General features: G+C 36.8%; 35 protein-coding genes, 1 pseudogene and 1 riboswitch (1 of these 37 running past the window's edge). Of the genes and pseudogenes, 18 read left to right on the top strand and 18 right to left on the bottom strand.

The features are described from left to right. The 6 genes and pseudogenes from E4T88_RS13545 to E4T88_RS13525 all read right to left on the bottom strand — a co-directional run. A protein-coding gene (locus tag E4T88_RS13545) for a PepSY domain-containing protein (protein WP_135106298.1) crosses the window boundary here: on the bottom strand, positions 1 to 1,018 show its 5' portion. It extends 485 nt beyond the left edge of the window; only the first 1,018 of its 1,503 coding nucleotides appear in the window; the start codon lies at positions 1,016 to 1,018; the stop codon falls past the left edge of the window. Between the two features lie 2 nt (positions 1,019 to 1,020). Then, positions 1,021 to 2,610 (bottom strand): TonB-dependent receptor, encoded by a 1,590-nt coding sequence (locus E4T88_RS13540; protein WP_438503329.1) that lies wholly within the window; start codon positions 2,608 to 2,610, stop codon positions 1,021 to 1,023. 309 nt (positions 2,611 to 2,919) lie between these two features. Further along, positions 2,920 to 3,195: pseudogene (locus tag E4T88_RS18765) on the bottom strand (TonB-dependent receptor plug domain-containing protein); the annotation flags it as partial. 220 nt (positions 3,196 to 3,415) lie between these two features. After that, a complete protein-coding gene (locus tag E4T88_RS13535) occupies positions 3,416 to 4,351 on the bottom strand; it encodes a sirohydrochlorin cobaltochelatase (RefSeq protein ID WP_135106294.1) in 936 nt (311 codons plus the stop codon). Then, positions 4,348 to 5,478, bottom strand: a complete 1,131-nt coding sequence (locus E4T88_RS13530; protein WP_135106292.1) for an ABC transporter substrate-binding protein — start codon at positions 5,476 to 5,478, stop codon at positions 4,348 to 4,350. The genes E4T88_RS13535 and E4T88_RS13530 overlap by 4 nt, the downstream gene beginning before the upstream one ends. Positions 5,479 to 5,486: 8 nt before the next feature. Further along, on the bottom strand, positions 5,487 to 7,682 hold the full coding sequence (locus E4T88_RS13525; RefSeq protein ID WP_228093918.1) for a TonB-dependent receptor: 2,196 nt from the start codon (positions 7,680 to 7,682) through the stop codon (positions 5,487 to 5,489). A gap of 49 nt (positions 7,683 to 7,731) precedes the next feature. Then, a riboswitch (cobalamin riboswitch) is annotated at positions 7,732 to 7,927 on the bottom strand. A gap of 110 nt (positions 7,928 to 8,037) precedes the next feature. On the opposite strand from E4T88_RS13525, the gene E4T88_RS13520 reads away from it, so the two are divergent. From E4T88_RS13520 to E4T88_RS13510, 3 genes are all read left to right on the top strand, one after another. Next, positions 8,038 to 9,339, top strand: a complete 1,302-nt coding sequence (locus E4T88_RS13520; protein WP_185146745.1) for a cobyrinic acid a,c-diamide synthase CobB — start codon at positions 8,038 to 8,040, stop codon at positions 9,337 to 9,339. A gap of 199 nt (positions 9,340 to 9,538) precedes the next feature. Then, a complete protein-coding gene (locus E4T88_RS13515) occupies positions 9,539 to 10,411 on the top strand; it encodes an endonuclease/exonuclease/phosphatase family protein (protein ID WP_135106290.1) in 873 nt (290 codons plus the stop codon). A gap of 139 nt (positions 10,412 to 10,550) precedes the next feature. Then, a complete protein-coding gene (locus E4T88_RS13510) occupies positions 10,551 to 11,774 on the top strand; it encodes a GNAT family N-acetyltransferase (protein WP_135106288.1) in 1,224 nt (407 codons plus the stop codon). Positions 11,775 to 11,908: 134 nt separating this feature from the next. On the opposite strand, the gene E4T88_RS13505 is transcribed toward E4T88_RS13510, so the two are convergent. Continuing rightward, positions 11,909 to 12,454 (bottom strand): NAD(P)H-dependent oxidoreductase, encoded by a 546-nt coding sequence (locus E4T88_RS13505; RefSeq protein WP_135106286.1) that lies wholly within the window; start codon positions 12,452 to 12,454, stop codon positions 11,909 to 11,911. A 78-nt stretch (positions 12,455 to 12,532) separates the two neighbouring features. Between E4T88_RS13505 and E4T88_RS13500 the strand changes: the two genes are divergently transcribed. Further along, the gene (locus tag E4T88_RS13500; protein ID WP_135106284.1) at positions 12,533 to 12,886 is read left to right on the top strand and encodes a winged helix-turn-helix transcriptional regulator; all 354 of its coding nucleotides are present in this window, start codon (positions 12,533 to 12,535) and stop codon (positions 12,884 to 12,886) included. Positions 12,887 to 12,950: 64 nt separating this feature from the next. Here the strand turns inward: E4T88_RS13500 and E4T88_RS13495 are convergent, their stop codons facing one another. From E4T88_RS13495 to E4T88_RS13470, 6 genes are all read right to left on the bottom strand, one after another. Further along, complete coding sequence (locus E4T88_RS13495; protein WP_135106283.1) at positions 12,951 to 13,367, bottom strand: NUDIX hydrolase; 417 nt, start codon at positions 13,365 to 13,367, stop codon at positions 12,951 to 12,953. Positions 13,368 to 13,805: 438 nt separating this feature from the next. Continuing rightward, positions 13,806 to 15,008, bottom strand: a complete 1,203-nt coding sequence (locus tag E4T88_RS13490) for a GDSL-type esterase/lipase family protein (protein ID WP_167755461.1) — start codon at positions 15,006 to 15,008, stop codon at positions 13,806 to 13,808. Then, positions 15,008 to 16,138, bottom strand: coding sequence for a glycoside hydrolase family 43 protein (locus E4T88_RS13485; protein WP_135106279.1), 1,131 nt, complete (start codon positions 16,136 to 16,138; stop codon positions 15,008 to 15,010). Before E4T88_RS13485 ends, E4T88_RS13490 begins: the two co-directional genes overlap by 1 nt. Before the next feature lie 9 nt (positions 16,139 to 16,147). Continuing rightward, positions 16,148 to 18,004 carry a right-handed parallel beta-helix repeat-containing protein gene (locus tag E4T88_RS13480; protein ID WP_135106277.1) on the bottom strand — a complete coding sequence of 619 codons (1,857 nt, stop codon included), beginning with the start codon at positions 18,002 to 18,004 and terminating at the stop codon, positions 16,148 to 16,150. Positions 18,005 to 18,013: 9 nt separating this feature from the next. Further along, positions 18,014 to 19,591, bottom strand: coding sequence for a beta-N-acetylhexosaminidase (locus tag E4T88_RS13475; protein ID WP_135106276.1), 1,578 nt, complete (start codon positions 19,589 to 19,591; stop codon positions 18,014 to 18,016). Positions 19,592 to 19,596: 5 nt separating this feature from the next. After that, positions 19,597 to 21,447, bottom strand: a complete 1,851-nt coding sequence (locus E4T88_RS13470; protein ID WP_135106274.1) for a right-handed parallel beta-helix repeat-containing protein — start codon at positions 21,445 to 21,447, stop codon at positions 19,597 to 19,599. Positions 21,448 to 21,776: 329 nt separating this feature from the next. Here E4T88_RS13470 and E4T88_RS13465 point away from each other — a divergent pair, with 329 nt between their 5' ends. Beyond that, the gene (locus E4T88_RS13465; protein WP_135106272.1) at positions 21,777 to 25,724 is read left to right on the top strand and encodes a hybrid sensor histidine kinase/response regulator transcription factor; all 3,948 of its coding nucleotides are present in this window, start codon (positions 21,777 to 21,779) and stop codon (positions 25,722 to 25,724) included. 357 nt (positions 25,725 to 26,081) lie between these two features. Here the strand turns inward: E4T88_RS13465 and E4T88_RS13460 are convergent, their stop codons facing one another. Genes E4T88_RS13460 through E4T88_RS13440 form a run of 5 tightly spaced genes read right to left on the bottom strand, consistent with a single transcriptional unit; the run spans position 26,082 to position 35,777 of the window. Further along, positions 26,082 to 28,220 (bottom strand): SusE domain-containing protein, encoded by a 2,139-nt coding sequence (locus tag E4T88_RS13460; RefSeq protein ID WP_135106270.1) that lies wholly within the window; start codon positions 28,218 to 28,220, stop codon positions 26,082 to 26,084. Between the two features lie 12 nt (positions 28,221 to 28,232). Next, positions 28,233 to 29,945: a right-handed parallel beta-helix repeat-containing protein gene (locus tag E4T88_RS13455; protein WP_135106268.1), complete on the bottom strand. Its 1,713-nt coding sequence runs from the start codon at positions 29,943 to 29,945 to the stop codon at positions 28,233 to 28,235. 16 nt (positions 29,946 to 29,961) lie between these two features. After that, complete coding sequence (locus E4T88_RS13450) at positions 29,962 to 31,071, bottom strand: FISUMP domain-containing protein (protein WP_135106266.1); 1,110 nt, start codon at positions 31,069 to 31,071, stop codon at positions 29,962 to 29,964. An 11-nt stretch (positions 31,072 to 31,082) separates the two neighbouring features. Further along, positions 31,083 to 32,687: a RagB/SusD family nutrient uptake outer membrane protein gene (locus E4T88_RS13445; protein WP_135106264.1), complete on the bottom strand. Its 1,605-nt coding sequence runs from the start codon at positions 32,685 to 32,687 to the stop codon at positions 31,083 to 31,085. 3 nt (positions 32,688 to 32,690) lie between these two features. Further along, positions 32,691 to 35,777: a SusC/RagA family TonB-linked outer membrane protein gene (locus E4T88_RS13440; RefSeq protein ID WP_135106262.1), complete on the bottom strand. Its 3,087-nt coding sequence runs from the start codon at positions 35,775 to 35,777 to the stop codon at positions 32,691 to 32,693. A gap of 504 nt (positions 35,778 to 36,281) precedes the next feature. On the opposite strand from E4T88_RS13440, the gene E4T88_RS13435 reads away from it, so the two are divergent. From E4T88_RS13435 to E4T88_RS13375, 13 genes are all read left to right on the top strand, one after another. After that, positions 36,282 to 36,854, top strand: coding sequence for an RNA polymerase sigma factor (locus tag E4T88_RS13435; RefSeq protein ID WP_135106260.1), 573 nt, complete (start codon positions 36,282 to 36,284; stop codon positions 36,852 to 36,854). Between the two features lie 110 nt (positions 36,855 to 36,964). Further along, complete coding sequence (locus E4T88_RS13430; RefSeq protein WP_135106258.1) at positions 36,965 to 37,963, top strand: FecR family protein; 999 nt, start codon at positions 36,965 to 36,967, stop codon at positions 37,961 to 37,963. Positions 37,964 to 38,178: 215 nt separating this feature from the next. After that, complete coding sequence (locus tag E4T88_RS13425; RefSeq protein ID WP_228093917.1) at positions 38,179 to 41,505, top strand: TonB-dependent receptor; 3,327 nt, start codon at positions 38,179 to 38,181, stop codon at positions 41,503 to 41,505. A 33-nt stretch (positions 41,506 to 41,538) separates the two neighbouring features. Continuing rightward, a complete protein-coding gene (locus E4T88_RS13420) occupies positions 41,539 to 43,074 on the top strand; it encodes a RagB/SusD family nutrient uptake outer membrane protein (protein ID WP_135106256.1) in 1,536 nt (511 codons plus the stop codon). A 76-nt stretch (positions 43,075 to 43,150) separates the two neighbouring features. After that, positions 43,151 to 45,445 (top strand): GH92 family glycosyl hydrolase, encoded by a 2,295-nt coding sequence (locus tag E4T88_RS13415; protein ID WP_135106254.1) that lies wholly within the window; start codon positions 43,151 to 43,153, stop codon positions 45,443 to 45,445. A 54-nt stretch (positions 45,446 to 45,499) separates the two neighbouring features. Further along, the gene (locus tag E4T88_RS13410; RefSeq protein WP_135106252.1) at positions 45,500 to 49,108 is read left to right on the top strand and encodes a glycosyl hydrolase; all 3,609 of its coding nucleotides are present in this window, start codon (positions 45,500 to 45,502) and stop codon (positions 49,106 to 49,108) included. A 29-nt stretch (positions 49,109 to 49,137) separates the two neighbouring features. Then, positions 49,138 to 51,213, top strand: coding sequence for a glycoside hydrolase family 20 protein (locus tag E4T88_RS13405; RefSeq protein ID WP_135106250.1), 2,076 nt, complete (start codon positions 49,138 to 49,140; stop codon positions 51,211 to 51,213). Positions 51,214 to 51,246: 33 nt separating this feature from the next. Beyond that, positions 51,247 to 52,410 carry an acyltransferase family protein gene (locus E4T88_RS13400; protein ID WP_135106248.1) on the top strand — a complete coding sequence of 388 codons (1,164 nt, stop codon included), beginning with the start codon at positions 51,247 to 51,249 and terminating at the stop codon, positions 52,408 to 52,410. A 1,476-nt stretch (positions 52,411 to 53,886) separates the two neighbouring features. Then, complete coding sequence (locus tag E4T88_RS13395) at positions 53,887 to 54,450, top strand: helix-turn-helix domain-containing protein (protein ID WP_135106246.1); 564 nt, start codon at positions 53,887 to 53,889, stop codon at positions 54,448 to 54,450. A gap of 115 nt (positions 54,451 to 54,565) precedes the next feature. Then, entirely contained in the window at positions 54,566 to 55,543 is a 978-nt protein-coding gene (locus E4T88_RS13390; protein ID WP_135106244.1) for an ABC transporter ATP-binding protein, read from the top strand. 7 nt (positions 55,544 to 55,550) lie between these two features. After that, positions 55,551 to 56,342, top strand: coding sequence for an ABC transporter permease (locus E4T88_RS13385; protein WP_135106242.1), 792 nt, complete (start codon positions 55,551 to 55,553; stop codon positions 56,340 to 56,342). 348 nt (positions 56,343 to 56,690) lie between these two features. Further along, a complete protein-coding gene (locus tag E4T88_RS13380) occupies positions 56,691 to 57,158 on the top strand; it encodes an HYC_CC_PP family protein (RefSeq protein ID WP_135106240.1) in 468 nt (155 codons plus the stop codon). Between the two features lie 118 nt (positions 57,159 to 57,276). Next, positions 57,277 to 57,651 carry a rhodanese-like domain-containing protein gene (locus tag E4T88_RS13375; RefSeq protein WP_135106238.1) on the top strand — a complete coding sequence of 125 codons (375 nt, stop codon included), beginning with the start codon at positions 57,277 to 57,279 and terminating at the stop codon, positions 57,649 to 57,651. Positions 57,652 to 57,671 lie beyond the last annotated feature (20 nt).

The raw sequence follows: 57,671 nt of genomic DNA, 5'->3' as shown, positions 1-57,671 counted from the left end.
CGATAACCTTGTATAATGGTTTTTGTCCGAAATACGCCCATTCTACACTCTTTATCTCTCCCGAATAAGCCTCTACAACTTTTTGAACATTCAGTTTGTAGTCCTGAAGAATAACAGGGTGGGGTAGAAGCATATTTTCCTCAATAGATGGATTGTGTACTTTCGCAATCCAATCGGGAACATCATTCAAAGACATCATTCCACTAAATGTAAACGTGAAAACAAATATCCCGAAAACAAAGCCCATGATATGATGCCATTTATATGCAATTTTTCGATATGGGCTTCCCCATTTCTTTTTTTTACGATGCTGTATGATGTACGAACGTATACCTATAATAATACCTGCAATGCAGACTAAACAGCCTATGCCGGATAAACAAGTTATAACATTAGTCCAAAGTTTTGTGTTTTGCCTTAATGAAGTAAAGTATACCCAATGCGGGATTGCACCCAGCCATGACCAGAAACGATTGTCTTTATTCGTAAATTGCAATGCGTCTCCTGTTTGCGAAGAGATATAAAGTTGATGTTTATCCTGATCTCCAAAATAGAACTTATAAATAGGAAAATCTTTCTTTAGATAGCTAAAAGGAATCCATTGTTCAAGTTCGCGAAGAGTATCTACTTTTACAATATCTGCATTAGACCATTTTTTAGCATACTCTTCTATCTGACGAAAAGATGGTGTTCTTTTTATCTTATTCGATACTGCTGCACTATCCGCAGATATTTGGGCAGTGCCTTCTTTCGATATGCTTTCAAAAAAAGCTTTTCCGGCATACGATCTTAGCGATAGTTTGGTGAATGTTGTTCCTTCAGGTAAACATTTTACAAGTGAATCTGGAGATAGAATATTCCGGGGTAGGATATCCATATGTGCATATCTATCAATATTGGATACACGAGGAAATGTATGATAAATCATGACAAATCCCGACAGGAACCAAACAACGAACAGAATACTGAGAATAGTCCCCAGTATTCTGTGTGTAGAGTATAATATTCTTTTCAACATAATTATCTAAGGCTATATGCCAATGATAGCATAAAATTGCGAGGCATGCCCGGAACACGTTGTGTACCATAGACAGCCTGATTACTATACTTCTTATCAAATACATTATTTACATTTACCGAAAGTCTTATACCGTTTTTTAAAAGATAAGAAATACCCATATCTGTCAGCCAGTACGATGAGAAAGACATACTTTTAGCATAATTCGTATATACCTTATCCATAAAAGATACGCTCAGGTTGTATGACAAACCTCTGAAAATTCCTTTCGGAACAACAATATTTCCGTATGCATAAAATGTATTGTGAGGAACCAATGTTATATTCTGAGTATCGATATTTACATACTTGTTGGGTTGTATATCAAGAGTTTTTGTATCTGTATAAGAATATCCCAAATTGAAAGAAGAAAAATGAGTTGGCGTAATAGCCATTTCAATATCGAATCCCTTGGATTCTTCACTTCCGACTTGCCCAATGATTGACTTCATTACAGGGTTTCCATTTGCATCTGAGCCGACACCTAACCGTCCGAAACTTCTCACAATATCATTCTTACGAATGTAGAAAACACTGGCTGATACCTGTAAAATGCTTTTATAAGTATATCGGGTACCTGCTTCAAACTGATAACCTTTTTCCGGATCGAAAATCCCTTTTCCGCTTTCAATATCTATTTCACTACCATTTTGGTTAAGATAAATTGTATTTGCAGCAGGGAATGTACGAGAAGGACGAAAATACGATGCTGCCGATGTGTAAATAGAAAGCTCTGATATGGGTAGAAATACCATTCCGGTACGGTATGTAAATGCAGAATTGGTCGCAATACTATATGGAGTTTGCTCTGATTTGTGATATTCACGTATGCCATCATAAGTATTTGCCCCTGTACGCATATATTTGTACATATCATATCTTGCAGCCATTAATAATTTGAATTTTTCGTGAAACTCTATTAAATCCTGAAAATAGATTCCGTGTGTATAATCTTTGGTTATAATTGCTTTACTAAACTTTGATTTCATATACCCCATGCTCTGAGGGTTGTTTACAGCTATAACAGAATATATTCCAGGGCCATAAATATCATATTCGCTATTGAATTTATCGTTTTCTGGAGCATTATTATATCCTGTATATGAATTGCGAAACATTTGAGAAAATGAATAACCTCCTATGAAATTGTGTTTGATATTCCCTGTATAAAAATCGCCGGAGAGCTCTAGTTGGTTACCTAAAGTTTTAGCTATATGAGAAAAACGCAAAGGATATGTAAGCTGAACAGAGTCAAGATTTATATACATCTTGTAAGTCCCCTTATCTATATAATGTTTATATACAGGATTCATACTATACAAATAGCTGAGCTCTTCTGTTCCCAGATAATTTATGTCATCGTACTTGTATGATAAATAATTTGTTAGTTTCATAAACTTGCTAAATTTTTTCTCATACTTTCCTGATATATCCCATCCGTTGTTTTTAAGAAAATCAGATTCATTATTATATCTCTTATTTTCATTTAACCCCTGGATTTCTTGCCCTGTCTTCAAGTAAAGAGTGCCGTCTGCGTTATATACATCGGCCATCATTACCGGAGGAAGTCCAGTTTCAGTACCATACCAGTCACGATGAAAACTACCTCTTACATCAATCCTGCTTGTCGCATCGATATCTGCACCAAGAGCTAAATATCCAGAGAGCCGCTTGTTACCTGTAGCACGCCATCCATCCTGATCGCTATAATTAAAATTTGCACGGTAATTCAGCGGACCGGCAAGATTACCTCCGAAATCCATATTTGCCTGCTTGTTGTTCCAACTGCCATACGACATTTTCATATTAACTACAGTTTGGGGTGTAGGAGATTTCCTTACAATATTCAATACTCCTCCCAATACAGAATGCCCATACAATACAGAAGCAGGCCCTTTCAAAAGTTCCATAGATTCTACATTGGTAAGATCTGAAAAGGGATATGAATTTATCATAGTACGCTCATCTCTAACCCCATCAATCATAATAGGTGTATAAGTCATACCACGTACATAGAGCGTCTGGAAGGCTCCATAGCTGGTGTTCATTCTTACACCGGGTAAAAATTTCACAGCATCTTCAATATTTGAGATTCCTCTTATTTCGAGATCTTTGTAAGAAACTGTACTTACTGACATTGGTAGATATTGTAAAGGAACATTCAGTTTTCCTATCTCTACTTTCTTTTTGGATGCTCCGAGTATCTCAACTTCCTGGATAGAATATACAGTATCGGTCATACTTTTGTTCTGAGCAAAAGTATTTACGGAAACCATTATGATAATTATTATATAAAGTATACGTTTCATAAATATTAGTAAAAAATATTAGCTTTTTAAGTGTTCTATAGATAAACCTTTAGTATTCAGGTGTTATCTTTTCTCCCGTTTTTTCATATATGGTTTTTTTTTCCATTATATCGATTTTACGATGAGTAGTTATAAATTGTAGATGAGATAAATATATTTCCCTGATTTTAGGGTTTTCTCCTAGCCCCTGAAGATTTTCGGTTACAGATAGACCTTCTTTTTTGAGATTTTCGACCCAATCTCCGGCAATATCATTTTTTGCATGTTCTCCCGCTACAAACATAAATGGCATAAGAACAACCTCTTTCAAGCCCGAATCCTTTAATTGTGCTAAAACATCATCAAATTCAGGATAGCCTTCTACAGTTCCAACAAAGCAGTTTCTATGTCCCTTGGCTTTAAGCATATAATCGAGCATTGCATATTGGGCTGTAGTAGCATCATAAGTTCCATGTCCGACCCATATATAGGCAACATCTCTTTTATTATCTGCGGTTAAGATCTTTATAACATCTTCGTAGTCTTGTGCAGAATAAAGCAATGGCGTACCTATACGTACATCCTTAAACAGTCCGCTCACTTCTTCTACATTTTTGTACAAAGATTCCATTTCCACTCCATCGATAACAGTGGAAGACTGTATTAATATATGTGTGTATCCATCAGTATGAAGTTGTTTTAAAGCTTCTAATGGATTCACTTTATAGATACTACGTTCCGAAAGCCTTTTGATAACAATACGCGAAGAATATGCTTCTCTTACTTCAATAGAAGGGAAAACTTGTTTCACCTGATTATTTAATGCTTCTATTGTCAGTTCGCGAGTATCGTCATGAGTAGTACCAAAGTGAACTATCAGAATAGCAGCTTTATCGCCTGCCTGCATACTTTTAAAAATATCAGAATACTCGTAACTACCTCCACTATGTGCACATGTTGCAACAGTTGTAAATAGTAGCATAATATATAGTAAAATCCTTTTCATAATATCTCTTCATCTAATGATTTGAAATAGCTTAATTTATTATCTGTGAATAAATTCGGATGAAATATTTTTGCCATGTCTTTCAATATAGAATCGGGATGGATCGGCAAATCTTCAAAATAATGGACTTTGCCGGTATTACATCCCCATATCTGTTTTTTATTAAAAGCACCAAACTGGGTATATATTTTATCTTCTTGTTTCAGCCTGTTATATGTGAAATCTTCTTCTCGGTTGTACTTCAACAGCCAGATATCAGCCAATCCTGCTTTGTCGAGTACCATTTCGGCAGACAAGCGTGTCGATCCGGTTGAATTATCATCATTCCAAACGTATTCGCCTCCAGCATCACGTATCAGATTTGCCAGATAGCTTTTTCCTCCAGCAATTCGCCATGTTTTACCAAATTTCAGGTCGTTGAATACTGTTGGTTTATTAGATGCATCCTTTACCCTATCTTTTATTTCATTGTATCTACGTTCTGTTTCTTGGAAAAGCGAGTCGGCTAGCGCTTCTTTTCCGTAAAACAATGCATGGTAGCGTATCCATTCGGCACGACCGAGAGCAGTATCTTCCATATAGTCAGTAGTAGCAATGATAGGAATTCTTAACTTATCCAAATAGCCCATGCCGGTTTCCATCGCTGATACAATAAGTGCAGATGGCATCAGATTGATTAATTGTTCAACATCCGGTTTATGCATACTTCCCAAATCGATAATCTTTCCGGCTTTCAATCGTTCTTGGATATAAGGCAGGTCTATATATTTGGCCTGACAGACCCCTGTTATACGATGCTGCTCATCTATTTCTTGCAACATACTACATTGAATCGTAGAAAAAGCGATCACAGTTTGCAATGGTACTTTTACTATAATTCCTTCAGGCAGGTTCTTCGGAATTTCTTTATCACGATCAATTAATATATATCGATAGAGAGTACGCACTGTATCCCAAGGGTCACGTACGGTTACCAATTTGTAATCTTCATATTTTTCTACATTGAATCCACGAGCATGTCTTAGCTGATATTTTTCAATATTTTCATTCTCCTTATTCCCGATCGAAGAACAGGAATAAAGAGTTGAGCAGAAAACAAAGAGGTATAATAAGTTTGAAGATTTCATAAACACTCTTACTTACTAAACTTAATTTTCAGGCTGGCATAAAATGTACGTCCGGGTGATAAAGTCGCATAATTGCGGTTGAAAGGTTTATCATCTACAAAGTCAAAGATATTTTCAATACCTAAACCCGGTTCAAATACAAGACCATTTATACTCTTGAATGTATGACGTGTAGCAAAGTTCCATAATTGATAAGCACGTGCATCATCACCATCATCATAATATCTACGGCTTTGCAGGCGTCCGTTTAGATTAAAATTTGACTTGAATAACCCGAAATCTTTAAACCAATTCAGGTTAACATTTCCTGTATGACGACTTATACGTTGAAGACGCTTTCCTGTATCGAGGTCTTTGGCATTCACATAACTATACCCTCCTCCTAAAGTAAGGTTATAACCAAGGTATGAATTAAAAGTAAAGTCTACGCCTTGAATACGAGATCTTCCGATATTATGATACGATGATTTCTTATTATATCCTTCAGCTATTTCTTCGGGTGTTAATTCGATTTCATATGTATCGATTTTGTTTTTCAGATTGTTAATATAGCCAGTAACAGCCAATGAAAGGAAATCTTTTATATATTCAGCATTGACAGAGTAATAGTTTGAACTTTCAGGCTTCAAATCTTTATTCCCTACACTTAAAGTAGTTTTACCTTTGCTCGTAACTTCAGTTTTCATGAATAGCTGCTTCAATTCAGGAGTTTTAAAACCTGTAGCATATGATACTCTGAAATTGAAATCATGAAGAGTATACATTGCGCTGACTTTAGGTGTAACCCTGTTTTTGAAAGTTTCATTGTATATATATCTGACTCCGGGAACAATATTCAGCTTTCCGAAAAGATTTATTTCATCCTGAGCATAAAAAGCCAATGTATAAACATTTCTGGAACCTCCGATGCTATCTGCCGGAGCATATAGGTTGTCTACCTTGTACTCCGAACCTACAGTTACTTTATTGAACTTTCCGGCGTTGAATGTACCTTTCAGATTTATATTATTGTACTTCTGCCTTCTCACAAATTCTTCATCTCCAGGCATAAATGTGACACCGTTTTTGTCTTTGGTTTCTTTCAGGTAAGCTTTAAAGTATTCGAAACGGTCAGTATTCCAGTCTAATGTAATCAAGCCATTATTTTTCAGTAAATACTTTGCACCGGCACCAAACGAATAGTCGACGTATTTCATATCGAACCCATAAGCACTTACAGGGCGTTTAAATTTTTTGTCGAAAAGACTTCCCTCTACATACATGCTCAATTCTTTTGTCGCCTTATAACCAAAACGTTGGCTAAAAACATCGGAATAGAAGCGTAACATAGCTTGTTTATCCGTATCTACTTCTTTATCGTTTATTATTTCCTTTTTATTTAGTTGCCATCCGTTAGCCTGATTCCGCTGAAAAGAAGTAGACGAAGAGAAGCCCCCTACATTCAGATATAGGTTCGCATTTTGAGTAAATTGTCCATATTCTGAGAAGCGTGTCTCTGTAGAAAAATTTACTAAGTCTTTTGGTTTATTGGTTATAATATTAATAACTCCCGCTATTGCATCCGAACCATACAAAGAAGAAGCTGCTCCTTTCAGAACTTCTATCCGCTTGATATTTCCCATATCAATGCGGTTTAAGTCTACGTTACCTCCGACATCGCCACCAAGTTTTTTACCATCAACTAACACAAGTATATATCTATTGCTTAATCCATTCAGTTGCATGTACGATCCCATTGCATTAGGAGTAAATGACATGGAAGGATTCAGAGCAATCATAGCGTTTTCGAATGTAGGAATATTCGTATTTTGGAGTTCTCTCTGAGAAATAACATCTATTGCAACGGGTGAGCTTTTAAGTTTGTTGATTGTGCCGGTACCTGTTACTACTACTTCATTCAGTTTAAGAGGAGAATGTTTCATCCGAATAAGGATGTTGTCATTAGATCTGTTTATTGTCTCACGAGCTCCATTATAATCCAGTGCACTAATTCTTAGAAGATTATTACCTTCCGGGACTTTTTCAAGACTAAACTCACCCTTCAAATCTGTGGATGTTCCAATGGTTGTGTACTCAATCCATACGCTGGCACCAGCGATCGGTTTTTCATTTTCATCAACAACTCTTCCGCGCAAGCTCAACTGAGCGAACGAAATACTTGCAATACAGCATAGCAATGCTGTTAGCATAATTCTTAGTTTCATTAAAAAAGAAGTATAATGTTAGTTAATTATATTCCTGACCCCGGGAATATCTATTAATTTATGCTAGGCAGGTTTCCTGACTTGTTCCATTTTGAGAGGCCTTCCCATCATTGTGACAGTGGCAGTGGTGATACTCAAAATTTTATGGAATTCACAGTAGCGGGCACTGTTTCGGATTCTGACCGAATTCCCTTTTATGCAACAGACGAATGTCTGAATACATCACCTAAGCGGCTTCAAAGGTAATTGAAAAAAAATAGGATTAAAAAGAATTCTTAAAAAATATATTTTCTTGGTAAAATTCATTTCATTGATGGCTTTTTATACTTTTGCTTAAAATAAAACCAGATTACTCATGAAAGTGATTTCCCGTTTTCTCATAGCTGCGCCAAGCTCGGGTTCAGGAAAAACAACAGTTACTTTAGGCTTATTAAGAGCATTAAAGAACAGAGGTCTTATGGTACAACCATTTAAGTGCGGACCTGATTATATAGATACGAAATATCACGATATGGCTTCAGGCAATAAATCTGTCAATCTGGATTTATTCTTATCATCAGAGAATCACGTCAGATATCTGTACTCAAAATACGCATCAGGAAACGATGCTTGCATTACTGAAGGAGTGATGGGGCTATTTGATGGATATGACAAAATGAAGGGAAGTAGTGCCGAAATTGCAGGATTATTGGATATCCCTGTTGTTATGGTTATAAATGCCAAATCTATGGCATATTCAGCAGCTCCATTATTGTATGGATTCAAAAAGTTTTATGAAAAGATAAATCTCATAGGAGTAATTTTTAACTATGTTGGTTCCGAGAGCCATTATAAATTTCTCTCGGATGCTTGCCACGATGTTGGTATAGTTCCACTAGGTTATCTGCCTAAAAATGAAAATCTAAGTGTGCCTTCACGTCATTTGGGATTAAGTATCGATCAAAATTTTCTTTTAGATGACTTTGCTAATATTGCCGCATCAATTGTAGAAAAACATATTGATATTGATAGATTGTTATCATATACGCAAGTTGAGTTAGGAAATTCAGAACCGCAGCGAATTAACGAACATGCTTCTCGGAATCTGAAAATAGCAGTTGCCGCCGACGAAGTTTTCAATTTTATGTATCATGAAAATATAGAATATTTAAGAAAAATAGGAGAGGTGACCTTCTTTAGTCCTTTAACAGACAAATATTTGCCAAAGTCAGATTTTGTTTATTTCCCGGGAGGATATCCTGAATTATATGCAAAACAGCTAAGCGAAAATAAACTGCTACATAAGGCTATTAAGGATTATGCGGAAAATGGAGGTAATATTCTTGCAGAATGTGGTGGAATGATGTATCTGTCTTCATCTATCGCAGATAAAGATGGTATAGAATATCCAATGGTAGATATTTTCAAGCAAAAGGCTTCAATGGAAAACATGAAGCTTAAATTAGGATACCGTCAATTTGAATATAATAGTATAACTATTAGAGGACACGAATTTCATTATTCACATATTGAAAATAACATGGAAAGTATAACACAGCAGTATAATGCAAAGGAGGTTCCCGTAGATACAAAGCTATTACGCTACAAAAATGTAATTGCAGGATATACTCATATATATTGGGCTGAGATGGAGAATTTGTTACATTTATTTAAGTGATAAAAGTGTAGTTTGTATCAAGTGCACCAACTCTGATGATTGGTTACAACTCATAATAACATAGTTTATCATATGTATCGATATATAAGTTTTTTTATCAGTTCTATTGCATAAACCGTTATAGAAAGTTATAATCTGAGAATATATCATCAAGAAATTATATTTACTTATTACCTTTAATTCTCAAATTAATTTAATAATGAAACAAATTTTTATTAGTGCAGTATTATTCATGACTGCCCTTACTCTAAATGCACAAAAATTTAATGTCGGAACGTATAATGTTAGAAATGACAATTCATCCGATGTGGGTAATATGTGGAAAGATCGCTTTCCGTATATTGCTAAGTTAGTACAGTATCACGATTTTGATTTCTTTGGAACTCAGGAAGCTTTACCGAATCAATTAAAGGATATGAAAGTTGCTCTACCCGGTTATGATTATTACGGGGAGGGAAGAGATGGTAACGGACAAGGGGAGCATTCCGCAATATTTTACAAAACAGACAAATACAGATTACTGAGTAATGGAGACTTCTGGTTGTCTGCAACCCCTGATGTACCTTCTAAAAGTTGGAATGCTCCTTGTTGCAATCGTATTTGTACATGGGTTGAATTACAGGATATCAAATCAGGTAAGAGCTTCTTCGTTTTCAGTGCTCATTATGATTATGAAAAAGATTATGCACGCAACGAAAGTAGTAAATTGATATTGACAAAAATCAAACAAATAGTAGGGGATAATCCCGTGATATTTATGGGAGACCTAAATGGAGGAATGGATAGTTCTTGGGCTCAGCTTCTTAATAACTCGGGAGTGTTAAGAGATACCTATTATGATGTTGAACAACGGTATGCCAATAACTCGTCATATAATGCTTGGGGAAAGCCTCTTGAAGAATTAGACAATTTAGATAGAGCTATTATAAGCAACAACGAAATATTGGATCATATCTATTTCAGTAAACACTTTAAGACAAAAAGATGGAGAATGTTAACTGATACTTATAATATTGGTAAATTTCCATCAGATCATTTTCCGATATTAGTAAATGCAGAATGGGCTAATTAGGCTAAGTTTAAAGGAAAGAGATCGGAATATTTATTTATTTTTGTCCTCTTACAGTGTAGATATAATGTAAACATTTTTTTTCTGTATCCTGTTAAATAAGAAGACTTAAGATCTTTGTATAAATAACATAATTCCAGTTATGGAAAGAAACAAAATAAGGGAGCGTTTAATCTTAAAACCTTTTGGCTTAGAATATATAGACCAATTTAATGAACTGTTGCGTTATGTATTTCAGGTAACTAATAACGATATCCTGCAAAGTGGATATAAGGATGGCGAGATTGTAAAGTCTAAACGTCCCATTCTCAAGAATGCAGATGTTATTGGATGGTTTAATGATGATCAGCTAATCTCTCAATTATGCATTTATCCCTGTCAAGTAAATATTCATGGAAAAATATTTTCAATGGGAGGGTTAACAGGAGTAGGCACATATCCTGAATATGCAAACCTTGGTTTGATGAATGATCTCATAAAATCAGGTCTACAAATAATGAAAAATAAAGGACAATGGATCTCTTATCTGTATCCCTATTCTATCCCTTATTATCGGCGTAAAGGGTGGGAGATAATGTCCGATCATTTGACTTTTACAATAAAAGATAGCCAGATACCCAAAAACATTGCGGTAAAAGGCTTTGCTGAAAGATTATCTGTTAACCATCCGGATGTAATCTCGGTCTATGATAAATTTGCACGGAGCAACCACGGGGCTTTAATACGAGCTACACAAGAGTGGGAGGAATATTGGAGATGGGAAAATGAAGAGGAAAGAACCGCGGCTGTTTATTATGATAAAGATGACATTCCGCAAGGATATATCTTATATTGGATAGAAGAAGATATATTTCATATCAAAGATATTATATATCTAAATCAAGAAGCAAGAATAGGCCTATGGAATTTTGTCTATGCTCATTACTCAATGATAGAAGAGGTACAAGGAAATATATACAAGAATGATCCTCTTCACTTCTTTTTGGATGATGGACAGATACAAGAGACAATCGAACCTTATTATATGGCTAGAATAGTTGATGTGATTGAATTTCTTAATAATTTTCCGTTTAAAAACCTGGATGTATTTACTCCTTTCCACTTTGTAGTTTCCGATTCGATTGCAGAATGGAATAGGGGAGCGTTTGGCTTAGTTAAAAATGATAAAGACAGGCTTACTCATACAAGTGAAGCTGTAGGTAAGCCTGTATATCTCGATATTCAAACATTGACAACTATGCTTATGTCGTATCGTAGTCCTTCATATCTGCATCGGATTGAACGACTTCAGGCAGATAATGATATCGTTGAAGTCCTAGAACAAATAATACCAGATAATCAACCGTATTTTTCTGATTATTTTTAATTACTTTTTCTATAATAATAATTGAAGCTTTATATCTCTTACTTGACTTGCTTTCTATTACACTATGAGATGTGATTTAAGCAATAGACCTGACAAGAGTCATTCTCTATTTTGCATATAGTTGCTAAACTTTTTTACTGTATTTCAGATAATAGAGATATTAGTTTTTCAGCATGTCTTTCAGCCCTGTCTTTTATTTCATACTCACCATAACCGGACACACCGGATGTTCCATGAAAATATACAGGGTCAATGTAATTCATTTGTGCAAAATATGCTGTCTGTTCCATATTTTTACAAAATTCTAAAACCCGAAAATGATGCTTTTCAAGTGTTCTATACTGGTCTTCAAATGCACCTACGGTAAAACTCGGTACAAAATTCTTGCCTTTTAGTTTGTCACCTTGTGAACCATAAGCAAACTGATGAACAAATACATAGTCAAACCACTGCTTTAAGATTGCAGGCATATTGTACCAGTAAAATGGATACTGAAACACGACTGTATTGTGCCTCAACAAAGCGTCCTGTTCGGCTTGCACATCAATACTAAAGTCAGGATAAAGAGCGTGCAAGTTTCGAATTTCTATATCCAAATTACTTTTTTGCAATCGTTCTACAATAGTTTTATTTGCTATCGATTTATTAAAATTGGGATGAGCTAAAATAAGTAATGCCATACTATAATAATTTTAGTTGCAAAACTAATTATAGTAATTTATCTTTGCAATAACTATCATAATGGATAGGTTGGATATATGGCAAAGAATATTGAATTTAATGGAAAAATGTATCATTGCACAGTCAGTTTGGCAATGGATATGATTGGAGGAAAGTGGAAAGTAGTGATATTATATTATTTAAAAGATGGAGAAAAGCGTTATAGCCAATTGCGAAAGGAAATGCCGGATATAACCGAGATGACATTGAGCCTCCAATTGAAACAACTGGAAGAAGTGGGATTGATATCAAGAACTGTATATGGAGAAAAGCCTCCAATAAAAGTTATATACAAACTCACTCCATTTGGACATACCTTCGTGCCTGCTCTCGAAGCTATAAACAACTGGGGACATACCGTAGTCAGAGAGAAGTGTGAGGCTGTCGATTAGAATATATTGTATTTAGTAAATTTATCTCTTTATAAGAACAATATTTTCTGTCAGGAACCTCTCTTTAGATTACTAATCCATCAGCCTTTAGTCTTTTAAATATCTGAAGTACACCTATAACTTGTGCAGGTTCCTGTTCATAGCTATAACTATCAAAAAACTTAATAGCTCCGATCTCATTATTCGGCGATATATTTTCGTGCAGTTCGTATAAATAACAATCTTGCTCCATTATCAGATTTTCCTCTTCACCATATGCGGGCGCAGTAATATGGCAATAGAATTTTAGCAACTTAACATCTATTTTGAGAGTTAATTCTTCCCATATTTCTCTCACTAAAGATTGTTGAGGTAATTCATCAGTCTCAATTTTTCCTCCGGGCAAATACCATGCTCTTTTATTATTACTATATGCTAGGAGCAGCTTGTCATTTTTTATAACAAGAAGCCCTACAGTACGAATAAATTTTATTTTACACATATGTCTCTAATCCTTTTTTATCTAATGTCAAATGGTTTTATTTCCGAACTGGAATTATAATTTATCGCTTTCAGTACTGTTTGTCTATTTCGGAACATCCGATCCCATGTACTGCCGTTTGTCAATATCACCCATAACAGGATCACAGAAATAACGTATTTCGGGTTTCAATGTTTTTATTATTCTTACAAAATTAGCTATTATTTTGACTTGTTCAGCAGAGCCGATATGGTTGCGATCTTCTTTATTGGTACTAAAGGTGGTATGATTATGCTCGGAAAAGATTTTGAAAATATTATCGGCTACAAAACTTTAATAGCAGTAAATAAGATAAAAAAATAAACCATGAAGCGATTAGATGTACTTCCTCTGTTTGACATAAATATAGTCAAAGGAGAAGAACTATTGAAACTTTTATTAGCTAATGATGTTTTACAATTACTTTATGCCTTTGATTGCAAGATAGCGTAACAACTCTTTTGTCCATATGAGATATGCAGCTTCGGTGAGATGTGTGCCGTCTGTTGTATATTCAGCCTTTAGGCTTTGTTCTGAAGCTAAGATAGGATTCAAATTGATTACATCAATATCCTCTTTTTCGCAATAGCTAACTATCCTGTTGTTGATATAATCTATCTTTTGAGCTAAAGATGGATTATTGTGTGTATAAAGCGTTGGTAGTATCACAGGTTTTATTCCGCTTTTTATTAAGTTATTAATGATCTGTATTTGATTTTGATATATAACATCGGGTGCTATATTGTTGAACAAATCATTTATGCCTGCCATCACAAAACATATTTTGGGGTGCGTATTAATAACAGTTCTATCCATATGCCATAGCATCTGTCCTGTTGTATATCCTCCTTGACCAGCATTATGAGTATCGTTTCTATTCAGTCGGGCATTCCAATTTCCTCCGCCTGCTGTAAGGGAATTTCCCAGCATCACAATTTTTATTTCTGATTGAGAGTTTTTCATTATATTGTCAATAGCACTACTGGTTAGGTTGTGTGCGGTAGACAGAGGAATAAGCCTGTTTTCTTTCAGAGCAATAACATCATCTATAAATGAAGCTATATTATTAGCGAATAGTGAGAGACCACTATTATTAAGCATAAATCCATCATTCGAAATTTCCGGGAGTAATTCTCCTTCATGAGCCAGCCCCTTGTCTGCCGAATAATAGTATATTTCGTTTTGCGCTGCATAAGATTGTAATTCTCTGTTCAGTTGATATATAGAGGAGTTGATAGCTACATGATTTCTTACAGGAAGCGTAGCTATTATAATTGGCTTAATATTGTTCTTTATCATCTCAGAGCATAAATATTTGTATGCTCCCAATATATCTTTCACCGAAAGCTGCAAAAGTATATCAGGCAGTCCCCCGTATAGAATACAGAATTCTGGTTTCTCTCGCAGAAGCCTTCTGTCCAATTCCCAGCCTTGTTGACTAACAAGGAAACTTTTGACGCTGGCATCAACTATATCAAATTTGGGCAAGTAGGTTGTCCAATTAATATTACAGCCTTCTCCATTTGTCAGTACTCCAATCTTTATTTTGTCCTGAGCATCTATTGTTTGCGGTAATGCCAACTGCAATAAGGCAACTATAAAAACTTGATATAGGTATTTCATTACTCTTCTATTTTCCATTTATCATTCCATCTGATCGTGAAACGGTCTCCCTCAAATGTAATGGGTAACCATATATATCTTCCATCTATCGCATTTTTTGGATTCCATCTATCACCCATATAGATATAGGTGTCAGGCTTACCCTGAACTGGTAGAATATAGGTGCTTTGCGAATGAAAGGTCGTTTGTGTTGTATCTCCTATACAGGGATCTCCCAATTCCTTCCATTCTCCGAATATATTGTCCGATACGGCCGAACGTGCTTGATTGGGGTTCCAACCGGTGCATCCCGACATCATCAGATAATATTTGCCTTTGTGCTTGAACATTGCCGGAGCCTCCATGAAGTGTCCAGAAAAGAATCTTCCATATTTGCCTGTATGAGACAAATAATCATCCGAGAGCTCGGCAATATGTAAAGTGCTGTTTTCTTCAGAAGAGTAGATATGATAGGCTTTACCGTCATCGTCAACAAATAAAGTCATATCGCGAGCCATCTGTCCTTCTTTCATATCTCTTCCTAATATATTGAGCGTATCTACATTTCCGGGTAAGCTTCCCCCATCGAAACTCAGATTGAGAGCTGGACTATCCAATTTATGCATATCCAAAGCATTGAATGGATAATGAGACGCATTAGGGCGCACAGCTTTTATATAAATATACGGCCCTGTTGCATTATCGCTTATAGCAACACCACTCAGAGCACCTTTATATCCTTTTCCTTTAGGCTCGAGATGAAACCACATTATATATTTTCCTGTCTTTTTGTTTTTTATTACTTTGGGTCTTTCGAGAATACAACCTTCCTCTATATCACTACCCGACGAGGAAGGCATTACAGCCAAAGCTATGCCCTCGTCTGTCCAATTATACAAATCCGTAGATGAATAACAATGTACTCCTACATTAGCCAAATTGCCATTTTCTCCTTCGGTTTTATGCTCTCCAAACCAATAATATACACCATTATCGAATAGAATACCTCCTCCGTGCGCATTGATATGTATATTGTTGTTGTCCAACCATATTGCGCCGGGGGTGAAATGTTTGTTAGTTACAGATTTAGTTGAGCATGCCGAAAATAATATTAAAGCAGCAATCGTGATTGTATATATGGTTTTCTTCATAATTAGTTATTATTGTTGGTAAAAGAACCTATTGGGTTTATTCACAATATCTTTTTTGAAACCTTTTTGCTTCTTCAGAACAACGTTTTTACATTCCGAAGCACTTACCTCTACATCTCGATTACCTTCGAATGAATTGCCTTCAATAGATACACTATTACAGTTTTGAACGTCTATAAATGATAAACCTTCAAAGATCGGTTTGTAATCATTAGTTTCTACAAACTTATTGTTTTTTATTATAAGTTCGTTCGCACTCAGGGCATATATGACCTGCGAATCGAATGTTTTTATCAGATTGTTCTCGAATACAATTTTTCCATGATAGTAGCCTTTAGATCTTTCGGACTTGGGTATTTCCGGCGAAATTTGCAATACGGATTGTGGCGCTTCACCACCTTTGCCCATATTCACGAATGTATTGTTTCGGATGACGACATCAGTTACATATCCCGATTCGAACCAAGAGTTGGCATCGCCCGCAATAAGGATTCCTGCCATCATCGAATCAAAATAGTTGTCTTCTATCAAAACCGGTTTTGGCGTAGATATTAATATGCTCCGCGCCCTGTTATTTTTCACTGTACAGCGTTGCATCACTAAAGATGCTGTATTTGTTAGATTTTCTACGGCCAGATGCATAGATTTGCCGACTGAGGGCAATGGCGTTTCAGATCGGATTGTCCAATAGTCATCATTTATAATGTTTACTTCCTTTACAACGAATCGGCTCACCGGTAATAGACTCGTACGATCCACCAATTGTAGCGTGTCGCCGATTGAAGCAAATGAGAATCCTTCTTGCTGCAAGTGTCCGAATTGTAGGGCAATGCAATCATCCGACAGAAATTCGTTTACGATCATATATGTTCCATGCACATTGGTAGCATCATCCAGCATGTTCTCGAAGATGCAATCGTCGAACCGGATGGTTCCACGGCAATTCACAAAGTGCGTAGCATCAGCCGATGCTGATATATAACGCCCCGAGCCTTCACGCAATTTTACATTGAATTTTTTCAGAGTCACATTTTCAGTATTCTCTCCAATGAGAGCCATTGCTCCTGCCATATAAATATTTATGTTGGATAAGTTGATGGCAGACGATGAATGCAATATTATGCCCGGCACTATTCTGTTTTTCTTGTATGGGCCTTTATCTATGTAGATTGAACCAATCGGTGGTACTTCGACCGCATCAAAACCAGAGAGACGGATAGTATGATTGCCCAAATCCTGCGCTATGAGTTCTCTTTTCCAGTCGAGATGTAGGTATTTAGATGTATAGTAGTAGGGAGCGTTTGTTGTTGGGTCGAAAACAATATTTTGCCCTAATGGTTGAGACCAGTCGTAACCGTTGTAAAACATTCGTGTTCCTTTTACTTCATATTTGATATCTCCCCTTAATTTTATATCGATACTTTTGTTGATCGGATTGTTTGCCACAACCTTACCTTCGAGTATAAATGAAGTATTGTAATCGATATTAATACCCGAAACAGACACATCAGAGCATCTATTGATGTAGAATGGCACAATTGATCCATGAAACAAAAATTCAGTGCCATTTCCTCTGATTTCGACATTTTTCATTTCATTGAGATAGAAGGCAATCTTTTTGTATCCATTGTCGTTATTCGAAACGCTGACAAACATTCCTTTTGCCTTTTCGGGATAGAAATTATACACTCCTTTTTCGAATTCAAGAAGCAGATTCCCTGTTTTATTTTGTTGCAGAACCTCTAAAACAATATACGTGTAATCATTTCTGCCATCGAGTGGTATTTTTACAACAGTTACCCTTTGTGAGCAAGAAGCAGCCAGACTCGCGCAAACGTAAATTATTAACGCTAAAACCTTATTCATACCTTATATTTATTTTTTCGAATTTACTTCAGATAATGGAGCGATATTATACCCCTTATTATGCCATCTGCTAATAAAAAAATCTAATCCTTTTTCGAACCGATCATAGTTCTTTCTATCGTTGCTAGTCCAGCCAACTTCGGCATATGCAGCTATACGTGGATAAGTTTGATATTCCACTTCCTTTTTTGATGGAGTCCACTCTCCCCACATTTGGCAGCCTAATCCTAATATCTGCTCTTTTTGTTTCGCTGTAAAAGTATCCGGCGCTGGGTTAAAGCTGTATGCTTTGGGCAGGTCTATCAGTTCGTAGGTGTAATCCAGATATGTATATTCGTGATTAGAGTTGACCAACTGATAGCCTCTTCTGATTGCTTCATACAGATTTTCGGGAGTTCCTTTCCAGAAATGAATGATAGCTTGTGGTGATAGCTCTGTTTTGGCATTTTCGGCTGTAGACCAATCGTGTACATTAGCTCCTAATATTTCATTCCAGCCCATCATACGTTTGCCCAACGAATCAGCTATGAAATTGGATATGTCGTTCGTAAATTTTACTTGTACATCGCTATATGTGGTTAAGTTATATTCTTTCATATATCGGGTCACTTTCGGCGAGTTTATCCATTGGTCATATTTCACTTCGTCACCTCCTATATGGATTACATCTGAGGGGAATAGGGCGGAGACCTCTTTCAAAACATCGTGCAAAAAACCGATTACTCGGCTATCAGCAGGGTTGAATACGGTTTGTAGGACTCCAAATTTTTCGGGAACTTTTATCTTTTCATTCAATGTGCCCAAGCAAGGGTAAGCTGCAACTGCCGCCGAAGCATGGCCCGGCATGCTGATCTCGGGGATAATAGTGATGTATAGCTTCTTCGCATAATCGACGACTTCTTTTATGTTTTCCTGAGTATAAAAGCCTTTATGAACTTTGCCATCAAAAATTTCGCTAGCCCATTTTTTGCCATTATTGTTTACTTGCGAACTATCGCGTACAGATCCTATTTCGGTCAGAAGAGGATATTTTTTTATCTCGATACGCCAACCTGAATCGTTGGTCAGATGCCAATGGAATTTGTTGAGTTTGAGTAAGGCCATTTCGTCCAGTAATTGCTTTACGGTTTCTTTTCCTTGAAAATACCTGGCTTCGTCAAGCATGTAGCAACGCCATTGGAACGCAGGCTTATCATCGATAACTAAACATGGACATTGCTTATCCTTTATCAATTGCCTCAGGGTTTGGATACCATAAAAGATACCATTTCGAGTAGAAGCTTCGATCTTGATTTTCTTTGGAGATATCGTGAGCCGATACGCCTCGTTATTCCTATCTATTTTACCACTTATCTTTAGCTCTATAGCAATTCCTATGGTATTGGGTGATAGAGCAAAATCTGAGATGAGTACATTCTTCAGATAATCTTGATTTTGCTTTTCTCCTTTAATATTAAAGCCAGGAGCTAAATTGCAAATGCCATCTTTCATTTTTATAGATTGCGGATAGGGAATTATGTCTATATCTGTTGCTTTAGCCATCACCATGGTTAAAAGAAATAGAATTGAAAGTAATATTCTTTTCATATCATTTATTTATCTTCTGTTATTGTCAATTTAATTCCGAATTGAGAAATATCCGTAAGACGCATGTGTTTTATCGTAATATTTTTCCCCGGAAAATCGTTAGAGAATCTATTGCCTCCAACCTTTACTTTGCGACAACCATCGAGATACAAATTTGTTTTCCGATAGAATTGAGGGTAAGTGCTAGTCTTTATTAATTCATTGTTAATAAAGCTAAGATTATTGACCGAACGGGCAAATAGAATAGAATAGTCGTAATGTCTAAAAATATTCTTCTCGATACGTATATTATGATGATATGCAGGAAAATCATTTCCTGATGGACGAACTGAAGGAGTTATAGATATAACGGCTTCGCCCCATCCCCATGGATTGTCTAGAATATTATTCCCCGATGTATAACAATCCTCGAATACATTGTTTCGGATAACCACATTCTTTACAGCACCCGATTCGAACCACAAATCTGTATCTCCTTCGATGAGAATGGCAGCTCCGGCAGAACTGAAGTAATTATTTTCGATGAGTATATTCGCCGGTGTTGTTACTAAAATCGATCGTGCACGATTCTTTTTTTGCATTTTGCAATTGCGAACAGTAAGGGTAGGGGTGCGGTCTTTATTTTCCAGAAGATCACCTGTTTTTACTTTTCCTATTATCGAGCGGTCGAATGTAAGAATGTAGCCTTCCAGTTTGTTTTTTTCATCATATTGAGGATGCTGTGTCATCACTCTTAGCTTATAATTACGCTGCATTGTAGCAGAATCCAAAGCCCATGCATTCGCTTTGGGGTCGAAGCCTATATATCTTCCATTAGAGGCAACCATGACAGTCTTACTGTCTAGTATTTTTGAGACTTTGGCATACATTCCGTGTATATTCATAAAGTCGTCACCCGCACCACTCACCGAGCAATTATCGAAGAGGATATGGCCTTTGCATCCGTTGAAGTGCGTTGCATCGGCTATGGTACTAAAGGCTCTGCCTTTAGTATCATTATTTATGATATGCACATTCAGCAGGCTGATATTTTCGCTCTTATATCCATGTACACCGCAGCTCAGAGTGTGATATATGTTTATATTTTCCAGCTTGGTGTCGATACTTTCTTTCACCTCTATTCCATTTGTAATATATGTCCCGTGGAAAAACACAACTATCGTTCCGTTTTTGGGCTTTATCAACGGTTTGAAATGAAAGCGAACCACATTTTCACCTAAGCAGCTAACTTTGGCATTGTATAGATCATTTCCCAAGGGACGGTCGCGAGTTTGATAAATAATATTTTTCGTATCTTCATCATACAGATTGGTGTATTGAGGTACAATTCCCTTGCGCCATCCTTCGCCCAAGAACCAAATAGAGTCATTCACTATTTCGTAAGGATATTCCTTTTTGTCAATAATCACATCCATATATTCGTCTATAGTTTTTATTATCTTAGCTTGAGAATTATATGGACGGTCCCAATCTATATTGAAATTCTTTAGATGGATATTACTGGACTTATAGATATAGAAAGGCATTACTTTTCCATGAAAGATAAAATCGGCACTGTCTCCGTCTATCGTAACATTTTTCATCAGCTCCAAATCGAATGCAATTGTAGCTTTGTCATTACTCTGCCTGACTGGGTCTGCATAGAAATCATATCGTCCCTTTTCGAATATCAATGTTAGTGATTTGTGATTTTTGTTATCTTCTAAAAGTCTTTTTAAAAGAGGGATTGAGTTTTCTTTATTATTGGGTCGAATACCATATTCCGAAACCTTTATAGTATGGCTACTTACATGGATAGATATGCCGGCTAAAAGAAAAAAAACGGTCAGGACAATCCTGTTTTTTTTGTTATTCATGATTATATCTACTCTAAAGTTTTTTATAATGTATACTTGAGTTTTCTCTAAGCTTCGGAAACAAATGTATTTACATAACGCCCTATACTCTATACCTATGAGTATAAAAAGTATATATAAAACTAAGTGTAATATAGGGGTATGTGTAAAATAAACAAATATGCATCTACTCTAAACAAATATATATAAATGTGTTTTATGTATTCCGAATCTATATTCTATCTTTAGTGCTAAGATTTTGTACATACAATATCTGTTTTTAATTCTCTTTTCCGATTTTTAGTCGGGTTATAAGTAAGAATGCATTTTTGTTCATTTAACCTACTTACATGAAGATCATAATTTCCCGAAATTGCATTACGCTCTTCTTTTTCTGTCTCACTATTTGCTTATCGGCTCAAGTAGATGACGTGATAAAGAACTATATCCATATTAGCAAAAATGATGGCATAGTCAATAATAATGTGACCTCTATATCAGATGATATCTATAAGCGTATATGGATAGGAACAGCCAAAGGCTTGAATATATACGATAGTAATCATCTTACTACTATTCAGCGATATTCGGGTTCGTATATCTATTCGCTGTATGATACAGGCAAGGAAATGCTAATTGGAACCCAAGGATATGTAGAAGCATATAATTATGATTTAGGAACATTTTCGCGTATAACATGTGAAGAAAAGGATATAGAATATACATCATCTATTTTTCGGTACAACGATCAGGTTATACTTGTAGCCAATGGTTCTATTTATAGTTTCGATGATGGGAAGCTGAGTTTGATAAAAAAGAATGTGCCATACCATATAATGAGTGTAGACAAATTTGGTACTATGTGGGCATTGCATCGCGAAATGGTTTATAAGATAGATGCAAAATTCAATATTATAAAATCTTATAAACTTACGAGTTCCGACCATTCTCCATTGATAGGAATCTGCTTATACCCCGATTCGAAAGGAACGATATGGATTGGTACTGTAAAAGATGGGCTTTATCGGTATAATCGAGCTTTTGATGATTTCAGAAAAGAAAACTTGGTGTCGGCCTATAATATTAACGAAGTAGAGAATATCGGCAGTATAAATGAGGATAGATACGACCGCCTATGGATTGGGCACAATAGCGGCATAGCTGTGTATGACTATAGCAACAACTATTTCAAAAACTATATGCTTGAGAATAGCTATAATATAACCTTGACCACAACTATAACAAATATATATAAGACGAAAGATCAGAATATGGTTCTCGGAACCTTTTTTACAGGATTCTTTTATATCAAAGAACTAAACTCCAATATACAGTTCAGTAATCTTGCCGACTTCAGTAAAAAGACGGGGGTCGTCACAGCCAATGGTATCGTAAAAGATAAAAGCAATCGTCTTTGGGTAGGAACCAATTGCATGGGAATAAGTCTTCTGGATGCAAAAGGAGAACTGATAAAGCATATAAACCATAGTAATGCTCAAATAAATGACAACATTGTTTCTCTTGAATTGGATGGGATGGATAATGTTTGGGCCGGATCGCTATCCACAGGGTTATACAAAATTGGATCGGGTGGAAATATAACTCATTATATCAATCAGCAAAACGATCAGACATCGCTTGTCGGTAGCAAAGTATATGCCCTATATTCACTCAATAGCGATAGCCTGATTGTTGCCAGCAACAAAGGTGTAGACGTATATATGTATGGCAAAAATATTTTCTCCAATATAGTAGGTGCTACATCCCAAGATTATGCATTTTCGGACATTTACCAATATAGAAATTATATTTATATAACAGACCTGTACTCATTTTTTCGTTTCGACAGAAAATCGGGTAAAGTCGAAAAATTCAATTATCCGCAATATCAGGACAATCAGTTTCAGTGTAGCTATGTAGACAGGCAAGGTCGTTTGTGGATTGGTACGGCCAAAGGGGAAATTTTGTTATTTGACAATGACACTCTCGCCACTTATATTTCAGACAAAAAGATGCTCTATAATAGCATTTCCAACATTCAGGGAGATAATAGTCAAAATCTGTGGTTGACCTCAGGTAATGAAATATTCCGAATTACGCTGGGAAAAAAAGTGAGAAGAATAAATTTGGCTTGGGGACTGGGAGAGAATGAATTTAATGTAAGGTCTTCTTATATTGACAAAGATGGAGTTATCTACTTTGGCACGACAGATGGGTTAATTAATTTTCGTCCTCAAGATATAGTTATACAAGACAAACAGCCCCCCGAACTTTATATTTCAGACTTCCGTCTATTCAAAAACTCGGTTATACCGGGAGAATCGGATATATTGGAAAAGCATATAAATAACACGAAGAAAATAACTCTCAATAACCATCAAAATTTCATTTCATTCCTCGTTTCCAGCATCGACTTCACTCCTGATGAGGGTATTCCCTACAAGTGTGTATATATGCTCGAAAATCTTGACAGTGATTGGTATGAGGTAAATCCGGCATCAAACGAAATTACTTTTACCGGTCTTTCAACAGGAAAATATATCCTTCATATAAAATTAATAACAGAAGATGGAGAAACTTTGGCTACAAAGGAGATAGAAATAAATGTAAGGCCTCCATTCCTGCTTAGTTGGTATATGATTGTATTATACATCATCCTATTATCTGGTATTTTATGGCTTATAAGTGGATTTGTTAAGAGGCAGCGGCAAACGAAAGAAATAATCAACAAAGCTAAACGCAAACAAGACGAATTGACCAGATTGAACTCTTTGAAGTTAGACTTCTTTACTTATATTTCTCATGAATTCAAAACACCGTTAGCCATTATCTCGACACTCCAAAACGAAATAATCCCTACTAATAACGAGCCGGATAGCGACAGCAATATCTTCAAGCGGAATGTAAAACGTCTCGAATATCTGATCAATCAATTGATGGATTTCCGCAATATGGAGTCTCAGCATGCTTCGATAAAGATAAAGAAATACGATATAATAACTTTTGTCGAAGGTATTTATGAGGCCTTTACTCCGCTATATAAACATAAGGAAATAGATCATCAATTTGTAACCGAAATAGACTCTCTCCCTATGATGTTTGATGCCGACAAGGTGGAAATGTTGGTCGGCAATTTGTTGAGTAATACATTCAAACATACTCAGCAAGGAGGGAGGTGCTATCTGAAAATACAAAGAGAAGAAAACGTTGTAGTTATCGATATTTTCAATAGTGGAGCTTGTCTCTCCAATGAGCAAAAAACCATCATCTTTGAGCCTTATTATCGTACAGATACTTCCAGTACTTATCCCAATAGCGGTATAGGTCTGGCTATTGTAAATAGTATTGCCAAACTGCTGAATATAGAACTGTCGGTATTGGCTGTAGAAAACGAGGGGAATATATTCAGAGTGAGGATACCTATTAGCCAAGATGATAAAATGGAGATTAGCACGTCGTCTAACGGAAATAATATTGTCGATCAGATTATAGATAATACGATGTATATAGAGGAACAAACTAACCTGTTCAACGAAACCAGCTCAACGAAATTTCAGATACTAATAGTTGATAATGACAGCGATACACGGAAAATGCTTCGAAAGAAATTACAAGACTATTTTCATGTATTGATAGCATCCACCGCCAAAGAGGCTCTGTTGTTATTGAAATCTCAGAATATGGATCTTATTATCAGCGATATATATATGCCCGAAATGGATGGATATGACTTCTGCCGTCAAGTGAAGAGCAATCCGAAGACTCAGCATATACCAGTATTCCTAATCACATCCGAGCTATCCGGCGAGGCCAGGATGAAGGGATTTCAATCGGGAGCGGATGCATTCTTGCAAAAGCCAATTAATATTCAGGAATTGATATTGCGGCTCGATAATATATTAAGAAGAAAAAATGTTCTTCGCGATTATTATTCCGGTCTCAATCAGTTAACTATCGATAAGACAGAGGTTAATAATGCAGATGAGATATTTATAAAGGAGCTGACCGAATATATAAATGAAAACCTCACCGACCCCGATCTTTCGGTTCATCAACTAGTACAGCATACAAACATTAGCCGTACTCAATTATATTTGAATATCAAGCGGTTGACAGATCAAACACCCTCTCAGTTTATACTGAATATTAAGATGACCAATGCTAAGCATCTGCTCTTGTCCACCGATCTCACCTCATCTGAAATATCATACAAACTGGGGTATTGCAATCCGAATCATTTCAGCCGTCAATTTAAGGAGTTCTACAGTGTTTCTCCTAGCGAGTTCCGTAAACAGTAGTAAACGGTTATTAGTTATTCTATTATCTGTATCCTTCTAATCGTAGCTAGGAATCTCTTTCTTTTTGGTAGGGGAGAAGAATTGTTCGCCCGAAAAGTACACTTTCATGTAATCCTGATGTAGTTTAAATTACCTCGCTTATTATCAGCCTGTTTATCACTTACAAGATAACAGAACTAAAAGACGAATATAAAAAAAGGTGACAAAAGTAACACTTTTCAGCATGTTTTGTATTGTTACTTTTTTCGTCTCGCTATCAAAAAAGCCTTTTAGTATAGATAAAAAAAATCCGTTTTCTTCAATCTTTTTTACAATAAGGATTGAAAGAAAACGGATCTTCTATTATTTATAAGATTGTTAATTCATATTCCTTACACAACGCACATTCACCATTTTCGAAGCTGTGCCATCTCCTTCGCTCCATGGACGAGACAGATAGTGCCATGGAACAATATCATTCGAATTCCAATCAAATATCTCTACCATGTAGGCTGTCGTAGAAGAGCCTACAGTCGTTGTCCAATATCCGGATTTGCCTCCACTGTCGGCGTTGTCGGGGGCACCTACATTGCCATGCCAGAACACCCCTCCGGGAACTAAATTCAAACCGCTACTATTTGTCACTTCCCATTGATTGTTCCAATACTGTGTCGATTTCACTTTCTTGGCCGGATTCGGAGACAAAGTGCTTATCAAGGCATTCCAATCTGAAAGTGTGGATACATGCCATCCATCAGGGCACACACCTTGTATAATACTGTTCTCGCTCGAACCTGCCGACTGCCACGTGCGCAGTGCTGTAGGCCATGTATAATATTGCCCAATCACATTCGCATCTGTTACAGCACCTCCCGTATAGGTTTTCGAAGCCAAATCTACAGTAGTGAAGGCTGTGCCATCGCTGTATTTAGTAGCTCGCAAGTTTGCTCCCATCCAGAAGTTATTCCCTATTTTCGTCACCGGATATGTTTGTGGAAAAGAGGCGTCTCGTTTGTCTACCAACGGTTTTATCATACCTGTCAATTTCATGTTATGTATGTCCGATGGTTCGGTCATTACAGCTACAGTTGTTACTATTCGCCAATAAACAGTTTTGGTCCAATACGAAGCTCCTAAGTCCGATAGCATATCGTCAAGCAGACTGTGAGTGAAACCGACTGTTTTGTTCGTTGTTAGTTCCTTCACTTTCGAGTGCGTCATATCAGCGTTCAAACTGTATTCTATGGCATACGTAACTCCGGTTGCCGAACAATCCCAATTAACTGTAGCAAGGTTTGCTGTTGGTGTCGATACATTGAGAGTATAGGCCGTTGCATCAGTAGGTAATGCTGTCAATTTGATTTTAGGAGCAGCCGTTACCGCCAAAAAGCGTCTTACAGTAAAAGTTCCGGTATGTTTCGAAACAGCGCGTAAAGGATCGTTTGGAATAACCTCCCAATACATTTTCTTTTTTTGTGATGCAACCATTTCAAATTTTTGTTCTAACAGTTGATCAAAATCTATTTGTGAAATTGAATATGCTTTATTGCTTCCGGCATCGAATTCCACCGATACATTCAACTCTTTGTCATACAATTTCACTTTGTAGGTTACTCCTGTGGTGTCACATGACCATTTAAACTGGAACATATCTGAAGCACTCTCTAAAGCAAGTAATACTGTACTGCCTTCAGCCGGCGTTGCCAAAGTCACCTGAGCCGGATCGCGGGCAAAACGTCTTATCGAAATCTCTCTTTCGGCACTATTTTCAATTGGGTTGTTCAAATTCCCTGTTCCTTTTACTCTCCAATAGAGCGGAATACTCTGACCTAGTGCTACTCCATGATTTTTGAGCATGTCATCGAAATATTTATTTGAGAATTCATGCGATTTTTCCGATCCATTTTCTATTTGTATCACATTATCGAAATTGCTATCGAAACTCATTTCCAGGACATAATCTTTTACTTCTGTTTGGCAAGTCCAACTAAATGTTATAAGATTCTCTGGATTAGCCTTGTCTAATGTCAGTTCAGCCAAACTGGAGGGACTATCCAACATGATTACATTTGTAGGTAAATCGCAACGGGTTATCGTCAATTTTCTGATCTCGTCACACCAGCCGGCTTCCGGATCTACAACATCTATAGACCAGTAGATTGTATGTTGTTCTCCTATACCAATATTCATCGAACTTAGTATAGAATCTACTTGCATGGTTGTGAGATAGAAGTCTGTTTTAATTCCGGCTCCTACTTCTACTTTCTGAGTACTCATATCTTCGCTCAAGCTGAATATAAGGTTGTATTCAATATAGTTTCGCTTCGACTCCCACGAAAAACGATAGAGAGAGTCGGGCTTTTGGTAATTTAATACCCATGTGGTATCCTTTGAAGGATATTTAAGAAAAACAGGTTGTCGCCCAACTTCATAAAAATCGTTTTCGGTATTGCAGCTTACCAATACTATGAGAATACCGGTAACTGCCAAAATTGCATTTCTTATCATTTTATTCATGATATTGTCTTTTTAGTGGTTATATGCTCCCATATTTTTACTTGATCCGACAGCAACACCCCAGAAATCATTCGTTACGGGATAGAATCCTCCGTCCGAAACGGTGGTTCCGGTGGCGATAGCAGGGGAGCCGGTAGCCAATTTCAGCCCATTCAATATTTGATCTTTATCTACCAGATTGTTAGAGTTAACAAAGTCCGTAACTAGTTTAACAAAGTTAGGATCTATAGTTATATTTCCACTGTTGTAAGAGCCTGTACCCGGTATAGGTGTTGAATATCCATATACACAATTGTTCTGAAAAATGACTCCTTTATTCGAGCTCAGAGAACCTACGTTTAATTTACAAAACTCATTGGCTGTACCTGTTGTGTTGTAAAATATATTGTTGGCAAACACTAACGAATTAGGGATGTTGGTATAATTATCGAAAGTAATGGCACTATTATCGGCATGTTGTGTTGCCGATTTTGTTTTAATTATCGTATTGTTGTAGAAATATGTACCATCTACACGTCCTACTACATCGATGGCAGACGATATGGTCAACCCATTTTCTTTTACATAGTCGCGCGTGCCGTCATTGATACTTATATTATATCGTACAATAGTACCCTTATGGGTAGCATAACCTTTATCGAAAGCGGCATCGGCAGGACAAAGCAAGAAGAATCCACCCACATTGTTGTATGAGATATTATATTCGAAAAGTGTATTCTGGCAGTTTTGGTCACAGTCGAATGCTTGTCCGTCCCATGTGGCTTTGTGGTCTTGTACTATATTGTAGCGGAACACTGTTTCGTCGCTATGGATACACCACAATCCGGCTGATGCTTCGGCTCGGAACGAAGCCCCTTCGGGGGACCATCCTCCTTCGGCACAATTACGTACGATATTGTTTTCTACAATTGCCTTGTCACAGCTGTTTACAATAATTTGGTCGCCAGGAATACCTTCGAATAGATTACCTCTGAAAATGAAATTCGTATTTGCTTTTCTTTTGCTACGGTCACCGGTCGATACATATCCTGTCAATCCATCACGCTGACAATCTTTGATATGGCAATTTTCTATTACAATATCATTAAAGCTGCTGGGAATATTACCTTCCAATACATTGTAATAAAAAATACCTGCTCCGCCTCCTTCCAAATGATGTGTCTTAGTACCGTATACATCTTGCACAGTACACCCTTTGATATGTATGTGATTCATTATTCCATTTGGTATATTATCGGCAACAATGCGGATACCAACGCTTTTGGCACGAGGTTGCGCCCCCTTATTGGTTATTTTCAGGTTATGCAATTCCCAGTATTGCACATTGCGTATCAGTATTGTTTCGTCTTTTGTGCCGCCTCCATTTATTTCGGGCAGAGGCAGCTTCTCGTCTCCATATGCCATAATAACAATAGGAGCTTCTTGTGTTCCATTTCCTTTTAGGGTAATCGTACCATTATATACGGTTCCTCTTTTTATCAATATTGTATCTCCCGGTGTCCATGTCCGTTCGAGAATGCGGTCTACGCTTTCCCAAGCTTGCGATGGCGAATGTCCGGTATTATAATAAGCTCCGTTTTCGGGATCGATGTAGAACCGCTTTGGATAGAAGCTATTATCTATCTCCTGGGGATCAGGATTATCGACCAAAGAATCATGACACCCTGTTGCAAACAAGGGTAGTGCTAATAACCAGCATACATATATTAGTCTGTAAATATTCATCTTGCTCTTTTTTAGGTTACTTTATTTCATCCATAATACATCTTATCGGGTAGCAACGGTTTTCTACACCTGGAATAGCTGAATAGCCTTGCAGATAAATGCCTTCTACATCATCGTACATAGACATTAGCGTTGCTTTATTCTTATCGTCATCCAATGCCGCTTCACCCCATGCAAATTGCTGTCCTTTGAGGTATGGCGTAGAACTCCAAAATCCTGTGAAAGGGTTTCCATCGTCCAACCCCTGTGTTATAAACCCAACGCCCTCATGCCAATAGTATCCTGATGCTATGATGTTTAGCTTTGTACTATTGGTTATATTGGCAGTCGTTTTCCAATAAGATGGATCTTTTACCAGATTGCCTCCCGATTCGGTTCCTAAATATCTTCGCAGTTTATCAAACTCGGCCAACGAAGGTACATGCCAACCATCTGGGCATATGCCTTGTATATTCTCTTTATTGAGTGTTGCTGCTTTAGCTTCATCCCACGATATGCGAACGGTTGTAGCCCACGAATAATATCCTCCGGCCTTAGCATTGTATATCGGATCGCTGGTATAAGCCCCCTTGTATGGAAGAGGAAGAGGTGTCCCATCCGAATATTTTTTTGCCCGTAGGTTTTCGGCCATGATGGTCATCAACGATCCATCGTTCAAGACGAACTGTCGGGCTTCATATTCTTCACCATCCCGTTTGTCTACAAAACTTTCTACTGCCAGTATTGCATTAAAGTATCGCCATGTGGTAAATACTTCTCCGTTGGTGTTTTGTTCTACTTTCCAAAAAAATCTTTTGATACTTGTAAAATCGGGCCATACCTCTCGTAATACATTCAGAAACTCCTGATTTGTTACTTTCAATGAATCTTTGGATCCTACGTCAAAAACATAAGGATTCTGAAAATGCATATCCGTATCGAAATATATCTTGTAAGTAGAATTGGGTCTTGTCTCCCAAGTAAAAGTCTGAAGTGCATCGGGCTTGAAAAAATCTATTTTTACAGTTGCTCCTTCGTTCGGATAGATTGCCCGTGCCCATGTAGGATCCACATTCTCTACTTTTTGTTCGCAGGCAGTAAGTAGTATCAGTGCGAATATTGCTGTATATTGTATTATCTTTTTCATATCATCACATATTAATAATTCGGATTCTGATCATTTTTGATCATAGGGTTGGCATTTATCTCTTTTTGAGGGATTGGCCAAAGGTAGTCCCTATCCTTATTAAAAGATCGTTTGTCGATAATTATAGATTCGTATTTCCAATCGGAGGTAACATTTCCATTCCAGTACCATTTTAGTTTAGACACATCTAAGCCAATGGCATCTACCATTACTTTTTCGGCAATCTTCCAACGGCGAATATCGAACCAACGTTGTCCTTCGTGAAAAAGTTCGACACGGCGTTCGTTCCTTATCAAAGCTCGCATTGTTTCCTTGGTCAGATTTGGCAGAGACTCCGATAGCGTAATCATCCCCACACGATTGCGCAATTCGTCTATCAACGGATATACATTGGCCGGTCCGTTTAGTTCGTTTTCGGCTTCAGCCCATGCCAATAGCACTTCGCCATATCGCATTATTATTTTGTCACAACCATCGTTTTGTGTATTAGCCAGTTTTTCGTTGGCTCCTTTCTTAGGACGGAATCCCGATATATTAGCCCAACTGGCAGGTATCCAATTTGCCTGGTAACGAGATTCGGCGTCTAAGCGATATTCCGATCCGGGACAAAGAATAGACATATGCAGGCGAGGGTCACGGTTGCTAAAAGGATGATCGGGATCATAAGACGCATCTTTAGGTATAGAACCACCGCCGTCCGCTTCCAGTGTCTTGATCGGAAGTCCATTGGCGGTGAAGAAACTCTCTACCATAGGCAAAGTCGTCTGGAAAGAATTCCAATGATACCAAAGCATTGTCATATAACTGGAACGAAGGTCGGTTGCATAATTTATCTTCAAGATGATCTCTTTGTTAGATGTATCCGTTGTACCTTCTTCTAGAAATAATTTTGAGAAATTGGGATATAAAGTATACCCTAATTTCTTAATTTCTTTAGCTGCATCTATTACTGCCTGATTGTTGTTTTCATATTGAGCAATGCGTAGCTTCAGCATATAAGCTGCGCCTTTAGATGCTGATTCGCCTCCAAATGAGTGTTTTAGATTTCCGATTGCAAAATCTATATCATCGTGCATAAATGCCAATACTTTAGATATTTCCTCGCGAGGCTGATTTTCCATCGGTGAATTTTCGTCCAGAAGAGGAACTCTTCCATAAAAGCAAATCAAATCGTAATAGAATAAGGCTCTTAAGAACCGAGATTCGGCCATAATCGAATTTTTGTCCGTTTGCGACAGCGTTTTGTTCGATGCCAGACCTCGAAGCAACGAGTTGCTGCGCGAAATAGCTTGCCAATCCCTTGTCCATTTATATTCGGCCCACCAGCTTGTTGCTGTTTGCGTGCCTTTGGCAAATTCAGCAGAGAACTCCCATGTATTGGGGTTGAATGAGTTATCCGACATATTTTCCCATGTGTAGGGCGTTATATAGCTCGGGCTTTCGTCGTATAAGCAAGAATAAATACCAGCCAACAAGCTTTTAGCCTGATCTATATCTTTCAAGAATGTATCGGGAGATGCTTTGTCGGTAGGGACAGTATTCAGGTAATCGGAACAAGAACTTGCCGACAAAAGAAGCAATACTGCTACAATATATTTTAATGAGTTCTTTTTCATGACTTAGAATGTTACGTTTATACCTGCTGTAAATGTCTTAACTAAAGGGTAGGAGTAGATATTGGTTGCGTCTATCCCTGCTCTTTCGGGATCAAATCCCTTATACTTGGTGAGGGTGAACATATTTTGTCCACTGACAAACACTCTGGCTCCTGTAATGCTTATCTTATTTAGCAGAGAACTTGGTATAGTATAACCTAGTTCTATATTTTTGCAACGCAAATAAGACATATCTTCTACATAGTACGCCGACTTGATGGCCGATCGTTGGCTATCTATAAATACCCGCTGATAGGTATTGTTCGGCTTTTCGGGAGTCCATCGGTTTATCATCCATCCAGCACTATTGTAGTTGTTGAAGAATGGCGAAACCAGTTCGCCTGAGCTCCAACCCTCGCCACCCAATACGCCTTGCAGGAAGATAGTGAAGTCGAAACCTTTATATCTGGCTCCTGTAGAGAACGAGAACAAGCAGTCGGGTGATGGATCACCAAGAGCAACACGGTCGTTGTCTTTGTCTATAATGCCATCTCCATTTTGATCTTTGAAGCGGATGTCGCCCGGAGCGGCTACAAGTCCTGAGTATGAGTTGACAGGGTTTCCGTATCGGTCGAAAGTTTTCAGATGATTATGAATCTCTTCTTCGTTCTGATAGATACCTTCCACTTCGTAACCATATAGTGTATTGATGGGTAAGCCTTCTTGTAACAAAATACCTTTTGTATCATTGAGGATAGGGCTCATACCTTTCAGATCCAATATTTTATTTTTATTGAATGACAAAGTCGCATTTGCATTAAAATCGAACCCTTTGAATAGTTCTTTGTTATATCCCAATGTGAATTCATATCCCACATTGCGCATTTTACCTGCATTCTGCCAAGGATCTTCAGTAAATCCAAAAGTACTGGATACCGGTAATTGCATCAGAATATTGTCTGTTTGCTTAATATAGAAGTCGGCCGACACTGAAAATGAGTCGAAGATAGTGAAATCTAATCCTACATTCTTCTGTGTTGTCGTTTCCCATGTCAGGTCTTTATTGGCAATGTATGATACTGCCGATCCGGTTACACTTTGTTTATTCCATATATAATTAGCTGTTCCTACCGATAGAATATCTATTCCGGCATAGGAACTCCATATTTTCTCATTTCCCAGTTGCCCCCATGATCCACGTACTTTGAGTTCGTTTACCCAAGGTAAGCCTTTTTTGAGGAAAGGTTCTTCCGAGATACGCCATCCGGCCGAAAAAGAAGGGAATAGACCCCACTTATTATCTATTGCAAATTTGGAAGATCCGTCGTAACGCATGTTGGCTTCGAATAAGTACTTATCTTTATAATCATAGTTAAATCGCCCAAATAGAGACAACGATCTGACAGTGGAAGCCCACGCACTATTTTTCTGTGTGGCAGGATCTCCTACTTCGAGGGTTGGCAGGTTGGCTGTTAAGCGACTACGCTGTGTTTGATAATATTTGCCTTCCCACTCTGATTGCTGTGCTCCTCCCAATACCTTGAAGTGGTGGTCGTCGTTTACATTCAGCCAATAAGAAAGGGTTGTATAGCTCGATGTTGTGCCATAGCGATAGGTACTCTCTCTTATCATCGATTCACGCGATGAATTTTTACCGATTGTCTGTTCGCCATTCGATCCGGTCTCTATTGTATACAAGCTAATATTTGGAGCATAAGTTTGTCCGAATTCCATATTGTAATCGTAACTAACAGCTCCTTCCAGTTTCAGTTGTTTAGTTATTTGAAATATTGCATTCAGATTTCCGGTAAAGCTTTTTTTATCCAATCCTTTCTTACCTCCAGCTTCGCGCACTGCATCGTTATAAAACCATGACGTCCATCCATATCCTTCCATTTTGGCTACAACGGTAGGGTGCATTTGAACCACACGAGCCAATGTCGACTCTGTTCCATCGACCAAATCGGTTTGATTGCCAACATAACCAGATATGTTAGCGGCTATTTTTAATTTATCGTTTAAGAAGGATGTGTTTACATTCGACCTGAAAGAATATTTTTTGTAATCTGTTCCCTGCAATATTCCGTTCTGATCTAAATAACCAAGCGATAGGGTGTATGTCAATTTTTCTGTTCCGCCATTTAGTTTCAAATAGTGATTTTGTTGAGCAGCAGGTTTGAAATAAAAATCAGCCCAATTGCGATCAGGATATGCAGCCAGATCATCACCTAGTCGGAAATTATTTATATACTCGTCGCTATATAATTTTTGCATTCCCGAATTGATTCGGGCTTCATTATATAATTCCAGAAAATCGACAGAACCGAGCAGGGAAGGGTAGCGGGTAACATCCTGAACGGCAAGGTAGCCATTGTATTCGATCGACATTCCTCCGCTTTTACCTTTTTTGGTAGTAATAAGGATAACACCGTTTGCAGCCTTGTTACCATAGATGGCTGCCGAAGCGGCATCTTTTAGTACCGTCATAGACTCAATATCTTTAGGGTCTACTTTATCGAATGAAGATTCGAATCCATCGATGATGACTAATGGCGAAGAATTGTTTAGAGTACCTATGCCTCGGATTGTGATTGTACCACCATCCGAACCCGGCTGTCCCGAATTTTGTGTTACTTGTACTCCTGTAACTTTGCCCTGAAGAGCTAATGATACATCTGTTATAGGCCGATTTTTGAAGTCGGCGGTAGATACATTGGCAACTGCACCTGTCAATTTTTCTTTGCTTGTCGTTCCGTATCCAACGACTACAACATTGCTCAGTTCGATGCTGTTTTCTTCTAAAACAATAGTTAGTGGTTGAGATGATGTGACTTTGACTATCTGTTTTTTGTAGCCCATGAATGATATCTCCAAAGTTTCGCCTACATGGGCATTTATGGAGAATTTTCCTTTTTCATCGGTAGTTGTGCCTATTTGTCGATTCTGAATTTTGACAACGGCTCCAATAATTTCTATATTCTCTACATCCAAAACCTTTCCTTGTACAAGGATTGTAGATCCTGTTTGGGCTGATGCTAATTGTGCATGGAACAGTCCTATAAACAATAGAATCCACCAAATCTGTAAATGCCTGTTGATGTGAATTTTCATTTGTCCATCGTTTTAAATTTATAGTTAACAAATCATTTCGAGTGATTTCAACTGCTAAAGTAGGTATTACGTGAAATATTATTTTATATGGTTGTTTTTATTTTATACATTACAAATCTGCAAATAGACATTGGTGGGGAAAAGAACAAATGTATATGTAGTGTAAACATATATATATCCTATGATAGATTTAAGCGATAACGATTTTTATATTGTTAATATTTTGATTATTTAATTTATTAATGCCAATCAGTAGTCGAACTTATCCGCCAATTTACTTGGTTAACATATTGATTAAAATCAATATATACTCTTTCCTAGCCAAACAGTACCTCATATAATAAAAACTCTAATTTTTATATTTTTCGAATCACTCCATACTTCGTTTTGATGAAATCAGATGAATAAAATAAATTTTGAAGTTCTTCTATCGTAATTAATCAATTTTATGCAAAAAAATTTATACGTTTGACTTTTCTTTTGTGAGGCTTAAACAATTTTAGCATGAATAACTCAAATGAACTCAATGCTATTCTGAAAAGGATATCTGAGAATGACCCTTATGCCTTTCGTTTATTCTATGATAAGTTCTATATTCAGATATATCGTTTTGCCAGTTATTTTATAAAAAATAATGAAACTAAAGAGGAAATCATTTCTGATGTTTTTTTTAGTATATGGCAAAACAGATTAGAATTATTGAATATAGATAATATTGTCGCATATCTTTTTACTATAACCCGCAATAGAGCTCTCTATTATATCAACAAATCAAAGAATATTGAATCCTTAATTATCGATGATATCCCCTTGGGGATGGCCTCGAGTGATTTGACTCCCGAAGAGATTTATATCAATGAAGAACTTGTTTTGGCTATACAGAGTGCAATAAATGAATTACCCGAACGATGTAAACTGATATTTCTGATGGCCAAAGAAGAAGGCTTGAAATACCGAGAAATAGCTGAGATTTTATCCATTTCGGAAAAAACGGTAAATGCACAAATCGTAATAGCTATTAAAAAACTTGCTTATATCTTAAAGAAAAAAATAATTGTTTTTCTAGCTATTATATAGGTAATATCTCCCTTTTATATATTTTTTCTATAAAAAGATACTTTTTTCAGGGAAAGGCTTAGATGTCTTTCTTTTTTTTTTACTCTATATTAATATAAACCCACGATACAATGATAAAAGACAATCCTGAAATATTGCCTGCGATAGTGGCTGTAATAAATAAGACGGCAACTAATGAAGAAAAGATGTTAGTTGATAACTGGCTTTCAGAAGACGAAAAAAACTATGCTATTTTTGAAAAATTACAAAAGATAAGATATAACGGATCATTTGAGCATGCTTATGACTCTAAAGAAAGAATATTTAATATTATTCAGAACAGAGTTTCTAAATATTCATATAAGAGAAAGACAAAAATGTGGCAATATATATCTGCCGCTTCAATTGCACTTCTTATCATCATTGGTGGCCTAAGTTTATTTTCAACAATAAAATCTACAGATGAAAATATATCCTATGTAGAAACTAAATGTGAATATGGCTCAAAATCAAAAATAACGCTCAGTGATGGCAGCATTGTAGAATTGAACTCCGGATCGGTCTTGAGATATCCAAACTCCTTTTCAGGAAAAGAACGAGTGGTGGTATTAGAGGGTGAGGCATATTTTGATGTAGCGAAAAACAAACAACAACCTTTCGTAGTAAAAACTAATAGTATTAATGTAAAAGTGCTGGGTACTCATTTCAATGTTAAGGCATATTCTGATGATAATAAGATAATCACAACTTTATTGGAAGGTTTAGTGAAAGTTGAGAAAACAGATTCTTTACTAAACGAACAGTCTATCATATTGTCTCCGAATCAGCAATATGTATTTGATAGACTATCCGGATCGGTCAATATAAATGAAGTTGATGCTTCTATGTATGCCACATGGCGGAATGGTGGTTACTACTTTGATGCCGAAACGTTTTCCGATATTGTAAAAAAACTCGAAAGAGGCTTTAATATTAGGATTGACATAAAATCACCCCGACTCCAAAACGAGCTGTTCTCGGGAGTCTTCGACAGAGGCGAGAGTATTCAACAAATTCTCGATTTATTCAAAAAACATCGGAAATTCGATTATAGACAAGCAGGAAATGTAATAGAAATATACGAAATCTAAGATCTAATAACTAATAATAAAAACACTAAAGACCATGGACACTTCATAAATGTAAAAAAGAATCGGAAAATGTTAGCTCCATTTCCCGATTCAGTAAGTTTTCGCAATAAAGTTATCTCAAAATTATTAACTAAAACTAATGCTAAAGTATGAAAAATTATTTTAGAAAAACATTTTTTGCACCTCTTTTTTACCACAAAAGACTTTTTAGAATTATGAAACTGACTCTATTTCTTACAGTTGCAATTGTGTTTTCATTATCAGCATCGAACAGCTATTCTCAAAATATGAGAATGAGTTTAAAACTTGAGAATGTCAAACTGAAGAATCTTTTCTATGAGATTAAAAAGCAGAGCGACTTCTCTTTTTTATACAATAACAATGAACTTGATAATGAGAGTCGAGTAACGCTTTCAGTTAAAGATCGTACTATAAGTGATATTTTAGACATTGCCCTTAAAGGCAAGGGTTTGGCGTATGAAATAGATGGAAAATTTATTCTGATCTATCCAGCTGATTCTAACAAGAAAGAAGAGTTGAAACAGCAGATTCAACAACAACAAAAGAAATCCATCAGCGGAACTGTGAGAGATGCTAAAGGAGAACCGATTATTGGTGCTAGCGTTGTTGTCGAAGGCACAACGAATGGGGTTGCTACTGATGAAAACGGGGCGTTTAACTTATCTATTACAACTGGCAACTCTATAAAAGTTAACTTTCTGGGTTTTACCGAAAAAGTACTTCCGATAAATGATCAAACCAAGTTTGACATTATCTTGCAAGAAGACACAAAGTATTTGGATGAAGTAGTTGTGGTAACATATGGAACCCAAAAGAAAAGAGACATAACAGGTGCCATCAATACGATAAAAGGAGATGCCTTGACTGATATACCGGTAGCCCAGATAGGACAAAAACTTCAAGGTCAGGTAGCCGGTGTGCAAATAAATCAAACATCCGGAGCTCCCGGACAAGGTATGGCTTTTCGTATACGCGGCGCTGCATCTATCAGTAATGCAAGTGAGCCATTATTTGTTGTAGATGGAATTCCAATATCAACAGGATTAAATAATATAAACCCCGATGAAATAGAAACTTTCTCGGTACTCAAAGATGCTTCTGCTACGGCTTTATATGGATCTCGGGCAGCAAATGGAGTAATACTCATTACTACGAAAAAAGGGAAGAAGGGAAAAACACAAGTTACTCTACACGCAAATTACGGCGTTCAATCTGTTAATGGATTGCAGGAGATGAATGTCATGAATGCCCGAGAGTTTGCCCAGTTCAAGAAGGAGTTTTATGAAGATCAAATTAAATACGAAGGATCAACAGACCCTGTGCCTGAAATGTATCAGCATCCCGAACAGTACGGAGAAGGTACCAATTGGTATAAATTATTATTAAGATCGGCTCCTATTCAGAGTTATAGTTTAAGTGTATCCGGCGGAAATGATTTTATGACCACAGCCGTAATCGGTGGATACTTCAAGCAAGAAGGAGTCGTGAGAAACTCTAATTTCGAACGCTACAACCTACGTGTCAACAATGAATTCACATTGCACGAAAAAGTTAAACTAGGCTTTAATGTAGCCCCTGTATTTCAAATATACAATAACCAAAACACTGATGGATACCGCGAGATTCTAAGTGCTTCTTTGATAGCTGACCCATGCCAAAGTCCTTATAATAAAGATGGAAGTCTGAAGGTATCACTCGAATCGCCGGGAATGTTTGGACAGCCAAACTGGCTTCGCTATCTGGACGGACGATTAAACAATACGAGAACCATAACCTTGATAAGCAACGCTTATGCGAACATTGATATATGGAACGGATTGAAATACAAATTTCAGGCTGGAACCGATATAGGCTACTCTCGAAATCGCCAATGGGCATCATCTCTTGTTGGTGGTGGATTGTTTACACCTCCTCCGGTAAAGGCTGAAGGCTCTTATGATACTGGAACATACTATAACTGGACAATAGAGAATATGCTGTCTTACGACAAAACATTCGGAAATCATGCGATTAGTCTCTTGCTCGGATATTCCGCCCAAAAAGTAAATTCGGAATTCAGCTCTATCACCGGAACTGATTTTGCTGACGATGAGGTACCTTGGCTCGATGCCGCAGCCACAACAAAAGGTTCGAGTTCGACCACCGAATGGACTGTGGCCTCACTTATCGGACGTGCCAATTATACATATAAAGACCGTTACCTACTTCAAGCTACAATTCGTAAGGATGGCTGTTCCAGATTCGGAGAAGGGAACAAATATGCTACATTCCCTTCAGTTTCGGGAGGATGGATTGCCTCGGAAGAATCCTTTATGAAACCGGTGACCAAAGTAATGAACTATCTGAAGTTAAGAGCTAGCTATGGTGTCACAGGTAATAACAATATTGGAGACTACAGTTATATAGCTACATTGAATAAAAATAACTATGTACTCGGTGGAACACTAGCACCCGGAAAATCATTAGGCAACATAGGCAACAATGACCTTACATGGGAAGAAACAAAACAATTAGATTTGGGTGTTGATGTCGGATTCCTCAATGACCGGATTTTCTTCATGTACGATTATTATAGCAAAATTACAGACGGATTGCTATATCAGATAGATATCCCTTGGTCATCGGGGTTCAGCGATATTTCGGCTAATGTTGGCCGATTCGATACATGGGGACATGAGTTTACGCTAGAATCTAGAAATATAGTAGGAGATTTCAACTGGAAAACAAATCTCAATATAACAATACCCCGTAATAAAGTTGTAAAATTAAGTACTAACAATACGCCTATAGGAGGGGACGAACGTTATGCCGACTGGAATAGATTACAAGTAGGACAACCGATCGGTGTATTCTACGGATATGTTTTCGACGGAGTTTATATGACTCAAGAAGAATTTGATACTCAACCTAAACACTGGTCATCGGAGGTTGGTACTGCCCGAATGAAGGATGTTGACAAAAATGGTTATATAGACGAAAATGACAGAACAATCATAGGTAATCCCAATCCGGATGTCCTGTATGGTATTACAAATGAGTTTTCGTGGAAGAATTTTGATTTAAGTGTATTGATCAGCGGCCAACTTGGGGGGGATGTGTTTTTAGGTTCTTCCGACAATTCGTTCAATCTTGATGGTGTATTCAACGTAGATCGTGAAGTTAAAAATCGTTGGCGTTCGCTCGAAAATCCAGGAAATGGTAAAGTGCCTAGAACACTAACTGGTACAACTGAGATATTCCGTCTAAAACATAGCGGATGGGTATATGATGCATCGTATATGACCTTACGAAATGTTACATTAGGATATACAATTCCGTTCAAACCGAACAAATATATATCAAAGGCTCGTATATACTTCTCAGGACAACAATTATTCACTGTAACCGGTTATCCTGGACTAAACCCCGAAATAAACAATAATGAGGCCGGAAAGGGTCTTAGCTGGAGTGGAATGGGTGTTGATATGACTACATATCCTATTCCAAGAACATTTACTATCGGCTTAGATATTACTTTTTAATAATATACAAATTAGTATTCAAAATTATTGATTATGAATAAAATATATATAGCATGCCTATCTGTAATGTTGCTATTCTACTCATGCAATGAGAGTTTTTTGAACCTCAATCCCGAAAGTAGTTCTACAGAAGCATCGTTTTATAAAACAGAAGACCACTTCAATCAGGCTATAAATGCTGCATATGCAAGCATGCGCACAATTATAAACATTGGCTACATTGTTGGCGAAATGCGATCTGACAATACCCATTATACACGCAACAACAATGAACGAATGGATAGTAATTCATTCCGTGAAGATGTTGCTAACTTTTTAGTTACAAGTCAGAATTATACGGTTTCGGAACTATGGAGCGGCTGTTACAATACAATAGCCCAAGCAAATACAATATTAGCACGTTTAGACGCCACCGATTTGTCCGATACTTTCAAGAACCGCATAATCGGACAAGCCAAATTTATGCGAGCTTGGGCTTACTTCGAACTGGTTCAGTGTTATGCTCGCATACCAATACAATTAACTGAAGTAAAAACTGCTGATCAGGCTTTTCCCGTACAATCTACACCGGAGGAAGTTTATGCGGTTATTATTGATGATGTAAAAGACGCAATAGACAAACTCGAAACAGTCGAATTTCCACAAGACGGTTCTGCAACAAAAGGGGCGGCCAAAATGCTATATGCATATGTACTAATGACCAAACCAAGCCCGGATTACTCAACTGCTGAAAGTCAATTAGATGATATCATAAACAAAATGGGTTACGACTTATTGCCTCATTATGCAGATGTGTTCGATACATCAAAGAAAAATAGCGTTGAGCACATATTTTCTGTACAGTATCAGATGGGAAATCAAGGACAGGAAAGTAACTGGCTTTATCTCTTTATGCCTCGCACAAAAGAAGGGGAACTCATTACTGGTGTGGAGTTCAGCAATACAACATCCACCGGAGGATGGAATGTACCTACACAAGCCATGATCGATTCATACGAACCAAATGACTTGCGTCTCGACCCATCTGTGGCCATCGCAGTAGGGACAATAGAGAACGATGCATTGGTAGTTGCAAATGTATTTAAAGTAGGAGACCCACGTATAAGTAATTATGAAACTGCACTTCCTTTTGTAAACAAATATCGTCACACACATACCAATATTTTCAATACTGACGATAACTGGCCGGTTTATCGCTATTCGGATGCATTATTGTTGATGGCAGAATGCCTTGTCGATCAAAATCGCGGAGCGGAAGCTGTTCCATTTGTAAACAGAGTACGGACACGTGCCGGATTACCTTCTGTATCGGTTGTTACAGCAGATGTTGTAGCCAATGAACGTAAGCATGAATTGGCTTTTGAAAATCATCGTTGGTTCGATTTGGTACGTACAGGCAAAGCAATAGAGGTTATGACAGCGGATGGAGCATATATCAAATCGATAGATAAGGATGTTTCGTCAAGAGCATATAATGTCAAAAAAGAGAATCTTATATTACCTATACCATATAGGGAATTAAGAATAAATAAAAATCTTACACAAAACCCAGGCTCCGAACCTCAGTAAGAGTTATAGGATTATACTCAAAACAGGAGGGCTTCCATAAGAGAACCCTCCTGTTTAAAATCAAAAACAATATTCCATGAAATCAGATATATGTATTTATACCAAGATATTGGTATTGATATGCTTTTTATTTATAATAGAGGCCTCTTGTAAAAGTCAAAACACTTATAACGAAGAGTATAACCTCACGAAATATGTTGACCCATATATAGGAACAGGTGCTCATGGACATGTTTTTATGGGGGCTAATGTCCCATTTGGCGCTGTTCAGTTAGGCCCTACAAATATTTCTCATGGTTGGGATTGGTGTTCAGGCTACCATATTTCCGATTCCACAATTCTAGGTTTTGCTCATATGCATCTTAGTGGGGTTGGTACAGGAGATCTGGGAGATATTGTATTGATGCCGGTTACAGGATATGTAAAATTAAGAGAAGGGATACATGGAGATCAATCTTCGGGCATGTATTCATTATTTAACAGAAGTACAGAAACGGCAACTCCGGGGTATTATGCTGTACATCTCAATAGATACGATATTGATGTTGAACTCACAGCGACGAGAAGAGTTGGTTTTCATAAATATATATTTAAGAACAAGGCTGCATCAGATCCTCGTGTTATCATAAATCTCGAAGCGGGCATAGACTGGGATAGCCCCACTGAAGGATATTTAATACAGGAAAACGATACGGTTGTTTCAGGCTATCGTCTTTCTACAGGATGGGCAAAAGATCAACGAGTCTATTTTACCGCTGTGTTTTCAGAGCCAATCAACAAATTCTCCCTATCAGACTCTGTTTCTGTAAAAGATGGAATCTCTTTAACCGCAAGGAAAGTGTATGGAGAAGTATTCTTTACATCCTCTACGAAAAAGAAAGAAATATTAGTGAAAGTTGCTATTTCTCCGGTCAGTATAGAGGGTGCTAAAAGAAACTTACAGGCAGAACTACCCGGATGGGATTTCGAAAAGGTTAAAGATGAAGCCAATAGAGCATGGAATAAAGAGTTAAATAAAATAAATATAAAGACGAACGATTCGACCGTCCTACGCAATTTTTATACAGGACTTTATCATACTATGATAGCTCCGTCTGTTTTTTGTGATGTTGATGGGGGCTACTTTGGAGCTGACCTCAAAAATCATTATTCAACAGGCTTTATAAACTATACAACTTTCTCTCTCTGGGACACCTACCGTACTGCTCATCCGTTGATGACAATTATTCACCCCGAAATGATGCCGGATATAATTAATACCATGCTTCAGATTTATAAAGAACAGGGGAAACTGCCTATTTGGCATTTGGTAGGAAACGAAACAGATGCTATGGTTGGCAATCCAGCCATTCCGGTTATAGCAGATGCATATCTCAAAGGTGTAGTAGGGTTTGACAAAAATTTAGCCTATAATGCAATGAAAACATCGGCTCTATTAGACGAAAGAGGATTGAAAGAATACAAGGAATTAGGCTATTTACCTTGTGACAAGATGAAAGAATCTGTTGCAAAAGGTTTGGAATATGCTCTTGCAGACTGGGCATTGGCTCAAGTTTCAAAAGAAAGAGATATGAAAGACGACTATGATTATTTTTTGAAAAGAAGTAATTCTTTTGCTCGATATTTTGACAAAAAAATAGGATTTATGAGAGGCATTATGTCTGAAGGTAAATTTAGAGAAGAGCCGTTAAATCCGTTTTTATCGGCGCATAAAGAGAACGATTATACCGAAGGCAACGCATGGCAGTATACATGGTTAGTTCCCCAAAATGTAGAAGGGCTAGTTAACTTATTCGGAGGCGAAAATGAATTTATACAAAAGCTTGACTCATTATTTGTCATCGAGGGAGATATGGGACCCCGTGCTTCGATGGATATAACCGGACTTATAGGACAATATGCACACGGGAACGAACCAAGCCATCACATTCCATATCTGTTCTCGTATGTAGGTCAACCATGGAAAACAGCAGAAAAAGTCCGCAAAATAATGACAACTCTCTACCATGATCGTCCTGAAGGTATTTGTGGAAATGAAGATATTGGACAAATGTCGGCATGGTACATTATGTCTGCTTTAGGATTTTATCCCCTTGCTCCGGCCGGAGGCACCTATGTATTCGGTAGTCCGCTAATAGAAAGAGCTACCATTGATCTGGGAAATGGAAAAACATTTGTCATTAAGGCGAATAATAATAGCCCTCAAAATATATATATACAGAAAGTTTCACTTAATGGAAAGGCTTATACGAAGTCATACATTAATCATGCGGATATTATTGCAGGCGGTGAGCTTATATTTGAAATGGGAAGTATTCCATCTGAAATATTTGGTGTAAAAACAACCGATAGGCCTCAGTCAATACAATGAATTTTGCTCTATAAAATGATATTTCATTCTTTTAGTATTAAGAATATTATGACCATGAAGACTCGAATAATATTACTTCTTTTTGCTTCAATCTGTATTCTTCAGATCAAATCACAAACACAGAAGTATAAAGGATACCCTTCGCAGAGACCTGATATTGATGTGCTTGGGGAATTCAAGTGTCCACCAAAAGGATATGGAAATGTTCCTTTCTATTGGTGGAATGGCGACGTATTGAATACAGAAAGACTCAAAGACCAGCTCGATATACTCTCTTCGGCTGCTATAGACGGGTTTGCTGTAAGTTATATCCATCAAGATCCTGAAGTAGATATTAAGGCTCATAAGAATGGTTTCGGCTTGTTCGGCAAAACCGAACCGGGAGAGCCTAAAATCTTTTCGGAAAAATGGTGGCAAATATGGAAATGGTTTACCCAAGAATGTGCCAAAAAAGGTCTCGGCGTGGGACTAGACGACTATACAATAGGGTGGATCGGCAACGGATATTATCCAGATAAACTAGTAGAAGATTCCAAATTTAAAAATTATAAAGGGAAACTCGAAATACAATCCATAGCGATAAAAGAGGATAGTACCCTTAATTGTAAAATTCCACCAAATATACTCGCAGTAGTTGCCTATCCCGGAAAAATAGATTTGAGTAAATATATTAACGAGGGCAGATTGCTGTGGAGAACTCCGAACGGAAAGTCCTGTAAAGTATATATTATAACTACAAGTAACAGTTATGCATTACACCCCGATTATGGGAAAGAACTCGTTGATGTATACTTTGCTGATTTTGAGAAGAAGGTGGGAGATGCGGCAAAGGCAGGAATGAATTATTTCTTTCAGGACGAATTGTCGTATCCTATCGAAATTGGTTCGTGGTCGGAAGATTTCCGCAACGAGTTTGAGAAAAGAAAAGGATATGACATTCTGCTCTATCTGCCGGCTTTGAAAGAAAATATAGGCGATATAACACCTAAGGTACGTATCGATTATTGCGACGTTTTAATGGATTTGGCAGAAGACCGATACTTCAAACCAATATATAACTGGCATGCCGAAAGAGGATTAATATACGGTTGCGATAACTTGGAAAGAGGTATAAACCCTTTAGCATATGTTGATTATTTCAGAGCAAACAGTTGGTATACAGCACCGGGTAACGATGCTCCGGCAAGGGGGTCGAGTTTTATGTCTACAAAGGTCTCGAGCTCGATAGCTCATCTTAACAAACGTCCTCGCACCTGGCTCGAAGCATTCCATAGTATGGGGTGGGGGAGTTCGGGCTCATGGCTTACCCATCAGATTGATCATCACTTTATGGCAGGTGGCAATCTTGTATGCATGCATGGTCTTTATTATTCTACCCATGGAGGCTGGTGGGAGTGGGCACCGCCTTGTTTTCATTTCAGGATGCCTTATTGGCCTCATATGAAAAAATGGCTCGAATACACCCAACGGTTGAGTTATCTTATGAGTCAAGGACACCATGTGTGTGATATAGCACTCATGTACCCTACCGAATCGATGCAAGCATATTCGACCTCGACCCCTAAGCAAGTATTTGATTTAGCTCAAAAAATGAGTGACGGAGGACTCGATTACGATTTTGTGAACTATTCGTTTTTACAGAAAGCTACTATCGAAAAACAATCTATATCTATTGCCGATGAAAAATATAAAGTAATAATATTGGCGGATATGGAGGCAATACATCACAGTTCACTCTTGAAGATATTAGAGCATTACCGTGCAGGAGGTATTGTGTTAGCTACAGGAAAACTGCCTAAAGCAAGCACTCTGTCTGGAGAAAACAGCAACGAAGTTGATGCTATTGTAAAAGAGATATTCGGGCTTACATCGGCTCAAGCATATGATGGAAAAACTGCTCGTAAACAGACAAATTCAGCGAATGGAGTAGGTTTGTATCTGTCTGATATGGACTCTTTAAATTCTGTTGTGCAGTCATTGATTGTTCCGGATTTCAAACCAAATGGAAATAGAGGAAAAGTACTTCATCGCAAAGTTGGAGACCGTGATATATACATGGTAATGGATGTCCCTAAAGATACAGAATGTTTTTTTCGAACAACAGGGAAAGTTGAGCTTTGGGATGCCCACACTGGCAATATGCAAGATTATCCCGTTGTTCGTCAAACAAAAGATGGAACCTATTTATTGCTAGAAAAAGAATCTGAAAATTCATACTTATTCGTCTTCTCTCATGGAGAACCTATACTTGCCAATAAAGTGCAGAAACAAGAACAATTAACCTCTGAGGTTTTATTGGATGGAAAATGGGAGGTAGAACTGTTACCTACTATGAATAATAAGTGGGGTGATTTTCGCTTACCTGCATCTGAAGAATTGATTGGTGCTGAAGCAAGGTCTTTTCGTAATAGTCCGGCTACAAATACAAAGACCGATTGGGTCAAATCGGATTTTGACGACTCCCACTGGCCGGAAGACATCTATGGTTATGGTCCACAGGCTTTTCTCGACACTGTGTCAAAAGATATTTCTATAACAGATGCGATTCATCAGACAAAAGAAAAAGAGAGCGTCCTTTATAATTTCTCATGGCAATATGGAGTTTGGGATAACCCCGGTTCGCAGGGTATGCACGGGCTGAAAGGGAAAGTTGACGACCGCTTTTTTATATTAAACAGCGGAGGTCATCAGATTTATCAGACGTACATTTATGCACCCCACAATGGCATATATAAAATTCAGATAGACGGAACAAGACCATATACGATTTTGATAGATGAGAAAAAGGTGGATGATCGCTTCATACTTGCGAAAGGTTGGCATAAATTATTGATTGCATATGCTGATACTAAGCAAATAAATTACAGAATGGAAAGAGGTGCCCTCCACGACTTTAGAGATAGAAGTGCTGTGATATTATTTCCGGATACAGTCGTCTTGCCAACGAAAGATTCATCTTATTTATCTTCCGTTTCTATGCGCTGGCTGAACACAAAGCATTTGATATATGATCCTTATAGAGGTAAATATAAGCGTTGGAATTACCGTTTTCGTTCTGTTCCCGGTCTCTATGAAATGGAATTTAAGATAGCTGGTTGCGACCTGAAAGTATGGATTGATGGAGTAACTATCCCTAAAGAGTATATCCGGTTACTTAAAGAAGACATGCAAGGAAGTAATATTTATCGGGTTACCTTACCTCATATACAAAAGGAAGTAGGGTGTGTTGCCTTTTCGGTCGAACGGAAAACAGGATATCAAGGGACAGCTGTGTTGTGCGAACCAATTAAATTACGAACAGCAAAGGGACTTATGAAAATAGGAGATTGGTCTAAAACCGGAGCTTTGAAATATTATTCGGGGGGAATGTATTACAGAACGGATTTTTCACTAGACTCTTTGTCCGGGAATATGAAAGCTATGCTAGATCTCACAGATGTGATTGCGACTTGTGAAGTTAAGATAAATAGTCAGTCGGCTGGAATATTGATGAGTCCTCCTTATCAAGTGGATATTACACCTTACTTGTTACCGGGTATTAATAAAGTTGAGATATTGGTCTATAGTACCTTGGCTAATCATTACCAAACTATACCGACTCCATATCGCAGTACTCCCGAAGCCGGACTAATAGGCCCCGTAAAAATAAAGATATATAACTAGTTGTATATTACTATAAAAAACAATTAATCATGAATAAATATAAATTGTTCTTTTTTATTTTCGCACTGATGAATATCAGTCTTTATACTTGTTATGGAGCTGAAATAGAAGATACAGGCTCTATTAAGATTATACCCTTCCCTCAGGAAATTATCCTTCATAAAGGGAAATTTTGTATGACATCAGCTACGCCCATTTATACAAATCTTGAAGGAAAAGAGAAAAAGCTGATTCTCGATTTTGTGAAGCAATCTCCTCTTCGGTTGAGTAATGAGACCAATAATACAAAACAGGGAGGTCTACAATTGATTATTACCGAGAATAAAGGGAATATTCCTGATACTTACCATTTGATAGTCAGCCCTTCGAGTATCAAAATTGAGGCGTCAGCAAGCGTGGGAATCTTCTATGGTTTGCAATCTCTACTTCAACTTGCGGAACAATACGGAGCTCAGAATATTCCGGCATTAACAATCCACGATACACCGTATCTCAACCATCGCGGATTAATGATAGATGTATCTCGTCATTTCTTCTCTAAAGATTTTCTGAAGAAACAATTGGATTTGATGGCTTATTACAAGATGAATCGTTTTCATTGGCATTTGGTCGATGGTACGGGGTGGCGTGTAGAGATAAAAAAATATCCTCAACTTACACAGCAGGCTGCATGGCGCCCATACGAAAATCTTGTGGAGTGGTCTGATAAAGGACGGCAATATTGTGAAAAAAGCCCAAACGCCTACGGAGGTTATTATACTCAGGAAGATGTAAAAGAAATTGTAGCATATGCTTCGAGCAAATATATTACAGTCATTCCCGAAATAGAGATGCCGGGGCACAGTGAAGAAGTATTGGCTGTATTTCCTCAACTGTCATGTGCCGGAAAAGCTTATGTCAATAGCGATTTTTGTATAGGTAATCCAGAAACATTTATCTTTTTAGAAGATGTATTGACCGAAATAATGGCTTTGTTTCGTTCAGAATACATTCATATAGGAGGAGACGAAGCGGAGAAAAAGGGTTGGCAATCTTGTTCTAAATGCGCAGATTTAATGGAAAAAAAAGGTTTGAAAGATGTAGATGAATTGCAAAGCTATATGATTCATCATATCGAAAACTTCTTAAACAAAAACGGGCGCAGACTTTTGGGATGGGACGAAATAATGCAGGGAGGATTAGCCCCAAATGCAACAGTAATGTCATGGCGTGGCGAAGAATATGGTATAAAAGCTGTACAAGCGGGGCATGATGCCATTATGACCCCTATAAAATATTGCTATTTGAACTTCTATCAGGATGCCCCTGAATCGCATGTGCTATCCTGGGCAGGATATACACCCATTGAGAAGGTTTACTCTTACAATCCTGTACCAGACTCTGTGAATGTCGAAGAGAAGAAACATATATTGGGTATACAAGCGAATGTGTGGACAGAGTATATACCAACAGAAAATATCGCCGAAATGATGATCTGGCCGAGAGCATTAGCTATCGCTGAAACTGGCTGGACACAACCGGATAGAAAATCGTTCATCCGATTTAAAGAAAATGCATTGAATGCTGTCGAGTACCTGAAAAACAAGGGCTATAATCCCTTTGATCTGAAGCATGAAGTAGGTGAGCGTAAAGAATATTCTGATACTCTGAAACATTTGGCCATAGGAAAGCCTGTTGAATATAAACAGCCATTTTCGGATGAGTATCCGGCAGGAGGAAAAGATGCATTAGTAAATGGTTTACAAGGGGGATGGTCGTGTGATAATAACCGATGGCAAGGTTTTATAAACAATGGGATGGATGTTGTTATCGATTTGCAAACTACGCAGACCGTTCATTCAATACAAGCTACTTTCATGCAAGATGCCTTTGGTTGGTGTTGGATCCCCAAAGATGTGGAAATATACACTTCGGCAGACAGCCAAAACTTCACATTACTTTCTACTGTCACAAATGATATTCCATTTACACAGGTAGGTTTCTTTCTGAAAGAATTTGCATGGAAAGGAAATGTAGAGGCTCGATATATACGGTATGTTGCTAATCCGGACAAAAGCAATACAAAGGTAGGATTTATCTTTACCGATGAAATCGTTGTAAGATAATCTATTTCAATAACTAAATCAAGTTGTAAATCAATGTCAACAAAACTTGTAAACTTAAATAATCGACTTTTATCCTTAGATGTAATGAGGGGGATAACCATTGCCGGTATGATTATGGTAAACAATCCCGGATCATGGGAATACGTTTATGTTCCATTGAGGCATGCAGATTGGAATGGGCTAACGCCAACCGATCTGGTTTTCCCTTTTTTTATGTTTATAATGGGAATATCTTGTTATGCCTCGCTGCGTAAATTCGATTTTGAACCTACTAAACAGGTTATTAGCAAAATATTGAAACGAACATTTCTTATTTTCTTTGTCGGATTATTTTTAGCATGGCTTGGGCTATCTGTTTCCACTTTTTTTCAATTGAAAAGCACAGGTTTGCCATTCTTTCATCTTCTGGAACTTTCGGTAACGAACTTTGAACATCTTCGCATATTGGGGGTAATGCAACGATTAGCTCTTTGCTATGGAGTGGCATCTTTGATTATTATATTCGTTAAGCATAGGTACATTCCATACATAATTGCCATAGGCCTTGTCTGCTATTTCTTGATTCTTATTTTTGGGAATGGATTTCAGCCCGACGAAAGTAATATTTTAGGAATAATAGATCGCTATATTTTGGGTGAACAACACATGTATATAGAGCGCGGAGTAGAACCCGAAGGTATTTTGAGTACTATTCCATCTGTTTGCCATGTATTGATCGGTTTCTTATGTGGTAAAATGTTGATAACAATCAAAGACAACAAAGACCGCATGTTAAATCTGTTTTTATGTGGAACTATACTTCTGTTTTTGGGCTTTTTGTTCAACTATGGTTGTCCGATTAATAAAAAAATCTGGTCACCCACCTTTGTCCTTACTACATGCGGATCGGGAGCACTGTTGCTATCATTGTTGATCTGGATTATTGATGTGAAAGAATATAAATCGTGGAGTCTTTTCTTTCAATCGTTCGGAGTTAATCCTCTTGCAATCTATGTATTTGCGGGTATAGTCTCTGTTTTAGTTGATTCTATTCCTTTGAATAATACTGGATTTGGTTTTAAAAGTTGGTTATATGCAATTCTAGCAAGGAATATAGACCCTTATCTGGCTTCATTTTCTTTGGCTTTACTATTCATTGCGGTTTGTTGGGGATTGGCGCATTTTTTGTATAGAAAGAATATATATATAAAGCTCTGATATTTGATCTTGTTGATATATATTAATATTAAAGACAAAGAAGCTGTCACAAAATTTGAGTCTCAGCTTCTTTGTCCATAATTTAGATACTGATGACGTGGGATGTTTTCTTTCGATTTTCAAGTCCCACGGCTAAGCCTTTTTTGACTGCTTTTTAATGGGATTTTCTGCTAGGGTCTGAAAACAAAAAAGTCCTGAATTCTGCTGAATTTCAGGACTTTTCGTCGATTTGTAAATCTTACTAGCGGTATGGACGGGATCCATTATTTTTTAGTTAAAAAACTACATATCAAATATTTGCCTTACCTAATTTTGCAAAGGTGAACACTTTGTAATATTTCAAAATATCACATTTTGTCTTAGTATAAGACACACTTGTCCGTACATTAGTTACTCATTACAAATATAATATATTTTAATTATATGCCAAAATTTGAAGAAGTACTTAGCTATATCAGCTAATATTTTCAAAGTAAAAAGTCTTACACTGAATTTAGAGAGAGGCATGTGAACCTTTCTCCTTATATCGTACTTTTCAGTGTATTATAATTTCAAAGAAACTGTTGGTTACGAATTAGCAACGCTTTTTTTACAGTATTTTAAGCAGTTATTGTCTATGAATTGTCTGTCTCATATCTAGGTTCAAAGATAGCAAAAACTAATATTTATTCACTTCTATTTCAATCTTTATTTAGCTCCTTTCCACATCGAAAATATTAATTAGGGCATATATTATCTATTACTATCAAGAATTTTAAGACAATATTTTCATCATTACATAGCAACAGATCGCAACATTTATCGTATATTAATTATTACATTAATAAATGAAGAATCTAAATTAATAAATCTGCAGAATGTAATTATGAACTTAGTATTTGGACTAAGCACAGTAGATATACGCCTACGCTTAATATGATAAGTAAAGATAAATATATGCGACAATAAGCTACATAATTAGTTTGGGAGGACTACGTGTTGATATCGATAAAATAAGTAGTAGTAATAGTTTAATCTGATCCAAAACAATCAGCTTTGCAATAACTACACTTATGGGCTGCAGCCATACACTCCTAGTTTTTGTGAAGTAAATTATAAAAAGAAAAAAGACAAATACAGCAATCATGGTGCTGATCAGATAACATCTGTTCAGATGTACATTTCGAAGTTTCAGAACAAAAATGGCTGTGATCTATGAATATGAAGTGTAGCGGTTTCGTTAGTACTATACTAATGAAAATACTTATTAATACAACTGCAACTTTCTTTCTATATATCATATAGCACCTATTTCTTTTCCTTGTAAGAGTAATATTATATATGAATAATATAATCACGTATTTCAATTAAAGCCACATGGTTAACTTTTATTTTGAGAAGATGGTATCTTCTATTAAAAACTGAAAAATACAACAACTAAATATTATCAAAGCATATATTAATTTGTAGTTTTGTTATATAATCAATAATGGGAATATGGCTGTAATATTTATAAAAAACATGGTATGCAATCGCTGTATATTGGTGATAAATGCTGAATTGGAAAAAATTGGCATTAAAGTGAACAGCATTAAACTGGGTGAGGTTTCTTTGGAAAAAGAACTATCTAAAGATGAGAAGACCAGATTAATCAATAGCCTAAATTTATTAGGATTTGAACTCATTGATGATTCCCGAAGCCAAATTATTGAACAAATTAAAAATATTATCATCCGATGTGTTCATTACGAAGAAGCGAGTCTGAAATTAAATCTTTCAGAAATATTAAGTACTGAATTACACCATGATTATCATTATTTATCAAATCTATTTTCTAAGATAGAAGGTATAACAATAGAAAAATATTTAATTGCACAGAGGATCGAAAGAGTTAAAGAATTATTGGTCTATGATGAACTATCTTTAAATGAGATAGCCTTTCTCCTTAATTATTCAAGTGTTGCATATCTTAGCAACCAATTTAAAAAAACTACAGGGCTCACCCCAAGTCATTTTAAACAAATAAAAGAGGATAAAAGAAAACCATTAGATAAGGTGTAAATCTTACAAATCATTTCTACAATTCTACAACATAAACTATCTGCTTATATATAATTTTGTTCCATAAAGTTAAGTGGACATATAATAAATTATAATCATATAAGACGCTAGTTGTATGAAAGAACAAAAATTAGAAACTATTCTTGAAGTAAAGAATCTCAAGAAAGTATATTTTAAAGAAGATGGAGAGACTCTCATTGCAGTCAATGGTATATCCTTTGATCTGATAAAAGGAGAAATATTCTCTTTCTTAGGACCTAATGGTGCAGGCAAGAGTACAACAATCAATATGTTAACAGCTCAACTAACCCCGACATCAGGAGAAATCATTTTTCAAGGTCAGTCTTTGAAGGATAATCCCATTTTCGCAAAAAGTAAAGTTGGGGTAGTCGCTCAACATAACAATCTAGACAGGGGGCTCACTGCTCGTGAAAATTTAATTTACCATGGACGGTATTTTGGAATGAGTGAATCTGAAGCTGTAAATCGGGCTGATGAACTGCTTGAAAGTTTTGGCCTTACAGATTGGAAGAATGATTATGTCAAAAGTTTTTCAGGGGGTATGGCACAGCGATTGAAAATAGCTAGGGCAATAATGCATCAACCTGAAATATTGTTCTTGGATGAACCTACTACAGGACTGGATCCTGCCTATCGGGAAGTTTTATGGAAGCAGGTGTTAAAATTGAATAAAGACTTTAATACAACTGTGTTTCTTACAACTCATTATATGGAGGAACCAGAGCGTTTTTCCGATAGAGTAGCTATTTATAATAAAGGAGTAATAAAAGCGATTGGAACAGTACAGGAGTTGAGAGAATTAGTTCCTTCCCAAACGATTATTTCTATTACTTTAGATAATGTGACAGAAGAAATTGTAGATGAAGTAAAAAAGCTACCAGATGTTATTAGTTTGAGTCTAAAAGATGAAAAGAACTTTATAGTATATGCTGAAAACAGTAGGAATGTACTTAATGAACTCCTTGTCTGGATCGAAAATAAGCATCTTAGCTTAGAAAGTATCAATCTAAGTGCTACGACTTTGGATGATATGTTTATATATTTGACAACTAATGATTTGAAAATCAATTAAATATGTTATGGAAAAGAAATTAAATCAGTTGAATGTGTTTCAAATAATGGTAAAACGGGATTTGCTTATCCAAAGCCGAGGTTGGAAAGAGTTTGTCTTTAGGGTAGGGATGTTACCTTTTATATTGATTTTAACATATGGGTTTGTTCTGCCCCAAATAGGGGTATTAGATATTGCTTTTCCGAATCAGATGTTTCCTGGTATGCTTGGTATGAGTTTGTTAGTTACAGGGATTCACGGAACAGCTGTGCCATTAGCAATGGATTTTAACAGCACACGAGAAATCGAAGATAGGCTTCAAGCTCCCGTTAATATAAGGGTTGTAGCTTGGGCGAAGATGTTTGTGGGAATAATTGAGTCTTGGATTGGAGCACTGATTGTGCTGCCTATCTCTTTGATATTTATGGGTAGTCATCTCAATATTTCGCTAGATGTCGCGAGTGGCTTTTTTTTATTTGTCGTACTTTTACTTAGTTCTATTACATCTGCAACATTAGGATTATTAGTTGGAACCATCGTAAAACCAACCCAGATTGCAGCTATGTTTCCTGGTTTTTTGATGCCTTTGATATTTACTGGAGCTATCTTTTTCAATTGGTCAGGGCTTCAGGCAATTCCTGTAATGAAGTATCTGACTCTCATTAATCCATTAGTATATATCAATGAAGCATTACGCTTTATTCTTAATTCAACTGGAGAAACGATGCCTATAATATTCAGTCTATCTGGAATTATCATATTTACTCTACTCTTGGGGTATTATGGAATGAATCGATTTATTAAAATGGCAAATAGATAAATAGACTTTATAGTTCCAAACAGACCGTTAATTTCAAAATTATATAAATGAAATAAATAGGTATAAGTTCCATAAATAATTAATTAATATTTTAGTTAGATTCTATTAGTCGATGAGTTAATTTATTCTTTCAGATAATACTTTTGCGACGACAGTATACAGTAAAACTTCAGTTTTACTGTATATTATTTTATTAATACCAGAAGTCAAATAAAGATATTTACACATAACGTTTAAGATTTTGTAAATTAAGATCACTTTATCACTTTTTATATGTTTTTATATATAACATTTGATATATATGTATATCTTTGTACATTAAGAGATTTTACACTAAATGTTTAGTTAATGAAACGCTTTTCATCAGTATTACTTTCACTAATAATCCTTGTCGCCGGGGCTCATCCCGTATTGGCAATGCATTTTTGTGCTGGTGATTTCTATTCTGTTGATTTAGCTAAACCTAATCAGTCCAATCATTCTTGCTGTGATAAGATGGAGGACATGTCTAAAGAGAATTGCGAAGGCGGATCTCAGTCCCATCATAAATCAGATTCATCTCTTACCGAAGAACATGGCAATTGTTGTACATTTAAACATGTGAAATTGTCGACAGATGACTATGACTATCAAGTTCAGCAGTCTAGTTTAAATAATATACAGCCATTTTTTACAACTATTTGGTTTGTATTATATTCAGCTCTCAACTATTTTGAATTTGATAGTTCTGTAATAGTTCAACGTATTTTCCCACCTGGAGGTTTGGACAAGTTAAATATAGACTTGCTCACCTATATTTGCATCTACCGCATTTGATTTTATAAGCCTAGTAATTACATGTTACTATTTAGCAGAACAACTATTATTGTTGCTTTGTTACACTTGCATATATCCAATTCTTATTATATGTCTATGCTTATAAAATTAAAATATAATGAGTCCATATCATTTTCTGATAGGATTAGCATTCTTACCGAGCTATATCCTTGCTCAAAACTATAAGGTTATAATACATCCTCAGGATTCTATTATAATCCGTACTGATAAATCCAGATATTTATTACCTCAGGATTCTACACTTATTGTTGATGTTCGAACCCCTGATGAATTTGTTCAGGCACATTATCCAGGAGCACTCAACTTACCGTTAGATACGCTTATCGGTTCTGAAGAGATATTGAAAAAATATAAAAATGTAGTTGTTGTCTGCCGTACAGGCAAAAGGAGTAAAAAAGCAAAAGCTGTTTTGGAACAAAATGGCCTGGAGAATGTATATGATGGGGGGGACTGGCAAATTTTAAATGAGTAAATACAATATTAAATAATTCT

It is taken from the genome of Dysgonomonas mossii (assembly GCF_004569505.1).
Classification (GTDB): domain Bacteria; phylum Bacteroidota; class Bacteroidia; order Bacteroidales; family Dysgonomonadaceae; genus Dysgonomonas.
Note: the sequence above shows the minus strand (reverse complement) of the source record. Positions and strands in the feature narration are given on the sequence as shown.

Excerpts from the sequence above, each read along its gene's own strand:
- E4T88_RS13400 (WP_135106248.1), top strand. The coding sequence starts at position 51,247 with ATGTCAACAAAACTTGTAAACTTAAATAATCGACTTTTATCCTTAGAT.
- E4T88_RS13385 (WP_135106242.1), top strand. The coding sequence starts at position 55,551 with ATGGAAAAGAAATTAAATCAGTTGAATGTGTTTCAAATAATGGTAAAA.
- E4T88_RS13525 (WP_228093918.1), bottom strand. The coding sequence starts at position 7,682 with ATGAAACTAAGAATTATGCTAACAGCATTGCTATGCTGTATTGCAAGT.
- E4T88_RS13505 (WP_135106286.1), bottom strand. The coding sequence starts at position 12,454 with ATGGCATTACTTATTTTAGCTCATCCCAATTTTAATAAATCGATAGCA.
- E4T88_RS13445 (WP_135106264.1), bottom strand. The coding sequence starts at position 32,687 with ATGAAAAAGAACTCATTAAAATATATTGTAGCAGTATTGCTTCTTTTG.
- E4T88_RS13375 (WP_135106238.1), top strand. The coding sequence starts at position 57,277 with ATGAGTCCATATCATTTTCTGATAGGATTAGCATTCTTACCGAGCTAT.
- E4T88_RS13530 (WP_135106292.1), bottom strand. The coding sequence starts at position 5,478 with ATGAAATCTTCAAACTTATTATACCTCTTTGTTTTCTGCTCAACTCTT.
- E4T88_RS13485 (WP_135106279.1), bottom strand. The coding sequence starts at position 16,138 with ATGAAGAAAACCATATATACAATCACGATTGCTGCTTTAATATTATTT.
- E4T88_RS13395 (WP_135106246.1), top strand. The coding sequence starts at position 53,887 with ATGGCTGTAATATTTATAAAAAACATGGTATGCAATCGCTGTATATTG.
- E4T88_RS13415 (WP_135106254.1), top strand. The coding sequence starts at position 43,151 with ATGAAATCAGATATATGTATTTATACCAAGATATTGGTATTGATATGC.
- E4T88_RS13495 (WP_135106283.1), bottom strand. The coding sequence starts at position 13,367 with ATGTGTAAAATAAAATTTATTCGTACTGTAGGGCTTCTTGTTATAAAA.
- E4T88_RS13520 (WP_185146745.1), top strand. The coding sequence starts at position 8,038 with ATGAAAGTGATTTCCCGTTTTCTCATAGCTGCGCCAAGCTCGGGTTCA.
- E4T88_RS13475 (WP_135106276.1), bottom strand. The coding sequence starts at position 19,591 with ATGAAAAGAATATTACTTTCAATTCTATTTCTTTTAACCATGGTGATG.
- E4T88_RS13490 (WP_167755461.1), bottom strand. The coding sequence starts at position 15,008 with ATGAAATACCTATATCAAGTTTTTATAGTTGCCTTATTGCAGTTGGCA.
- E4T88_RS13380 (WP_135106240.1), top strand. The coding sequence starts at position 56,691 with ATGAAACGCTTTTCATCAGTATTACTTTCACTAATAATCCTTGTCGCC.
- E4T88_RS13540 (WP_438503329.1), bottom strand. The coding sequence starts at position 2,610 with ATGGCCGATGTATATAACGCAGACGGCACTCTTTACTTGAAGACAGGG.
- E4T88_RS13515 (WP_135106290.1), top strand. The coding sequence starts at position 9,539 with ATGAAACAAATTTTTATTAGTGCAGTATTATTCATGACTGCCCTTACT.
- E4T88_RS13465 (WP_135106272.1), top strand. The coding sequence starts at position 21,777 with ATGAAGATCATAATTTCCCGAAATTGCATTACGCTCTTCTTTTTCTGT.
- E4T88_RS13425 (WP_228093917.1), top strand. The coding sequence starts at position 38,179 with ATGAAACTGACTCTATTTCTTACAGTTGCAATTGTGTTTTCATTATCA.
- E4T88_RS13510 (WP_135106288.1), top strand. The coding sequence starts at position 10,551 with ATGGAAAGAAACAAAATAAGGGAGCGTTTAATCTTAAAACCTTTTGGC.
- E4T88_RS13470 (WP_135106274.1), bottom strand. The coding sequence starts at position 21,447 with ATGAATAACAAAAAAAACAGGATTGTCCTGACCGTTTTTTTTCTTTTA.
- E4T88_RS13455 (WP_135106268.1), bottom strand. The coding sequence starts at position 29,945 with ATGAATATTTACAGACTAATATATGTATGCTGGTTATTAGCACTACCC.
- E4T88_RS13460 (WP_135106270.1), bottom strand. The coding sequence starts at position 28,220 with ATGAATAAAATGATAAGAAATGCAATTTTGGCAGTTACCGGTATTCTC.
- E4T88_RS13535 (WP_135106294.1), bottom strand. The coding sequence starts at position 4,351 with ATGAAAAGGATTTTACTATATATTATGCTACTATTTACAACTGTTGCA.
- E4T88_RS13410 (WP_135106252.1), top strand. The coding sequence starts at position 45,500 with ATGAAGACTCGAATAATATTACTTCTTTTTGCTTCAATCTGTATTCTT.
- E4T88_RS13435 (WP_135106260.1), top strand. The coding sequence starts at position 36,282 with ATGAATAACTCAAATGAACTCAATGCTATTCTGAAAAGGATATCTGAG.
- E4T88_RS13440 (WP_135106262.1), bottom strand. The coding sequence starts at position 35,777 with ATGAAAATTCACATCAACAGGCATTTACAGATTTGGTGGATTCTATTG.
- E4T88_RS13500 (WP_135106284.1), top strand. The coding sequence starts at position 12,533 with ATGGCAAAGAATATTGAATTTAATGGAAAAATGTATCATTGCACAGTC.
- E4T88_RS13420 (WP_135106256.1), top strand. The coding sequence starts at position 41,539 with ATGAATAAAATATATATAGCATGCCTATCTGTAATGTTGCTATTCTAC.
- E4T88_RS13430 (WP_135106258.1), top strand. The coding sequence starts at position 36,965 with ATGATAAAAGACAATCCTGAAATATTGCCTGCGATAGTGGCTGTAATA.
- E4T88_RS13390 (WP_135106244.1), top strand. The coding sequence starts at position 54,566 with ATGAAAGAACAAAAATTAGAAACTATTCTTGAAGTAAAGAATCTCAAG.
- E4T88_RS13405 (WP_135106250.1), top strand. The coding sequence starts at position 49,138 with ATGAATAAATATAAATTGTTCTTTTTTATTTTCGCACTGATGAATATC.
- E4T88_RS13480 (WP_135106277.1), bottom strand. The coding sequence starts at position 18,004 with ATGAATAAGGTTTTAGCGTTAATAATTTACGTTTGCGCGAGTCTGGCT.
- E4T88_RS13450 (WP_135106266.1), bottom strand. The coding sequence starts at position 31,071 with ATGAAAAAGATAATACAATATACAGCAATATTCGCACTGATACTACTT.